The organism is Flavobacterium akiainvivens (assembly GCF_001278115.1).
GTDB lineage: Bacteria > Bacteroidota > Bacteroidia > Flavobacteriales > Flavobacteriaceae > Flavobacterium > Flavobacterium akiainvivens.
Genome location: NZ_LIYD01000005.1, coordinates 2229712 through 2287058, shown reverse-complemented (window position 1 = coordinate 2287058; position 57347 = coordinate 2229712). Strand labels below are relative to the sequence as shown.

At 44.5% G+C, this 57347-nt stretch carries 53 protein-coding genes, 1 pseudogene and 1 riboswitch (2 of these 55 only partly in view); of the genes and pseudogenes, 21 read left to right on the top strand and 33 right to left on the bottom strand.

Annotated elements, in window-relative coordinates; genetic code table 11:
* From AM279_RS10230 to AM279_RS10210, 5 genes are all read left to right on the top strand, one after another.
* On the top strand, positions 1 to 209 hold the end of the coding sequence (locus AM279_RS10230; RefSeq protein WP_054407866.1) for an undecaprenyl-phosphate glucose phosphotransferase. 1180 nt of this gene lie to the left of the window's left edge; 209 of the gene's 1389 nt are visible here — the last part of the coding sequence; its start codon lies off the left edge, out of view; it ends in the stop codon at positions 207 to 209.
* Between the two features lie 34 nt (positions 210 to 243).
* On the top strand, positions 244 to 1383 hold the full coding sequence (locus AM279_RS10225) for a DegT/DnrJ/EryC1/StrS family aminotransferase (protein WP_054407865.1): 1140 nt from the start codon (positions 244 to 246) through the stop codon (positions 1381 to 1383).
* A gap of 27 nt (positions 1384 to 1410) precedes the next feature.
* Entirely contained in the window at positions 1411 to 1998 is a 588-nt protein-coding gene (locus AM279_RS10220; RefSeq protein ID WP_054407864.1) for a sugar transferase, read from the top strand.
* A 263-nt stretch (positions 1999 to 2261) separates the two neighbouring features.
* Complete coding sequence (locus AM279_RS10215) at positions 2262 to 3035, top strand: polysaccharide biosynthesis/export family protein (protein ID WP_054407863.1); 774 nt, start codon at positions 2262 to 2264, stop codon at positions 3033 to 3035.
* 2 nt (positions 3036 to 3037) lie between these two features.
* Positions 3038 to 5464 (top strand): GumC family protein, encoded by a 2427-nt coding sequence (locus AM279_RS10210; RefSeq protein ID WP_074961366.1) that lies wholly within the window; start codon positions 3038 to 3040, stop codon positions 5462 to 5464.
* A gap of 143 nt (positions 5465 to 5607) precedes the next feature.
* Here the strand turns inward: AM279_RS10210 and rfbD are convergent, their stop codons facing one another.
* The 4 genes from rfbD to AM279_RS10190 are packed head-to-tail and all read right to left on the bottom strand — an operon-like array spanning position 5608 to position 9499.
* Complete coding sequence (gene rfbD / locus AM279_RS10205) at positions 5608 to 6450, bottom strand: dTDP-4-dehydrorhamnose reductase (protein WP_054407862.1); 843 nt, start codon at positions 6448 to 6450, stop codon at positions 5608 to 5610.
* Between the two features lie 36 nt (positions 6451 to 6486).
* Positions 6487 to 7227: a tyrosine-protein phosphatase gene (locus AM279_RS10200; protein WP_054407861.1), complete on the bottom strand. Its 741-nt coding sequence runs from the start codon at positions 7225 to 7227 to the stop codon at positions 6487 to 6489.
* A 52-nt stretch (positions 7228 to 7279) separates the two neighbouring features.
* Positions 7280 to 8413, bottom strand: coding sequence for an Lnb N-terminal periplasmic domain-containing protein (locus AM279_RS10195; protein WP_054407860.1), 1134 nt, complete (start codon positions 8411 to 8413; stop codon positions 7280 to 7282).
* Positions 8414 to 8425: 12 nt separating this feature from the next.
* Positions 8426 to 9499, bottom strand: a complete 1074-nt coding sequence (locus AM279_RS10190) for a PorV/PorQ family protein (protein WP_449403931.1) — start codon at positions 9497 to 9499, stop codon at positions 8426 to 8428.
* A gap of 102 nt (positions 9500 to 9601) precedes the next feature.
* Between AM279_RS10190 and AM279_RS10185 the strand changes: the two genes are divergently transcribed.
* From AM279_RS10185 to AM279_RS10165, 5 genes are all read left to right on the top strand, one after another.
* Positions 9602 to 10345: a CDP-alcohol phosphatidyltransferase family protein gene (locus AM279_RS10185; RefSeq protein ID WP_054407859.1), complete on the top strand. Its 744-nt coding sequence runs from the start codon at positions 9602 to 9604 to the stop codon at positions 10343 to 10345.
* Positions 10345 to 11238 carry a glycoside hydrolase family 25 protein gene (locus AM279_RS10180; protein WP_054407858.1) on the top strand — a complete coding sequence of 298 codons (894 nt, stop codon included), beginning with the start codon at positions 10345 to 10347 and terminating at the stop codon, positions 11236 to 11238. Before AM279_RS10185 ends, AM279_RS10180 begins: the two co-directional genes overlap by 1 nt.
* A gap of 3 nt (positions 11239 to 11241) precedes the next feature.
* Positions 11242 to 13107, top strand: a complete 1866-nt coding sequence (locus tag AM279_RS10175) for an acyltransferase family protein (protein ID WP_054407857.1) — start codon at positions 11242 to 11244, stop codon at positions 13105 to 13107.
* A 69-nt stretch (positions 13108 to 13176) separates the two neighbouring features.
* Positions 13177 to 13548 carry a hypothetical protein gene (locus AM279_RS10170; RefSeq protein ID WP_054407856.1) on the top strand — a complete coding sequence of 124 codons (372 nt, stop codon included), beginning with the start codon at positions 13177 to 13179 and terminating at the stop codon, positions 13546 to 13548.
* A gap of 1 nt (position 13549) precedes the next feature.
* Positions 13550 to 13999 carry a hypothetical protein gene (locus tag AM279_RS10165; RefSeq protein WP_054407855.1) on the top strand — a complete coding sequence of 150 codons (450 nt, stop codon included), beginning with the start codon at positions 13550 to 13552 and terminating at the stop codon, positions 13997 to 13999.
* A gap of 213 nt (positions 14000 to 14212) precedes the next feature.
* On the opposite strand, the gene lptB is transcribed toward AM279_RS10165, so the two are convergent.
* From lptB to AM279_RS10140, 5 genes are all read right to left on the bottom strand, one after another.
* The gene (gene lptB / locus AM279_RS10160) at positions 14213 to 15013 is read right to left on the bottom strand and encodes an LPS export ABC transporter ATP-binding protein (RefSeq protein WP_054407854.1); all 801 of its coding nucleotides are present in this window, start codon (positions 15011 to 15013) and stop codon (positions 14213 to 14215) included.
* Between the two features lie 120 nt (positions 15014 to 15133).
* Positions 15134 to 15490 (bottom strand): carboxymuconolactone decarboxylase family protein, encoded by a 357-nt coding sequence (locus tag AM279_RS10155; protein WP_054407853.1) that lies wholly within the window; start codon positions 15488 to 15490, stop codon positions 15134 to 15136.
* Positions 15483 to 16307, bottom strand: a complete 825-nt coding sequence (tatC, locus tag AM279_RS10150) for a twin-arginine translocase subunit TatC (RefSeq protein WP_173571679.1) — start codon at positions 16305 to 16307, stop codon at positions 15483 to 15485. The genes AM279_RS10155 and tatC overlap by 8 nt, the downstream gene beginning before the upstream one ends.
* 17 nt (positions 16308 to 16324) lie before the next feature.
* Positions 16325 to 17800, bottom strand: a complete 1476-nt coding sequence (locus AM279_RS10145; protein ID WP_054407852.1) for a hypothetical protein — start codon at positions 17798 to 17800, stop codon at positions 16325 to 16327.
* A gap of 6 nt (positions 17801 to 17806) precedes the next feature.
* On the bottom strand, positions 17807 to 18772 hold the full coding sequence (locus AM279_RS10140; protein WP_054407851.1) for a KpsF/GutQ family sugar-phosphate isomerase: 966 nt from the start codon (positions 18770 to 18772) through the stop codon (positions 17807 to 17809).
* A gap of 89 nt (positions 18773 to 18861) precedes the next feature.
* On the opposite strand from AM279_RS10140, the gene recQ reads away from it, so the two are divergent.
* Positions 18862 to 21057: a DNA helicase RecQ gene (gene recQ / locus AM279_RS10135; RefSeq protein ID WP_054407850.1), complete on the top strand. Its 2196-nt coding sequence runs from the start codon at positions 18862 to 18864 to the stop codon at positions 21055 to 21057.
* A gap of 74 nt (positions 21058 to 21131) precedes the next feature.
* Positions 21132 to 21302: a hypothetical protein gene (locus tag AM279_RS20630; protein WP_160316441.1), complete on the top strand. Its 171-nt coding sequence runs from the start codon at positions 21132 to 21134 to the stop codon at positions 21300 to 21302.
* A gap of 692 nt (positions 21303 to 21994) precedes the next feature.
* Here the strand turns inward: AM279_RS20630 and AM279_RS10130 are convergent.
* Positions 21995 to 23548 (bottom strand): NAD(P)/FAD-dependent oxidoreductase, encoded by a 1554-nt coding sequence (locus tag AM279_RS10130; RefSeq protein ID WP_054407849.1) that lies wholly within the window; start codon positions 23546 to 23548, stop codon positions 21995 to 21997.
* Between the two features lie 510 nt (positions 23549 to 24058).
* Here AM279_RS10130 and AM279_RS10125 point away from each other — a divergent pair.
* Entirely contained in the window at positions 24059 to 24838 is a 780-nt protein-coding gene (locus AM279_RS10125; protein WP_054407848.1) for an SDR family NAD(P)-dependent oxidoreductase, read from the top strand.
* Between the two features lie 440 nt (positions 24839 to 25278).
* Here the strand turns inward: AM279_RS10125 and AM279_RS10120 are convergent, their stop codons facing one another.
* Positions 25279 to 26334 carry a DUF2891 domain-containing protein gene (locus tag AM279_RS10120; protein WP_054410262.1) on the bottom strand — a complete coding sequence of 352 codons (1056 nt, stop codon included), beginning with the start codon at positions 26332 to 26334 and terminating at the stop codon, positions 25279 to 25281.
* A 90-nt stretch (positions 26335 to 26424) separates the two neighbouring features.
* On the opposite strand from AM279_RS10120, the gene AM279_RS10115 reads away from it, so the two are divergent.
* Positions 26425 to 26664, top strand: a complete 240-nt coding sequence (locus AM279_RS10115) for a hypothetical protein (protein ID WP_054407847.1) — start codon at positions 26425 to 26427, stop codon at positions 26662 to 26664.
* Between the two features lie 31 nt (positions 26665 to 26695).
* Here the strand turns inward: AM279_RS10115 and AM279_RS10110 are convergent, their stop codons facing one another.
* The 3 genes from AM279_RS10110 to AM279_RS10100 all read right to left on the bottom strand — a co-directional run bounded on the left by AM279_RS10110 (position 26696) and on the right by AM279_RS10100 (position 28403).
* Positions 26696 to 26956 carry a hypothetical protein gene (locus AM279_RS10110; protein ID WP_054407846.1) on the bottom strand — a complete coding sequence of 87 codons (261 nt, stop codon included), beginning with the start codon at positions 26954 to 26956 and terminating at the stop codon, positions 26696 to 26698.
* Between the two features lie 79 nt (positions 26957 to 27035).
* On the bottom strand, positions 27036 to 27650 hold the full coding sequence (locus tag AM279_RS10105; RefSeq protein ID WP_054407845.1) for a deoxynucleoside kinase: 615 nt from the start codon (positions 27648 to 27650) through the stop codon (positions 27036 to 27038).
* On the bottom strand, positions 27651 to 28403 hold the full coding sequence (locus AM279_RS10100; RefSeq protein ID WP_143090296.1) for a hypothetical protein: 753 nt from the start codon (positions 28401 to 28403) through the stop codon (positions 27651 to 27653).
* 229 nt (positions 28404 to 28632) lie between these two features.
* Between AM279_RS10100 and AM279_RS10095 the strand changes: the two genes are divergently transcribed.
* The 3 genes from AM279_RS10095 (at position 28633) to AM279_RS10085 (ending at position 33256) form a co-directional block, all read left to right on the top strand.
* Positions 28633 to 29538, top strand: coding sequence for a GLPGLI family protein (locus tag AM279_RS10095; RefSeq protein ID WP_054407843.1), 906 nt, complete (start codon positions 28633 to 28635; stop codon positions 29536 to 29538).
* 108 nt (positions 29539 to 29646) lie between these two features.
* Entirely contained in the window at positions 29647 to 30480 is an 834-nt protein-coding gene (locus tag AM279_RS10090) for a GLPGLI family protein (protein ID WP_054407842.1), read from the top strand.
* Between the two features lie 28 nt (positions 30481 to 30508).
* Positions 30509 to 33256, top strand: coding sequence for a TonB-dependent receptor (locus AM279_RS10085; protein ID WP_054407841.1), 2748 nt, complete (start codon positions 30509 to 30511; stop codon positions 33254 to 33256).
* A 42-nt stretch (positions 33257 to 33298) separates the two neighbouring features.
* On the opposite strand, the gene AM279_RS10080 is transcribed toward AM279_RS10085, so the two are convergent.
* The 8 genes from AM279_RS10080 to metK form a co-directional block, all read right to left on the bottom strand.
* Entirely contained in the window at positions 33299 to 34324 is a 1026-nt protein-coding gene (locus tag AM279_RS10080; RefSeq protein WP_054407840.1) for a hypothetical protein, read from the bottom strand.
* Positions 34302 to 35921, bottom strand: a complete 1620-nt coding sequence (locus tag AM279_RS10075) for an NAD(P)-binding protein (RefSeq protein WP_054407839.1) — start codon at positions 35919 to 35921, stop codon at positions 34302 to 34304. The genes AM279_RS10080 and AM279_RS10075 overlap by 23 nt, the downstream gene beginning before the upstream one ends.
* Complete coding sequence (locus AM279_RS10070; RefSeq protein ID WP_054407838.1) at positions 35896 to 37419, bottom strand: polyamine aminopropyltransferase; 1524 nt, start codon at positions 37417 to 37419, stop codon at positions 35896 to 35898. Before AM279_RS10070 ends, AM279_RS10075 begins: the two co-directional genes overlap by 26 nt.
* Positions 37412 to 37624, bottom strand: a complete 213-nt coding sequence (locus AM279_RS10065) for a DUF350 domain-containing protein (RefSeq protein WP_054407837.1) — start codon at positions 37622 to 37624, stop codon at positions 37412 to 37414. The genes AM279_RS10070 and AM279_RS10065 overlap by 8 nt, the downstream gene beginning before the upstream one ends.
* Before the next feature lie 24 nt (positions 37625 to 37648).
* Complete coding sequence (locus AM279_RS10060) at positions 37649 to 37837, bottom strand: hypothetical protein (RefSeq protein WP_054407836.1); 189 nt, start codon at positions 37835 to 37837, stop codon at positions 37649 to 37651.
* Between the two features lie 2 nt (positions 37838 to 37839).
* Positions 37840 to 39072 carry a DUF4178 domain-containing protein gene (locus AM279_RS10055; protein ID WP_054407835.1) on the bottom strand — a complete coding sequence of 411 codons (1233 nt, stop codon included), beginning with the start codon at positions 39070 to 39072 and terminating at the stop codon, positions 37840 to 37842.
* A 3-nt stretch (positions 39073 to 39075) separates the two neighbouring features.
* Positions 39076 to 39441, bottom strand: a complete 366-nt coding sequence (locus AM279_RS10050; protein WP_054407834.1) for an S-adenosylmethionine decarboxylase family protein — start codon at positions 39439 to 39441, stop codon at positions 39076 to 39078.
* A gap of 126 nt (positions 39442 to 39567) precedes the next feature.
* A complete protein-coding gene (metK, locus tag AM279_RS10045; RefSeq protein WP_054407833.1) occupies positions 39568 to 40818 on the bottom strand; it encodes a methionine adenosyltransferase in 1251 nt (416 codons plus the stop codon).
* A gap of 1109 nt (positions 40819 to 41927) precedes the next feature.
* Between metK and AM279_RS10040 the strand changes: the two genes are divergently transcribed.
* Both AM279_RS10040 and AM279_RS10035 read left to right on the top strand, forming a co-directional pair.
* The gene (locus AM279_RS10040) at positions 41928 to 42368 is read left to right on the top strand and encodes an OsmC family protein (protein WP_074961380.1); all 441 of its coding nucleotides are present in this window, start codon (positions 41928 to 41930) and stop codon (positions 42366 to 42368) included.
* A 133-nt stretch (positions 42369 to 42501) separates the two neighbouring features.
* Positions 42502 to 43032: a hypothetical protein gene (locus tag AM279_RS10035; protein WP_054407831.1), complete on the top strand. Its 531-nt coding sequence runs from the start codon at positions 42502 to 42504 to the stop codon at positions 43030 to 43032.
* Between the two features lie 53 nt (positions 43033 to 43085).
* Here the strand turns inward: AM279_RS10035 and AM279_RS10030 are convergent, their stop codons facing one another.
* The 6 genes and pseudogenes from AM279_RS10030 to AM279_RS10005 all read right to left on the bottom strand — a co-directional run bounded on the left by AM279_RS10030 (position 43086) and on the right by AM279_RS10005 (position 50222).
* The gene (locus AM279_RS10030) at positions 43086 to 43892 is read right to left on the bottom strand and encodes a peroxiredoxin family protein (RefSeq protein WP_054407830.1); all 807 of its coding nucleotides are present in this window, start codon (positions 43890 to 43892) and stop codon (positions 43086 to 43088) included.
* Between the two features lie 65 nt (positions 43893 to 43957).
* On the bottom strand, positions 43958 to 44914 hold the full coding sequence (gene metF, locus AM279_RS10025) for a methylenetetrahydrofolate reductase [NAD(P)H] (RefSeq protein WP_054407829.1): 957 nt from the start codon (positions 44912 to 44914) through the stop codon (positions 43958 to 43960).
* A gap of 106 nt (positions 44915 to 45020) precedes the next feature.
* Positions 45021 to 45623: pseudogene (locus AM279_RS10020) on the bottom strand (vitamin B12 dependent-methionine synthase activation domain-containing protein); the annotation flags it as partial.
* Complete coding sequence (locus AM279_RS10015; protein WP_152926067.1) at positions 45617 to 48208, bottom strand: dihydropteroate synthase; 2592 nt, start codon at positions 48206 to 48208, stop codon at positions 45617 to 45619. The pseudogene AM279_RS10020 and the gene AM279_RS10015, both read right to left, overlap by 7 nt.
* Positions 48208 to 49245 carry a homocysteine S-methyltransferase family protein gene (locus AM279_RS10010; RefSeq protein ID WP_054407827.1) on the bottom strand — a complete coding sequence of 346 codons (1038 nt, stop codon included), beginning with the start codon at positions 49243 to 49245 and terminating at the stop codon, positions 48208 to 48210. Before AM279_RS10010 ends, AM279_RS10015 begins: the two co-directional genes overlap by 1 nt.
* 169 nt (positions 49246 to 49414) lie before the next feature.
* A riboswitch (SAM riboswitch) is annotated at positions 49415 to 49522 on the bottom strand.
* A gap of 70 nt (positions 49523 to 49592) precedes the next feature.
* The gene (locus tag AM279_RS10005; RefSeq protein WP_054407826.1) at positions 49593 to 50222 is read right to left on the bottom strand and encodes a GldM family protein; all 630 of its coding nucleotides are present in this window, start codon (positions 50220 to 50222) and stop codon (positions 49593 to 49595) included.
* Positions 50223 to 50346: 124 nt separating this feature from the next.
* Between AM279_RS10005 and AM279_RS10000 the strand changes: the two genes are divergently transcribed.
* Both AM279_RS10000 and AM279_RS09995 read left to right on the top strand, forming a co-directional pair.
* Positions 50347 to 51435 carry an acyloxyacyl hydrolase gene (locus AM279_RS10000; RefSeq protein ID WP_054407825.1) on the top strand — a complete coding sequence of 363 codons (1089 nt, stop codon included), beginning with the start codon at positions 50347 to 50349 and terminating at the stop codon, positions 51433 to 51435.
* A gap of 3 nt (positions 51436 to 51438) precedes the next feature.
* Positions 51439 to 52182, top strand: a complete 744-nt coding sequence (locus tag AM279_RS09995; RefSeq protein WP_054407824.1) for a head GIN domain-containing protein — start codon at positions 51439 to 51441, stop codon at positions 52180 to 52182.
* Here the strand turns inward: AM279_RS09995 and AM279_RS09990 are convergent, their stop codons facing one another.
* The 5 genes from AM279_RS09990 to AM279_RS09970 form a co-directional block, all read right to left on the bottom strand.
* Entirely contained in the window at positions 52183 to 53586 is a 1404-nt protein-coding gene (locus AM279_RS09990; RefSeq protein WP_054407823.1) for a hypothetical protein, read from the bottom strand.
* Positions 53587 to 53651: 65 nt separating this feature from the next.
* A complete protein-coding gene (locus AM279_RS09985) occupies positions 53652 to 54734 on the bottom strand; it encodes a bifunctional 3-deoxy-7-phosphoheptulonate synthase/chorismate mutase type II (protein WP_054407822.1) in 1083 nt (360 codons plus the stop codon).
* A gap of 154 nt (positions 54735 to 54888) precedes the next feature.
* Positions 54889 to 55737, bottom strand: a complete 849-nt coding sequence (locus AM279_RS09980) for a prephenate dehydrogenase (protein WP_054407821.1) — start codon at positions 55735 to 55737, stop codon at positions 54889 to 54891.
* A 1-nt stretch (position 55738) separates the two neighbouring features.
* Positions 55739 to 56884, bottom strand: a complete 1146-nt coding sequence (locus AM279_RS09975; protein WP_054407820.1) for a pyridoxal phosphate-dependent aminotransferase — start codon at positions 56882 to 56884, stop codon at positions 55739 to 55741.
* Positions 56881 to 57347, bottom strand: the 3' portion of a protein-coding gene (locus AM279_RS09970; protein WP_054407819.1) for a prephenate dehydratase. The gene runs 391 nt beyond the window's last position; the window shows 467 of its 858 coding nt (coding positions 392-858); the start codon falls outside the window, past its right edge — the gene reads right to left on this strand; its stop codon occupies positions 56881 to 56883. The genes AM279_RS09975 and AM279_RS09970 overlap by 4 nt, the downstream gene beginning before the upstream one ends.

The window sequence follows — 57347 nt, the reverse complement described above, 5'->3', positions numbered from 1 at the left end:
ATTACCTGGTAAGGCAGCTTATAAAGCCGGGTATTACCGGATGGGCACAGGTTAATGGGTACAGGGGTGAGATAGAAACTGATCTTGATATAAAAAACAGGGTAAGTTATGATATATGGTACCTTGAAAACTGGAGCTTTTTCCTGGATATCAAAATTATTTATCTTACAGTGTGGAATATTTTTAAAGGAGAGGACAAAGCTTATTAAAAATAACTATCTTTTGGCTTAAAAACTTTAAGTTATGGAGCAGCCTATGATATGGCTTTCTTCGCCACATTCTTCTGGTCAGGAACAAAAATATATTGATGATGCATTTGCTAAAAACAGGCTTTTTGCCTTTGGTGAAAATGTAGATGGTTTTGAATCTGACCTTGAAAATTACCTTGGCAACGGTTCTCATGTTGCATTGCTGAACTCGGGTACATCTGCCATACATATGGCCTTAATTGTGTTAGGTGTGCAAAAAGGTGATGAAGTGATTTGCCAGTCGCTTACTTTTGCAGCCAGTGCAAACCCCATTGTTTATATGGGGGCAACGCCGGTATTTGTAGATAGTGAACCACAAACCTGGAATATATGCCCACAAGCGCTGGAAACAGCTATTAAAAACCGCATTGCTGCAGGAAAACAACCTAAAGCTATTATTGCGGTGCATGTATATGGAATGCCTTACAAAGCAAAAGAAATACATGAAATTGCCTTAAAATACAATATTACAGTTATAGAAGACAGTGCCGAAGCGCTTGGCAGTAAGTATAATGGGCAAAAGTGCGGAACCTTTGCAGATTTATCTATACTGTCTTTTAATGGAAATAAAATAATAACTACGGCCTTAGGCGGTGCTTTGGTAAGTAAAGACCCGGCTGTAAAAGAGAAGGCTGTTTTTTTAGCATTGCAGGCAAAAGACCCGGCTCCTTATTATCAACATTCTCAGATAGGGTATAATTACAGGCTTAGCAACGTGCTTGCCGGTATAGGTCGTGGCCAGATGGAAGTGCTTGAAGAGCGTATACAGCAGCGCCGTAATAACCACGTTTTTTATAAAGAGCTGTTTGCAGGCATGCCGGATGTTAGTGTTTTTGAATCTCCGGATGATAAGATGTTTTACAGTAATTACTGGCTAACCACTGTTCTTGTTAGTAAGGAAGGGGGTAATATGTCATTAATGCAGCACCTGCTGCTTGATAATATAGATTCGCGCCCCATATTCAAGCCTTTGCATTTACAACCCGTGTTTTCAGATGCTTTATATTTTGGCAATACGGTTGCCCAGGATATTTTTAATACAGGCCTTTGTTTGCCCTCAAGTTCAAATCTTACAGGTGCAGAAAAAGAACGTATAAAAGAAAGTGTTTTTAAATGGCATAAAGCCGGCGGATAATGTGCTTAAGAAAAGTTGTGTAGTTTTATGCTAAAAAGGGGGTTTGATATATTTTTTGCATTAACGGGGCTTTTGCTGGCCGGTTGGGCAATTGTATTGTTTTTTTTGCTGGCTACTTTAGATACCCGCAAAAACGGAATTTTTAAGCAAAAAAGAATTGGCCAGTATGGCAGGCCTTTTATTATATATAAGCTTAGAAGTATTGCCTCTGTTTCGCCGGAAGGCAAGTGGACAATAACAAGGCTGGGCAGGTTTATGCGTGATTATAAAATTGATGAGCTGCCACAGTTTATCAATATTTTAAAAGGAGACATGAGTGCTGTAGGGCCAAGGCCTGATATACCGGGATATTATGATACCCTTGTGGGAGACGACAGGCTTGTGTTGCAACTAAAGCCGGGCCTTACAGGTCCTTCAAATCTTAAATACTGGAATGAAGAATATGATTTGGCTGCACAGCCTAACCCTTTAAGGTATAATGACGAAGTGTTGTTTCCTGATAAGGTTAGGATAAATTTGTGTTATTTTAAAAAACAATCGTTTTGGCTTGACCTGAAAATTATATTTTACACTATAACAGGCAAAAGGTTTGCTGATGATGCTTTTTATTGTTAACCATTTGTAGTTTATATATAAGGTAAGGAGTAAAGTGTGAGGTTTTTATAATCCTATTAGAAATGATTTTATAATTGTTAAGTATTGAAGTTTAAATTAACGGCTTGCGGAAGTGAAATGCTTACAACAGTATACTTATTTTAGCAGTCTTTTATTAATTTGTAAAATATTAGAAGTATGTTTTTTATGTCGTTCAAAATACTATCTTTGCCAAACTTAGAAAAACAAACTAATCTCCTAGTTACAATTTTAAAAACCAAAAAATGATAAAGAAAATTGTAATATGCCTTATGTTCATGGCATTTTGCTCCTGCGCTTCAAAGAAAGATGTAATTTATCTGCAAAACGTTAACACTCTTAGTCAAGACCCTGCGCTGTTTGAGACAAAATTGCAACCGGATGACCTGCTAATGATTGTTGTTTCTGCTCCAGACCTTGAGGCAGCATTGCCTTTTAACTTGCCGGTGGCGGCAACTATGGCTGCCAGCGCTACAAGTATGGATGTTGTAAATGCACAGGTAAGGTACCAGAATTATCTTGTAGATGCTAAAGGCTTTATAGAATTTCCTGTGATTGGTTCTATACAGGTAGGTGGGCTTACAAAAGTACAGGCCCAGGAAAAATTAGTAAAAGAGATAAAAAAATACATAAACTCTCCTATAGTAAACCTTAGGATTATGAATTTTAAAGTTTCGGTGCTGGGAGAAGTTGTAAGGCCGGGTGTTATAGATATGGCCACAGAAAGGATAACGCTGCTTGAAGCTATTAGCCGCACGGGAGACCTAACTATTTATGGCAACAGGAGTAATATTATGATAATACGCGAAATTGACGGGGTTAAAACATATAATTATGTAGACATTACTTCGGCTGATTTTGTAAAATCTGATTTTTACTACCTTAGGCAAAATGATATTGTATATGTGCAGCCTAACCAGATTAAGGTAAATTCTTCGGCTGTTGGCCCCAACACTACGGTTATTATATCGAGTGTATCTTTGTTAATTACTGTTGTTGCACTAATTGTTCGCTCGTAAATATGCAAAATATAAATCTAAATTCATTTAATTCTGCACCTGAGCAGGAAGAGAAAATTAATTTTAAAGAGCTTCTTAATAAGTATCTTATACGTTGGAGGTGGTTTGCCATAAGTGTTGTATTGTGCCTTATGGTTAGTTATTTATATGTTCGGTATTCTACTCCTGTATATAGCATCTCTACAACTATACTTATTAAGGATGATAAAAAAGGACCTGCAGCCTCTGAACTCTCGGCCTTTAGCGATCTTGGCCTTATGGGGGGGATTAAAAATAATGTTATAAATGAAATAGAGGTATTACAAGCCCGAACCCTTATAAAAAATGCAGTAGATTCACTGAATTTTTCTATTTCATACTATAGAAAAGGCCGTTTAAGGGATGTTGAGATGTATAATGAATTACCTATAAAGGTTAATTTCTTTAATATGTCTGAAGATTTTTATGAAATACATCCAGATACAATATTTTATGTTAAGATTTTAAATGACAATAGTTATCAGTTGTCTAATGCAGATAATAAAAATGTTGGAACATATAATTTTGGCAAAAAAGTAAAGTTTAAAGAGGGTAATATGGTTATTACCAATAATTTGTTTAATCTCGAGCCGGAGGTTTATAATGTTTTAAAGAAAGAAAATGTTATTGGTGTTCATTTCCAGTCGCTTAATAATATTGCCAATATTTATAAAAATAAGCTATCTGTTATTCCTGTAGATAAACTTACTAGTAGTGTTTTAACATTAGTGCTTACAGATAACGTTCCTGATAAAGGGGCTGATTTTCTTAATATGCTTATACAAAAGTATAATGAAGATGCTATTAATGATAAAAACCTGGTTGCCCGTAATACTGATATTTTTATTAATCAAAGGCTTGGGGCAATAACTGGAGAGCTGGATGAAGTAGAATCTAAAGTTGAGATTTTCAAGCAGCAAAACAAGCTTACTGATATTGCTTCAAATTTTCAGTTGTCTATTAATACGGCAAGTCAGTATGATAAGCAATATATAGAGACAAGTACAAGGCTTAAGGTTGCCGAGGCTCTTATTGATTTTATGGCAAAAAAGAGCAATAAAGATGTTATACCGGCTAACATTATTCCTGACCCTCAGATTACAGGGCTTATTACTCAATACAATAATTTAATACTGAACAGAAATCGTATTAGTGTTGGTGCTACTGCCGAAAACCCTACAATTAAAAATATTGACGGCCAGATAAATGGATTGAGGGCTGGTATTGTGGAAAGCCTTAATAATCTTAAGTCATCTATTCAGATAACACTGAGAGATTTAAAAAGGCAGGAAGATATGCTGGGAGGCGAGATAGCTAAGGCGCCTACACAGGAAAAACAATTTAGAAGTATTGACCGTCAGCAAAAAGTTAAAGAATCGCTTTATATATACCTTCTTCAAAAAAGGGAAGAAAATGCCATAACGCTTGCTGTTACAGCACCAAATGCAAAAGTTATTGATGAGGCTTATGCTAATCCTGTACCTGTTGCCCCTAAAAGGAAGGCGATGTATTTATTTGGGTTGGTTGTGGGGCTACTTATACCTTTTGGTATAATATATGTTTTAGAAATACTTGACACAAAAGTACACTCTTATAAAGATATTGAGAAAAATAAATTGCCGTTTTTGGGTGATGTTCCAAGATCTGAGTTTAACAGCGAGCTTGTAAGCCAGCATAGCCGCTCTGCTACTGCCGAATCATTAAGGATAGTAAGGACAAACCTTGAATTTATGCTGGGTAATATTCCTGAAGGGCAGGCAAAAACAATTTTTGTAACTTCAACTATACCTAAAGAGGGTAAAACTTTCGTGTCAGTAAATCTTGCTGCTACTGTTGCGTTAACTGGTAAGAAAACACTACTTATTGCGATGGATGTAAGAAATCCTAAGCTTGATGAGTATGTAAATATTCCGTCTAAAGGCCTTACTAATTATCTTTCGTCTAAAGACACAGAGATTAATCCATATATTATTAAACAAGAAGGTTTTGACCAGTTTTATATACTTCCGCCGGGTATTATTCCTCCTAACCCTGCTGAGCTTTTGATGGGTAAAAAGGTAGAAGAGCTATTTGCAAAACTGAAGACAGAATACGACTATATAGTAGTTGATACTGCGCCGGTAAGTTTGGTAACAGATACTCTTATTCTTGCCAAATATGCAGATACCTTTGTATATGTTGTGCGTGCCCACCACCTTGACAAGCGTATGCTTGGTGTGCCACAATTGCTTTATAAAGAAAATAAATTACCTGGCATGGCGGTACTTCTTAACGATGTTGGTGGCAAGAAAGGCTATGGTTATGGCTACGGTTATGGCTACGGTTATGGCTACGGCTATGGTTATGGTTATGGCTACGGACCTGATGTTAAAAAACCAAAAACCTGGAAAGACAAAATTTTTGGAAAATAAGCCATAGTGCTTTTATATAAACCCCGGGCTGATTCTGTTGAATCAGCCCGGGGTTTTTTACAAAATAAAGAATGGGCTACCTTTTTTGAAAGTAGCCCATTCTTTATTTTGTAAAACGTTTAGTAGCAGTGTTAGTAAGCGGTTTAACCTTTGTAGGGTTGCAGCGCGTCTTTCCAGTCTTTTATTTCAATGCCAAAGGTGTCTTTTATCTTTGATTTGTCAAGAACGCTGTACGGTGGCCTTTTTGCCGGTGTAGGGTATGCCGAAGAAGGTATTGGCTTCAGGTTTATTGAGATGTTGTTAACCCTGAGGATTTCTTTGGCAAAATCATACCATGATGCTACACCTTCATTGCTAAAATTATAGATGCCATAAGCCTTTTTATCTGAAAGTATTATTGATACAAGCGCCGCTGCAAGGTTGTTAGCATTTGTAGGTGTGCCTACCTGATCATTTACAACATTCAGGGTATTTCTTTCATTGCTCAGCCTTATCATGGTTTTCATGAAATTATTGGCATATTCAGAGTACACCCAAGATGTCCTTATGATATAGTATTCTTTAATGGCTTTTTCTATTTCAATTTCTCCATCTCTTTTTGTAAGGCCATATACACCCTGTGGGTTGGTTGTTTCGGCCTCGGTGTAAGGTGTGTTTTTTGAGCCGTCAAATACAAAATCGGTTGAAATGTGTATTAGCGTGGTGCCGTGTTTTTTACATACTTCAGCAAGGTTTTTGGCACCCGTAACATTAATGGCAAAAGCGGTGTCTTTTTCTGTTTCGGCTTTATCTACGGCGGTGTAGGCGGCGGTGTTAATGCAAAAATCCGGTTTTAGTTTGCTAAATATCTTTTTTAGCCTTTCACTATTGGTGATATCAAGCTCTTTAGAGTCTGTAAAAACAAATTCGATTTTACTTTGTTTCTCGGCCAACGCCTGTAAAGCCTGGCCCAATTGTCCGTTTTTGCCGGTAACCAATATTTTCATTTTAAAGCGCTTTTGTTTAGATAGCGGTTTTAAATATTAAAGACTAAAATGTGAGTTGTTTTCCAGTACTTTTTTTAGTTTGTCTGTGTTTTTTAAAAGTACCGGGTTTTTAAAGGCATCGGTATGGCGCTCATGATGTGTGTCACTACCGGTAAAATCAATCATATTATCCTCCAGAAGCTTTTGAGCAATTTCAAAAACAGGCTTGCCATAATAGCCGGTAACCGAAAGCAGGTTAAGCTGAAATTTACATCCTGATTTTTTAAGCTTAGTGTATTCTTCTGGTTTTAAGTGATAAAATACATAGCGCTCCGGGTGTGCCAGTACGGGTTTATATCCTGCAAGCTGCAACTCATATATGCAGTCATATAGCTGCATGGGTGGATTTATATAAGACATTTCTACCAAAACATAATCGTCTTTTAAGGTTAAGAGCGGCTTGCCGCTTTTAACCAGGTTTAAAAAACTGTCGTCCATAAGGTACTCGGCAGCGGCTTTAAAAGGTTGGGTTATGCCCTGGCCGGTAAGGAATGTTTTTGTAGCTTCCTCTACGGCTAATATGCCTTCGCGGGTATTATTATACACGCCGGTAAGTATGTGTGGGGTGGTTATAAACTGGCCAAAACCATATTCTTTAAGGCTGTTTATAAGCGCCAGACTGTTATTATTGTCTTTACTGCCGTCGTCAATGCCGGGCAGGAGGTGAGAATGTATGTCTACATAACCATCTGGTATTAGGTCGGCCAGCCGGGCTTTAGGTTTTTTAAAGAATAGCAAAGTGAGAAGTTTATAAATTGTTGTACAAAAATAGCAAAACCTTTTAAGGCATTTATTTCACGGCTTTGTTTTTATGGTATTTAATGCCCAATACCTCCAGCAGCAGTAAAATTATAAGCGCCATAAGCGGCAACACCGCAATCAGGTGGGGCTTGTTAAGCATCAGCACAAGATACAGCGCTGTGCAGGCCAGGCAAATCCATGCCGTAATTTTAGCGGCTTTAGCATTGCCTGCAAAAATAAACACCAGTACAAGCAATAAGAGCGGGTTTATAAGTAGTGCATTATAGTTTTGGGTAATCTCTTCATGAAAAGAATAAAAGCCAACAAATGTAAAGAAAATGCCTAATAAGCCAAAGATGGCCAGTAGCGAACGCTGCACCAGCTGTTTGCGGCTAAAATACATAAGCACCAGGCAAACGGCAGCATAGGTGTAGTAGTTGTTCCAAACTGATGTTTCAGGCTCTGTAGTGGCTTTAAAAACGGTTACAGGCTGTGGGGCCAGCGCACCCTGTGGTGTGGCGGTATTTGCCACGCCTTCCATAAGATGGGTGGGTAGGAACAGTTTGTACTGCTCCAGGTCAGTCTTGTGGCCAAAGATGAGGCTTATGCCCAGGTTTTCATAAAACTTGTTGTTAAGGCGGCTGTAAATAATCTGGCGGTTGGTGCGGCCGGCATCGCTATTTTTCATAGAAAGCTTTCCGGGTACATACATTTCAAGTATATCGCCCACCATGGTGGTGCAGTTACGGTCGAAAAACTTGTAGGTATAGTATTTTTCGTCAGAAGAAAACCTTTTATACAGCTCGTTAGATATTTGCTGCTTTTGTTCCTGTGTAAGGTTTAGCTTTTGCTCCAGCACATCGCGGTTGTAGTATTGGTAGGTATAAACAAAATCGGCATAGGTACTGGCTGAAACATAATACTGGAGGTCGCCTTTTACAAACTTCAGGTAAAAGTTGCCGGTATCAAAATCAAAGGTGCCAAAGTTATACACCACATCTATACCTAATGACGGCTCGTTTACCCTTATTGCGGTATGCCCAAAAATAGAGTACAGTTCATTGCCGGCACCGCAGGTAAGCAGGCTTATTTGCGCCTGTTGTGTTAGCGCAGGCTGTGCAATGGTTTTAACTGAAAATAAAAGGGTAGCAATCAGGATAGGTAATACCTTCAGGATGCGCATGGCGATTTGTTTTTAGTGCCTAAAGATACTCAAATCTACCTTAAGAGAGAAGATGTTGCTGTATAAAGCCGCACTTTGGTCGCCTATATCGGTCAGGGCATAGTCTACCTGTATGCCACGGTACCTGAAGCCCAGGCCTATGTTGGGCTGAAACGTCATGGTGCGCGAGTTGTCAAGCTGGGTTTCGTTCTGGAAGTTGCCCACACCGGCACGAAGGAATGCCATGTCAAGGTAGCCAAATTCAAAGCCAAGTGCCGGGTCTATGCTTACAAAATCAAGGTTTACAATATCGTTGGTTTTTGCAAACTGCATGTTGAAGTTTAGCGCACCCAGTAGGCTATAATCGCCGTGGAATTCAAACTTTTTGGCTATGCCCAGCTGTGCCTTTGGTATGGTAATCTCGGTAGTTTCGGGCAGTTCCTGGTTTTGCCCCGGTATGGCGCCGCTTATGGCTTCAAAGGCCTCTTCGTCAATAGTCCATACGTTGTAGGTGGTGGTAATATCGCGCAGCATAAGGCCCACTTTCCAGTTGCTCTGGCTTTTGTACTGGAATCCCAAATCAAATCCAAAACCCCATGAGTTGGCAAAATCGCCAATAACGCGGCGGATAACCTTGGCGCTTACACCCCAGTTAAAACCGTCGAGCTTTGCCATGCGGGCATAACTTACGGTAAAACCATAATCAGCAGTAGAAAAAAGGCTTATGCGGTTGTAGTCTATATTGCCTTCGCTGTCAATAAGCTGGGTGGTGTTTAAAATATCGTCTACCCCAAAGCGTATTGCCGAAATGCCCAATGCACTGCGGTCGTCAATATTCATGGCATAGGCGGCATAGTCATACTGTGCAATATTGGCAAAATAACTGGCATGCATCAGCGCAAGCTCGCTGTCTTTAACCTCCATAAGGCCGGCGGGGTTCCAGTAACCGGAGTTAACATCGCCGCTGCTGGCCGTTACCGCGTTGCTCATGCCCAGTGCCGCGGCATCTACGCCAATGCTCATAAACTCGTTAGAGTACTTTCTAACGGCCTGGGCAGTTGCGGCTAACGGCAGGGATAAGGTTATTACAAAAAGTAGTTTTTTCAACACGGGTATTTTGTGCAAATATTGTATAAAATTCTCAATTACTAAACTCTATTTCTAATAACTTATTGTGTTACCTTTGTGCTAATAAACTAATCCTGTAGTATGGCTTTTAAGAAACACGTGCCAAACATTATTACCCTTTTAAATCTTTCATCGGGCCTTATAGCCTTAATCTATGCTTTTAATACCGATTACCGCATGGCGTTTATGTGGGTAGCCATAGGCATATTTTTTGATTTTTGGGACGGATTTGCCGCACGTGTGCTAAAGGCGCAAAGCCCTATTGGCCTACAGCTCGACTCGCTGGCCGATATGGTAACCAGCGGCGTGGTGCCCGGCCTGGTTATGTTTCAGTTTCTTGTAGAGATAGCAAATAACCGCCTGGAAAACGTGGAGATTAACCTGCAGCAGGAAAACTTTTACATAGGCATACTGCCTTATGTGGGCTTTATTATAACACTGGCATCTGCCTACAGGCTGGCGAAATTTAATGTAGATACCCGCCAGACCGATTCTTTCATTGGCCTGCCAACGCCTGCTAACTCATTGTTTATTATGAGCCTTCCGCTAATATCAAGCCACAGCGATGGCGATGGCTTTGTGTTTGAAATGCTGAGCAACCCGTTTGTACTGGCCGGTATATGCCTGTTGAGTGCCTTTTTGCTAAACAGCAATATTCGCCTGTTTTCGCTTAAAATAAAGCACTTTGACTGGGAAACGCACAAAACACAGGTTATCTTCCTTGTGGTTTCTGCCGTGGCGCTGGCGTTGTTGCAATATGCAGCTATACCGCTTATTATACTGTTTTATGTAGTGCTGTCGTTGTTTGTTAAACAACCGGTATAATGGGCCGCCCGGCGCCTAAAAAAACACCAGCCAGAAAACCTGCCGCCCCGCGCAAAGCAGGCACAACGGCACGCAAACCTAAATCTTCCAAAAAAAATAATACAGGAGCGATACTTAAGTACTCGTTCCTGCTTTTGTTTATAGCTGCGCTTGTGGTGGTGGGCTACCGCTACCGCCACGGGTTTTTATACTACCTGGGGTTTAAGACCAATAAGCGCATTGAGGCCCTTACTAAAGATGAACGTAAAATTGCCGACCTGCGCATTTATGAAATAGTAGGCCGCCACAAAGGCAAGGCGTTTGGTATAGATGTGTCGCACTACCAGGGCAAAATAAACTGGGACAGTATAGACCGTGCCAAGGGCGATTTTCCGCTTGATTTTGTGTTTATACGTGCCACACAGGGCAAAGACGGCGCCGATAATGAGTTTGGCCGTAACTGGAGAAAGGCTCTTAAAGGCGGTTTTATCCGAGGGGCATACCATTATTACCGCCCTAATGAAAATTCTATGGAGCAGGCAGAAAACTTTATTAAAACCGTGCGCCTGCGTAAGGGCGACCTGCCGCCGGTTCTTGATATTGAAAAAATACCAAGCCAGCAAAGCATGGACAGCCTGAAGACCGGACTTAAGCGCTGGCTGGGTACAGTGGAACGTTACTATGGCGTAAAGCCCATTATATACAGCGGCAAGAGTTTTCATGCTGACTTTTTGAAGAAGGAGTTTGGCAATTACAAGCTATGGATTGCGCACTATACCCCGCTTGAAATAGACCGCGAGTGGCAGTTTTGGCAATTTACCGACAGGGCTGCCATTAAAGGCATAGAGGGCCTTGTGGATGTAAATATTTTTAACGGCAGTGTTGAAGAGCTTAAAACCCTGCGTATAAAATAGCCTATGGCACAACCCGCAAACTTTAGGTATGATATAAACGGGCTCAGGGCTATTGCTATACTGGGTGTGCTGTTATTTCATTATAAGGTAGCGGGTTTTGAGGGGGGCTTTGCCGGGGTAGATGCCTTTTTTGTTATTTCCGGATACCTTATGAGCCGCACCGTAATGGGGCAAGTGGCTAAGGGTAGTTTCATATTTATAGAGTATTTTACCCGCAGGCTGCAACGCATTGTGCCCGCCCTGTTGTTTATGATAGCTGTGGTGTGCGGTGCGTGTTTTTTCTTTTACTTTCCGAATGATTATAAGGCGGTACTCAATAACGGTTCGGCAAGTGTGCTGTTTATGTCTAATATTTATTATTGGCTAAACGCACCTTCTTACTTTGACCCAAGTACCGATACCAATATGTTTTTGCATACGTGGTCGCTGGCGGCAGAGTGGCAGTTTTATATTGTGTATCCGTTTATGCTGTTGCTGTTTAACCGCCTGTTTAAAAAGGTGGCGGTATACCGCAGCGTGTTTACTGGGCTTACGGTACTGAGTTTTGTCACAGCGCTTGTTGTGTGGCAGTATGACGGCAGCGCGGCGTTTTACCTGCTGCCCACCCGCGCCTGGGAAATGATGGCGGGCGGCCTGGCGTTCTTCGCCGAAGGGCGTATTAAAACCATTTGGGCACAGCGCGGCACAGCCATAACCGGCTACGGCATGGTGCTGGCAGGCTACTTTATTTTTGATGAGCAATTGCCCTGGCCGGGATTTTATACGCTGGTGCCTGTAGTGGGCACGCTGCTTATTATCATAGCCAATTACAATAATTTTTCGGTTATAAAGCTGGGGGTGTTCCAGTTTATTGGCAAAATATCTTATTCGCTGTACCTGTGGCATTGGCCGGTATATGTTATTGCACAATATTATGGACTGGGCACTGGATGGAAGATGGTGTTGGCTTACTGCGCGCTGTCGGGCATTTTGGCTTACCTGTCGTACAGGTATATTGAGAGCATTACGTTTGCTAAAAACCGTCACATTCACTTTGGGGCGGCGGCGTTGTTTGTGGTGTTTTTCTCGCTGGGGTATTTTAATGCCAACAGCGCCCTTTTTGACCCGAAAGCCCTTAAAATGGCAGGCTATCAGCTAAAGCTGAAGCCGTTCCAGAAACAGTTTATGCGGGGTGTTTGCTTTGTGGAAGATGCAAAAATACTAAACAAGGCAACCTGCCTGTGCTTTGATGATACAAAACCCAATATACTTATTATTGGCGACAGCCATGCCGCACAGTTTAGCCAGTCGCTAAGGGAGGGGTTTCCGGGTGTGCATTTTCTTCAGGCTACGGCTCCGGCCACACTGCCCACACTTACAAGCTACTACTCCAAAAAGAACAACGTGCGCCCGCTTATGGATTTTATGTATGATGATTTCATCCCTAAAAACGCGGCTAAAATAGATGGGGTAGTGCTTACTGCCAATTGGGCCGGGCAACGGATTGTGGCTCCTGAAGATATTTTAAAAGGGCTTAATGAGGCGCTGGCTTACTTTAAAAAGCATAACATACCTGTGGTGGTAATTGGGCAAACAGAGCGCTATACGGTGCCTTATCCGGTGGTGCTGGCGCGTAATTACACGGGTGAGGGTGGCGTAATTTTTTACCTTGAGCCTTATACACAGCAAATAGATGCCTTATTGCGCAACAGGTTAAAAGGTAATTATGTTGAGTTGATGCGCAGGCCATACAAACGGATGTCAACCCAGGGTGAGCCCTATATGCGCGACAAAGATCATCTTACAAAATTTGGTGCCGACCAGGCGGTGGAATGGATAAAGCAAGATACCGTTTGGCAGGGGTTTTATAACGCGACAGAAAAGCATTGATTTTTATTCTGCTGCATACAAAACGGCAATAGAAAATCGTTAGCTTTGGTATAAACCAATTATTACTATATGAAAAATTTCCTTATTGTGCTTGCCGGCGTAGTGCTGGTGGGCTGCGGTGGCGCAAAAAAGGCTGCTGCTACTGCGTCTTCTGCTGATTATGGCTATACCGAAAGCAACCCCATTAAAGTGGGCGGTGTTAATGACGGCCCTGCCCAGGAACGCGCTTACCTTAACCGCCTTACCGGCCCTAACGGCGAAAAAGTAACCTACAACCGCAGTGGCAGCTGCTGCCCGTTTGAAACCAAAAATTCTGCATGGGGTGGCATGCTTGATGTTTATGTGGTTGAAATTGAAGGCGACCCCGTAAAGAAAAAACTTTACCTTAATATGTATGATAAAGGCGACCTGTATGCCCCGAAAGGTTTTTTGTTTAAATAATATGAAGCGATTAGTAACCCTGAGTGTGTTTGCCTTGATATCGTGTGGGGAAAACACAAAGCTTGAGGTTGTACGCCAGAATGTGACAAAGCCGGTTGCAGAAACGCCAAAGCCTGATACGGTTTATAATGAAAAGCCCGAACATCATGGCCCGGAATATGACTATATTGATACTTCGAAACCTTTTACTATTAAGGAAGTAAAACCTAATGTAAAAGCCGGTGAGCCATTTAGTACGCTGGATTATGATGGGGTAGTGGCTTTTGACTATGACGGCTCTTACGAAAAAATAGCAGAGGCAAATGTTTCGTCTGATATTATTGGCAGAACAGGCAAGCTTTTTCCTTTCGTTATTGCAAGAAAGGCATTGTCTCAAAATCAGGTGGATGCTATAGTAACCCCTTTTGAGCGACAAACAGATATATTCAGCTTCGGCTGCCGGGTGCTTTGAGCCTCATTTCGGACTTGTTTTTTATAAGGGTAAGAAGGTTGTTTTACACATTAGTATTTGTTTGATGTGTAATAGGGTAAACTCATCTTTACCATTATTAGATGACGAAATTTCATTTAATGATGAGGGCGCGGATAAGATAGCAGCCTTTGTAAAATCACTTGGATTTCGATAAGATAACAGACAAAAACAGCCGCTTTAAGCGGCTGTTTTTTATTCTTCTTTTGCGTCTTCTGCCGTAGTGGCTACAGATACAGGCTCGTCTTTCTTTTTGTGGAAATCAATCTTCTTTTTGCGGAGCTCAAAGTTTTGGCCCAGGTATACCTTGCGCACCATTTCGTCTTCCACAAGTTCTTCGGGCATACCGGCTTTAAGGATACCGCCATCAAACATAAGGTAGGTTTTATCTGTAATGGCAAGGGTTTCCTGCACGTTGTGGTCGGTAATCAAAATGCCTATGTTTTTATCTTTAAGCTGTGCCACAATGCGCTGAATGTCTTCAACCGCCACGGGGTCTACCCCTGCAAAGGGCTCATCCAGCAGGATAAATTTAGGGTCGGTTGCCAGGGCGCGGGCAATCTCGGTACGGCGGCGCTCGCCACCGCTTAGCAGGTCGCCGCGGTTTGTGCGTATGTGCTGCAGGCTAAACTCGTCTATAAGCTCTTCCATTTTGGCTTCCTGGTCTTTTTTAGAAAGCTTGGTAAGCTGTAATACACTCAATATATTATCTTCAATGCTCAGCTTGCGGAACACGCTGGCTTCCTGCGCCAGGTAGCCAATGCCGTGTTGTGCACGCTTGTACATAGGGAAATCAGTAATCTCGGTCTGGTCAAGGTATATCTTGCCGCTGTTGGGTTTTACCAGCCCCACAATCATGTAGAAAGAAGTGGTTTTACCGGCTCCGTTAGGCCCCAGCAGCCCCACAATTTCGCCCTGGTTTACTTCTACCGAAATGCCTTTTACAACAGTACGGCCCTTGTATGTTTTTACTAAGTTGTCTGCCCTTAGCTTCATGTTTTTAATTTTTTAATGTACCAATTCATGAATGTAGCAATGTACTAATTTTTTAATGTATCAATTAATCAATTGCTTAATTGATGCATTAACCCCATTGTTGAATTGCGTATTTAATTGTTACACTGATTCATTATTTTGCTCCAGCGCTTCCCAAAACTCGTAGGCGCGGCGCAGGTGGGGTATAACAATAGTACCGCCCACAAGCGTGGCAATACTCATGGCCTCCATAACCTGTTCCTTGGTTAGGCCTTCTTTGTAGCAGGTTTCAAGGTGGTATTTTACACAATCGTCGCAGCGCAAAACGGCGCTTGCCACAAGGCCCAAAAGCTCTTTTACGGGCACGCTCAGGGCACCTTCCATATAGGCATTGGTATCAAGGTTAAAAATACGCTTAATAACCTTATTGTTGTCTGCCATGAGCTTTTCGTTCATTTTTTGGCGGTAGTCGTTAAACTCCTGTACTAAATCAGCCATTTGCTTCTTCTGTTTTTTGTTTGTTCATACGTGCCGCAATCAATATGCTGGCCTCATACAGTATTACCAGCGGAATGGTAACAATAGTCTGGCTTATAACATCGGGCGGTGTAACCACGGCTGCAATTATAAGCATTAATACGTAGGCATAGCGCCTGTACTTTCGCAAAAATGATGCCGTAACCAGCCCTACCTTTGCCAGGAAGTAAATTATTATGGGCATTTCAAACACGAGGCCACAGGCAATAACGGTGGTTTTTACCATGCTGATGTATGAACCTATGTCGATATTGTTTTCCACCAAATCACTTAAGTGGTAGTTTGCAAGGAAGTTGATGGAAAGCGGCAGGATAAGGTAGTAGCCAAACAACACCCCAAGGAAAAACAGTATGGAGGTGCTGATGATAAACCATACGGCCAGTTTGCGTTCGCGGTCATACAGGGCGGGGCTTATAAACTTCCAAATCTGGTAGAGTATGTATGGAAAAACACCTATAAAGCCGGCTGTTATAGAGGTCCAGATATCAGTATTTATCTGGCCTTCCATATCGCGGTTTATCAGGTCGAACGGAATATCGGTAACGCAAAAGCTTTTGTCGAGGTCGTATTTATTAGCCAGGTCGCAAAAAAAGCGGTAGGTAATAAAGTTGCCGCTTTTAGGTGCAAAAATAATGTGGTCAAAAATAAACCCGCTGAATATAAAGGCCACAATACCGCCTATAAGTATAGCTACGGTACTGCGCACCAGCAGCCAGCGCAGTTCTTCAAGATGGTCCAGGAACGACATTTCGCCGCTTGTTTTTTTATTTTTCGCCATTTATGGTAATTCTCTTTTTATTTAATACGGTCGTATACCCGCTGGGGTATTTTATTCAGGTCTTTGCCCTGGGCCTTCATAAGTTCCAGGTATTTTTTGTAGGCCTCTTTGGCCTGCTTTTTGTAATTGTCGTTTTGGTTCCAGTACACATCGGCCAGGTTGAGCCATGCTACCACCCTGTCTGGGAATTTATAGGTTATCTGCCGCAGCAAATGTAAGGAGGACTCTGATATATTTCTTTCGCTTTGCTTATTTACGGGTTTAATTTCAGATATGTAAAATGCAATATCATTATACATCTGTACGTTATCGGCTGTAATTGGGTTTTCTTCTGTAAGTGTTATTATTTCCATATATCCCGGCGGGGTAATACACGGGTTACTGAAACTGTTTGTCAGGTTTTTGTTTTTCAGGCGGTTGTGCAGGTCTTTCAGGGTAAACCTCCGCCCGTAGCAGCTGTGGCAAAAGCTGTATTCGCCTGTCAGCCTAAACGTTTCAAGCGTATTGATAATGCCTTCATACATGGGGAAGAAATCTTCTTCGAGGGTACAGCCTTTTACATTTTTTGAATACCGGTACTTAAAAGGTACGGCAGTATTGTATTTTTTAGAAATACTGAAATGGTAGGTATAAATGCCGTCTTCAACCTCTTTATTATTCTTAACGGTTACCAGCAGCGTATCTCCGCTAAAGCGGATGTACTCTTTTGCCTTACCGTCTTTAATAAGCATCATAGCATCGGTATTGCCGTAAGTTATTTCTTTTTTAGCCCAGTCGATGTTAAATTTCTCGGGTTCGCCATCGCCCATCAGGTCAAATTCCTTTGCGTATTTAAGGGTAGGGGTAAAGCCTTTTTGCCAGTTGAACGCAGGTAGCAGCGCTTTAGTTTCCTCGTCACTATATTCTTCGCCTTCTTCACCAACCCGGGGCGTATATTTTTCAAAATTCAGGATTTTGTTTTCGGGTCCGTATGTAAAAGTTAAAGCAGGCTTGCCGTCTTTGCGTTCAATGCCTATGAGAGGCCTTGGGTATTGCCAGTTGTTTTGGTAATAATCAGCATCCTCGCCATTATTGGTAACAAAGATGCCTTCGTAGATTACCGTGCTGCCTGAAATATAATACAATTCAAACACTTCGGCATCATCTGCCTCAACATCATCGATTATATACCAGGCCTTTGCCGATTCAGAATAATAAAACAGTAGCTCCCGCTCGGGATTGTCCCTGCCAATGGAAAAGCATTGGCCTGTGGTTTTGCCGTTGTAGGTAAACTGCATAGCAGCAGAACAGATGTACTCGCCACAGTTGTTTTGGTTAATAGCCAGCTGCACACCCAGTGCGCCATGCTGTAGCAGGCAGTATATGTTGTTGTCTTTCTTTTTGTATTGAGCGGTGGGTGTAACCTGCTTAAAGTCGGTAATATCCTGTGCAAACGCAAAAGGCATGGCCAATAGCCAAAGGGTAATGAGCAGCAAGCCTTTTGTTTTAGCCATAGTTTTTTATATCACCCCCTCTTTTAAAATATCGTGAATGTGCAGCACGCCTTTGTACACGCCGCCATCTACCACCATAAGCTGGGTAATGGAGTGGTTTTCCATAGTATTAAAAGCATCTACCACCATATCGTGGCTGGCCACGGTTTTGGGGTTTCGGGTCATAACATCGGCAGCGGTAACCCCGGCAATATTGTCGCGGTCGTTAAGCATACGGCGAATATCACCATCGGTAATAATGCCTACAAGCTTTCCGTTTTCTATAACTGCTGTTACACCCAGTCGTTTGGCTGAAATTTCGTGTATGGCTTCTTTAATAGCGGTAGTAGGTGCCACTTCGGGGCGGTGTGTTTCATCGAGCATATCGCCCACGCGCAGCAGCAGCTTTTTGCCCAATGCGCCACCGGGGTGGTATTTGGCAAAGTCTTCGGCTGTAAAGCCACGCAGCTCCATAAGGCTTATGGCAAGGGCATCGCCCATAACCAGCTGTGCTGTGGTGCTGTTAGTAGGCGCCAGGTTTAGCGGGCAGGCCTCAGCCTCTACATAGGCATGGAGTACGTAATCTGATTCCTGCGCCAAAAACGAGCTTTTATTTGCCGTCATGCCCACCAGCACATTGCCAAAACGCTTAAGCAGCGGGGCAAGCACTTTAATCTCGGGGCTGTTGCCGCTTTTAGAGATGCAGATAACCACATCGCCGGGCTGCACCATGCCCAGGTCGCCATGAATGGCTTCAGCGGCATGAAGGAATTGCGACGGCGTTCCGGTAGAGTTAAGGGTGGCTACAATTTTGGCAGCAATAAGCGCGCTTTTGCCTATGCCGGTTACAATAACACGGGCATTGGTGTTAAAAACAAGCTGTGCAATTGCAACAAAATCGTTGTCAATATATTGTGCCAGTGCGGCAATACTGTCACTTTCAGACTGTATGGTTTTTCTGGCAGAAGCCAGTATCTGTTCAGTATCAATCAACTTTGAGAAATGTTTAAAAAGTTGCGAATGTAAAAGATTTTTGTATCTTTATGTTCTGCAAATTTATGTAATTACACTTAATTGAGATAATGAAAGCGACCGAAATTGACTTACATAAAGAGTTAAAGAAATATTTTGGTTTTAACAATTTCAAAGGCCTTCAGGAAGATGTTGTGCGCAGCATTATATCCGGCCAGAATACATTTGTTATTATGCCTACCGGCGGGGGCAAATCACTATGCTATCAGCTGCCTGCCCTTGTACTGCCCGGCACTGCCATTGTGGTTTCGCCGCTTATAGCCCTGATGAAAAACCAGGTTGATGCCATACGCAGCCTTTCATCTGAAACCGGTATTGCCCACGTGCTTAACTCATCGCTCACCAAGACCGAAATTGCCCAGGTTAAAAAAGATATTACCGATGGCGTAACCAAGCTGCTGTATGTAGCGCCGGAATCGCTTACAAAGGAAGAATATACCCAGTTCCTGAACACCGTGCCCATTAGCTTTGTGGCTATAGACGAGGCGCACTGTATCTCTGAATGGGGGCATGATTTCCGCCCGGAATACCGCAACCTGCGCAACATTATAAGCCAGCTGGGCGATGTGCCAATTATAGGCCTTACCGCTACAGCCACGCCCAAGGTGCAGGAAGACATCCTTAAAAACCTTGATATGCCCGATGCCAATACGTTTAAGGCATCGTTTAACCGTCCCAACCTGTATTATGAAATACGCCCCAAGCAAAAAACGGTGGAAAGCGATATTATCCGCTTTATCCGCCAGCACAAGGGCAAGAGCGGGGTTATATACTGCCTGAGCCGTAAAAAGGTGGAGGAAATTGCACAGGTATTACAAGTAAACGGCATTAGCGCCGTGCCCTACCATGCGGGGCTCGATGCAAAAACACGCGCCAAGCACCAGGATATGTTCCTTATGGAAGATGTAGATGTGGTAGTGGCTACCATTGCCTTTGGTATGGGTATAGACAAGCCGGACGTTAGGTTTGTAATTCACCACGATATTCCTAAATCTTTAGAAAGCTACTACCAGGAAACAGGCCGCGCAGGCCGCGACGGGGGCGAAGGCCACTGCCTTGCCTACTACAGCTACAAGGATATTGAAAAGCTTGAGAAGTTTATGAGTGGCAAGCCCGTAGCCGAACAGGAAATAGGCTTTGCGCTATTGCAGGAGGTTGTGGCCTATGCCGAAACCAGTATGAGCCGCCGTAAATTTTTACTGCACTATTTTGGTGAGGAGTTTGACGAGGAAACGGGCGAAGGCGCCGATATGGACGACAACGTGCGCAACCCGAAAAAGAAAACCGAAGCCAAAGAGCAGGTGGTTACCGTGCTTGAGGTGGTGCGCGACACCAAGCAACTATACAAATCTAAAGAGATTATATTTACCCTTACCGGGAAGATAAATGCCGTTATAAAAGCCCACAGGACCGATGCCCAGCCGTTTTTTGGCACGGGTAAGGATTTTGACGAAAAGCACTGGATGGCGCTCATACGCCAGGTGCTGGTAGAGGGCTACCTGGATAAGGATATTGAAACCTACGGTATACTGAAGCTTACGCCAAAAGGAGAGGAGTTTATAAAGAACCCGGTTAGCTTCCTGATGACGGAAGACCATAACTATGAGGAAACCGACGATGAAAACACGGTTACGGCCGCAAAATCATCGGGTGTGAGCGATGAGGTGCTTGCCGGTATGCTGAAAGACCTGCGTAAAAAGGTGGCCAAAAAGCTGGGGGTTCCGCCGTTTGTGGTGTTCCAGGACCCGTCTTTGGAAGATATGGCCCTTAAATATCCTATTAATATTGAGGAACTGAGCAGCGTGCACGGTGTGGGCGAAGGCAAGGCCAAAAAATACGGTAAGGACTTTGTAGACCTTATTGCCCGCTATGTTACCGATAATGACATTACCCGCCCTGACGACCTTGTGGTAAAAACCACCGGGGCAAACTCAAGCCTTAAGCTGTACATCATTCAGAATATTGACCGTAAGCTGTCGCTGCACGATATTGCCAAAGCTAAAGGCCTTGATTTTGATGCCCTGCTTAAGGAAATGGAGCAGATTGTATACAGCGGTACCAAGCTTAACATTAAGTACTGGGTAGACGATATACTGGACGACGACCAGCAGGAGGAAATTCACGACTACTACATGGATAGTGAAAGCGACAGTATTAAAGACGCCCTTAAGGAGTTTGACGGCGATTATGATACTGAAGAGCTGAGGCTGATGCGCATTAAGTTTATAAGCGAAGTGGCGAATTAAGTGGTCAGAGAGCAGGTGGCAGATAGCAGATAGCAGATAGCAGGTGGCGGGTGAAGTTTTAAAATGGGAGGAATATGAAAATTATAATACGGTTGTTTGCGCTGGTATTGTTTTCATACTATGCGCTTAACGATAAAAATACCTGGCTGGTGGTGGTATCATACATTATGATAGTGCTTAACGCCGTGGTGCTGGTTCTTGATATAAAGAAACAGATTGCAAAGAATAAAGAGAAACAGCCTTAGGGCTGTTTTTTTGTGGGGTTTGGTTTGGTTTTTGGCGTTTGTGAGAGATACACTTTAACCACCCCGCCGCGGGACTATCGTGTGGACACATCTTTTACAATTTTAAACAAAAAAGATAAGTTATACCGCAGAGGTTATCAGAGTGAGCCCGGAGATACACAAAGTTTTTCAAAAAGAGCTTTTTTAAGACAGCGCTTTCAGCGCAAGGCCACAGAGCTGTGCTGCTTTGTCCGCATCGCTCTGTGCTCTCACACCAAAGGTGTAGACCTCTAATTCTCAGTGAATCTTTGGGCTCACTCTGAGAACCTCTGTGGTACAGCCTCACTATTTGTATCCACATGATAGTCCGCGGGAGGGGAATGCTTACTTTGCTGTATATTTAAAGATTTCTCAACTCCGCTGCGTTTCGTTCGGAATGGAAAACACTCTGTCTAAAAATCTAAGAGATTTCTCAACTCCGCTGCGCTTCGTTCGAAATGGAAGAACATCCTGTAGAAAAATCTAACAATCCAATTAGAGATTCCTCAGCTCCGCTGCGCTTCGTTCGGAATGACAGAACCCCTGCGCTTCGTTCGGAATGAGAAACTTCGTTCGACACGAGGCTTTAGCCGAATTGGCAAAGCAAATGACAAACAGCATCGGAAAATGCCCTGTCGAAAATCGAATAGTCTAAAAATCCAACAATCGAAAATCTAAACACACTTCAACGCGCATTTCTCGCCGTCTATGGCGGCAGAAATAATGCCCCCGGCATAACCGGCACCTTCCCCGCAAGGGTAAAGGCCCTTAATGTGGGTGTGTTCAAGTGTTTCCGGGTCGCGCGGTATACGTACGGGCGATGAGGTGCGCGATTCCGGCGCGTGCAGTATGGCATCGTTAGTAAGGTAGCCGCGCATGGATTTGCCAAACTCCTTAAAGCCTTCGCGCAGGGTTTGCGTTAGGAACCCGGGGAATACCTGCCCCAATTCTACCGAAGTGGTGCCAGGCACGTAAGATGTTTTAGGTATATCGGCCGACAGTTTACTTTGGGTAAAATCAACCATGCGCTGTGCGGGTACACGCTGGGTTTCGCCTGCCAGGAGCCATGCTTTCTGCTCTATTGCCTTTTGGAATTCCATCCCCGCCAGGGCGCCAAATTTGGCAAAGGGCTTAAAGTCTTCCAGCTTCAGCTCTACCACAATACCGCTGTTTGCGGTTTCCTGGTCGCGCTTGCTGGGGCTCCACCCGTTGGTAACCACCTCGCCGGGGCTGGTGGCACACGGGGCTATAACGCCGCCGGGGCACATACAAAACGAATACATGCCACGGCCCGCCACCTGCTTTACAATGGCATAAGGTGCAGGGGGAAGGAACTCGCTACGGCCGGTGTTAAAGTCGCAGCTGTACTGTATACTGTCAATAAGCGTTTGCGGATGCTCTGCACGAACGCCCAGGGCAAACGGTTTGGCTTCTATAAAAATCTTTTTGCGGTCGAGCAATTCAAATATATCGCGGGCCGAGTGGCCGGTAGCCAGGATGATTTTATCGGCTTTTATAATGTCGCCGTTTTGGGTCTGCACCCCTTCCACGGCATTGGCTTTCACTAAAATATCGGTTACACGGGTATCAAATTTTACCACCCCGCCATATTCGATTATCTTCTCACGCATGGCCTTAATAATCTTGGGCAGCTTGTTGGTGCCAATGTGCGGGTGGGCTTCGATTAATATCTCCTCGCTGGCGCCAAAGGCCACAAACAGGCGCAGTATGCGGTCTACATCGCCGCGTTTCTTGCTGCGGGTGTACAGCTTACCGTCGCTATAGGTACCGGCACCGCCTTCGCCATAGCAGTAGTTAGAGTCTTCGCCCACAACGTGGTCGCGGTTAATGGCCTTGAGGTCGCGGCGGCGTTCCTGCACGTCTTTACCGCGTTCCAGTACTATCGGGCGCAGGCCCAGCTCTATAAGCTGTAGTGCGCCAAACAGCCCCGCTGGCCCGGCACCTATGATTATAACCTCCTTAGCGTTGGTTACATCCTTGTATTCCGGCAGGGGTATAGGGTTCTCCACATACTCCTCATTATGGTATACCGCCACCTTAAGGTTTATTTTAATGGCACGCTGGCGCGCATCTATACTGCGTTTCAGTATGGTAATGTGCTTTATTTCAGCCGGGCTTATGTGCATTAATTTGGCCACGTGGGCGGTTAGCAGCGGCATTTGCGCGGCTACTTCTGGGGCTACCTGTAATTGGAGTTCTCTTGGCATGGGGCAAAATTAGTGTTTTTAGTTGAGAGTTGCGAGTTGCGGGTTGTTGGCGTTGTTATTCCCCTCCCTCGGAGGGGTGCCCGTAGGGCGGGGTGGGCAGTTTAGTTTAATAACTTCAAAACCCACCCCGGCTTCGCCACCCCTCCGAGGGAGGGGAATGCCACTCATACCCTAAAGAAAAACTGAAAAGGGTGGATAGCCCCCGGAGATTGAGTGGGGGTGTCGTTTCCCATGTTACACCACCCCGGATTTCATCCGGGGCTAATATACGCGACCCCTTCAGGGTCGGTGGGACGTTTTGCCTAAAGCGCTTTCTTTCTACAAAATCCGTGTAAATCCGCCCAATCCGTCCCGATAGCTATCGGGATCTGCGCTCCGTTTCTGAAAACTGTGACTGCGACTGTGAACTTGTATAACCATTGCTGTTAAATGAAGCACAAAAGCCTTCTTTTCATGGTTTTATAGGGGTAACTTTATAAGACACAAATAAATTATAAACCATACAGACAAATGAAAAACCGATTTGAAGGCAAAGTTGCCATTGTTACCGGTGGGGCTTCCGGCATTGGGAAAGCTACTGTGAAGATTTTTATTGAAGAAGGCGCTAAAGTTACCGTGGCCGATATGGACGAGGCGGGGCTTAAAGCCATGAAAGACCAGTATGGCGATGCCGTGCTGACCATAAAGGTTGACGTTAGCAGCGAGGAAGACGTTAAAAAGATGGTGGAAGACACCGTTACGGCCTTTGGGAGGCTTGATATACTGCACAATAACGCGGGGATAGGCGGCTTTGCGCTGATACCCGATATGAAGCTGGAAGACTGGCGCAAGGTGTTTGCCATTGATGCCGACGGGGTATTTTTGGGCTGCAAGTATGCCATACCCGTTATGAAAAAGCAGGGCGGGGGCAGCATAGTAAACACGGCCTCTATAAGCGGGCTGGGCGCCGACTATGCCATGGCGAGCTACAATGCGGCCAAGGCGGCGGTTATTAACCTGACGCGCATTGTGGCGAATGACCACGGGCCGGATAAGATTCGCTGTAATGCGGTGTGCCCAGGCCCTATTGAAACCCCACTGCTTAAAGCCGCACTGACCGATGATATACTACAGGCCTACCACGATGCCATACCGGCAGGGCGTGTGGGCAAGCCGGAGGAGATTGCTACTGTAGTGGCGTTTTTAGCATCGGACGAGTCGAGCTATGTAAACGGTACTACCATTGTTGCCGACGGCGGGCTTATGGCCAAGACCGGCCAGCCGCCTATTGCGAAGAAGCTGATGAGCTAAAGTCGTTATTTAGTCGAAGGTCGAAAGTCTTAAAGTCGAAAGGGTGGTAATTGCTACAAGGCTTTATGACTTTCGACCTTTGACTAAATGACTTTTGACTAAAATTCACGATATATCGTGAATTTTTTTTTCAGGGGCAGGCGGAATAATTTTAGGGATGGAAATTTATTGCCGTAAAAAAGTAACCCCGAAAAATTGCTTTCGGGGTTAGTTTATGAAGTTTGATTTTCTCTATTTACGATCAAAATTCACGATATATCGTGAATTTTTTTTCAGGCAATAAATCAAAATATTTTCTTGTCCGGATTTTGGCTTCCCTTATTCCATAAATTCAACTTGATGGTTTTTATCCGGTCCAAAACCTGAAACTTTAAACCTGAAACGTGAAACGCTTTAGCCAATTTCGAAATCTAAAAGTGAAAAATTAAGCGTTTTTTAGCCTATTCTGAAGCTTCGTCAAAGGCATAAAGTGCAAATGATGCCAGCCAGTGTTCGCCCATGTAATCTCCGTCGGTTATAGCGCCAAGAGAGTATTGCAAGTGCTTGTTGGCCAATGGTTTTAAGTGGCCTAACTGCCTGGGAAACTGCTTAACCAGGCGGTACAGGTTCCAGGCGCGGCTAAAGTTAAGCCCGTCGAGGTGCACCAGGTAGCCATCGGTACGGTCTGATACCTTGCCGGGTTCCCAGTTGTATTTCTTATCAAACAGCCTGGGTGCGAAGCTTTTAAGCCATGTAAGAAACTCGTTTTCAGGCATAATGCGCTGCATGAGGCCTATTTCTTCCATGCATGGAGAAAGGAAATCGGTACCCGATGGCTCCCAGTCAAACGGGCAGTCACGGTCGGCCTTAAACAGGCGTAACGCATTGGTTTTTATACTGTTTTGTAGTGCTATGTTGTTGGAATACAGGGCGTAATCCCACGCAAAGGATAGCCCGAAGGCAGTATTGGCATGGGTGCCCACCCTAAGCGCATAGTTAAGCTTGGGCAGGAACTCTATATAACGCTCAATCAGCAGGTTAGTGAGTGGTTTTAGGTTGGTAGCCAGGTCTTTAGCCCAGGGTTCGGTACCGGTTTCCAGTTCTAACTGCAATTTAAGGAGCCACGTCCAGCCGTAGGTGCGCTCGTACGATTTCTCGTGGGGCTTGTTGAGGTAAGCTATTTCCTGCGCTATGTTGGCTTGTGACAGGTTGATTTTCAGTTTGTTGATGATTTCATTGCGGTTTTCGAGCTTGGGAAAATGCTTTAGTAAATATACCAGGCTCCAGTGCCCGTGGACGGACGAATGCCAGTCGAAACAGCCGTAAAACGCAGGATGTAAGGTTTTTGGCGATGCGATTTCGGTAGAGTCGGCCAGCATTTGCCCGGTTTTATTGGGGTATTCCTGTTGCAGGCATTTCAGCGGAAGCGTAGATAGGCGGTTGGCCTGCTCTAAGTTTAGTTGCTGACTGAAAGTGGTTGAAAATGAAAGTAATGCGATGTAAACGAGGTGTTTCATTGGGCTAAGATTAAAGCCAAATGTAAGGAATTTAGGGGTATTATAAAACTTTGTACCTTTGCTACTTAGCAACTTTGTCACTCAAAAAACATGCGCCAAATAAAACTGATATGGGATTTTAGGGGCCCGGCTGCGGCCAAAACCGCTGAGCATCATGTAGTTCACCTTAAGGAATTTATTGCAATGGAAAAACTACCGCTCAATACTACGGGCTTTGAGGCAGTTACAGATATGCACAGCATTGCCTGGATGGTGGTAACCGATGATTTTATGATACCCGTGCGCGATGCGCTCAAGCCCCACCGCGGTGAATTGTATACTGCTGAATAACAGCAAAAGCCCCTGTTTACGGGGCTTTTCACTATTCTTCTTTCTTTTTTTCCTGCTTAAGCCGCTTGGCGTTTTGTTCCTGGCTTTCAACATTTACATCTCCACCGGTAATGGTGCTTTTTGTAGTATCTGTCTCGGTGGTGTGGGTAACCTTAGTTTCAGTACGCACACGGTTGTCTATAGTGTCTACCGTTGTTTTTTCTTCGGTTGTAACCGTTGTGGTATTAGGATCTTTGTCTTTACACGATGCAAATGCTGCGGTTATTGCAAAAATTATCAGTAACTTTTTCATGGTATTGCAGTTTAAAAGTTGTTAATACTTAAAGTTACTGCATTGATACTGAAAGGTTTTTAAAATAATCCTAAACTTATTAAAACAGGCCGTTAAGTTCGGCGTTTATTTTGTTTATGATGTCGCCCAGGTCTTCGGGGTTGTCTACAAAATTGTTGTTATCTACATCAATAATAAGCAGTTTACCCTTATCATACCCCTGAATCCAAGCCTCATAGCGTTCGTTAAGGCGGCTCAGGTATTCAATAGATATTGAGTTTTCGTAGTCGCGGCCGCGTTTGTGTATGTGTTTCACCAGGTTAGGTATGCTGCTGCGCAGGTAAATAAGCAAATCAGGTGCACCAACAAAACGCTCCATAAGGTCAAAAAGCGCGGTATAGTTGTTAAAGTCGCGGTTGGTCATAAGGCCCATGGCGTGCAGGTTTGGTGCAAAAATATGGCTGTCCTCATAAATTGTGCGATCCTGTATTATGTTCTTGCCACTTTCGCGAAATTGCAGTACCTGGCTAAACCTGCTGTTAAGAAAGTAGATTTGCAGGTTAAAGCTCCAGCGCTCCATCTGGTGGTAAAAATCGTCAAGATAGGGGTTGTCTACCACATCTTCATAATGGGGTTCCCATTTAAAATGTTTGGCCAAAAGTGCTGTAAGCGTGGTCTTTCCGGCACCTATGTTTCCTGCAACGGCAATATGCATTTATGGTAATTTTATTTTGTACTGTATTATCTGGTCGTTGGTAAAAATAGACAAAATTTGGTCTTTATAGTAAAACGAGCCAAACGTTTTTTCAACCACGGCCACCTTTTTAAGGCTTTGCTGCGGCAGGTTGTACTCAAAAAGGCCTTCGGCGGTGCTTATCAAAATGTTAGCAGAATCCAGCAATTGCGCGGCTTTAAACTCCGGCACGGTGCCCAGTGGCGTTACGTTGCCAAACAGGTTTACGGCATAGCAGGTACCGGTATTGTCTATCCAGTAAAAGTAGTTGTAGTCGCTCTGGTAAAATTTCAGGCCGTCTTTAAATGGCGGCGTTACAGTGCGAAAGGTATTCTTTGCTGTATCATACAGGCCAATTTGCTGGGTAGTAACATCATACAGCCACAGGCGGTTTTGGCTGGCGAGCCCTGTAGCCTCCACTATTAATTCAGGCTGGTTGTTGGGCAGGTTACTAAAGTTAATGTTCAGGGTTTCGTTAAGCTGGTTATCAAGCAATACCACGGTATTAAACTTCCTGTAAAAGAGCACAATCTGCAGTGGGTTTTGCAGGTCGGCCCGATAAATATCGCCCAGCGCCACGTTTTTATACTTCAGTACCCTACCGTCTTTCTGCTTGCGGAACTCATTATTGGCAATGGTATACTGCCACCCAAAAGCATCGGTACCCACAAAGGTTTCGGTAGCGGGCTTGGGGTTTGCCATGAGCCTTACCGGTACGGCAAGTTCTTGTGCCATAGCAGGTAAGGTTGTTAAAAGCAGTAGTAGCAGAAACTTTTTCATACAAGGTGTAAAAGTAGCAATTTATGGCACGGGTACGCCCGTTGAGGGACAAAAATGGGGGGTTCGCCTATATTTTAAAGCCGTGTATAGCCCGCCTTTGTACTTTTGATGCACTTTAATTGCTAAACCCATGTAACTAAACGCCGTTTTAGTAGTCTAAAGTGCTATAAACCTACATTTCGAAATGAAAAAAATACTTTTCCTCTTAGCAGCCTTTACAGGCTTGGCGGCAAATGCCCAGGATTTTCAGGGTATGGCCGTGTATGAAACCAAAACATCCGTGCCCGAAATGAGGCAAATGCGTGGCCCGGGCGGACGCGAAATTACCCCCGAAATGCGTAAACAAATGGAAGAACGCATGAAAAAAGCGCTCGAAAAGACCTTTATCCTGAATTTTGACAGGACAGCCTCTATTTACAACGAAGAAGAAAAGCTTGATGCACCGGGCGAAAATGGCGGCTTCAGGATGATGGCAAACTTTATGGGCGGGGGTGGAAAGCTGTATAAAAACGTTAAGGATAAAACCTATGCCCAGGAAAAGGAAGTATTTGGCAAAGAGTTTCTTATAAGCGACAGCCTACACAACATTGCCTGGAAAATGGAGGGCGAGACCAAGAAAATTGGTGCATACACCTGCTACAAGGCTACTGCAGTAGTGCCGGCCAGCCAGAGCGATTTCCGAAACATGAGGCCTAAGAGCGAAGAGCAGCTTAAAAAGGAGGAAGAAGCCAAAAAAACTGAAGAAACCAAGGAGGGCGAACCCAAGCGCACCAACTTTATGGATCAGATGGAAATGGCTAAGGAAATAACCATAACTGCATGGTATACACCCGATATACCTGTAAGCCAGGGGCCTGAAACCTATTGGGGCCTGCCGGGGCTTATACTTGAGGTAACCGATGGCCGTACTACTATACTGTGCAGTAAGGTGGTGCTTAATGTAAAAGAAAAAGTAACCATTAAAGCGCCAACCAAGGGTAAAAAGGTTACGCAGACTGAGTTTGATGAAACCGTAGCCAAAAAAATGGAAGAAATGCGCGAAATGGGCGGTCCCGGCCGTATGGGGGGCAGGCCTCCGCGTATGGACTAATGCTGTTTTGTTAGAGGTTGAAAATGAAGTGAATTCATATTAACTAAAAAAATAGTTGTATAACTAAAAATTTAGTTATAGATTGGCTTCCTATTAAAATCAACCGTTATGAAACAACTTTTATGCATTGCGGCAGGGCTTTTTGCCGTTGCCGCCACAGCCCAGGATTTTCAGGGGGTGGCCGTTTACCAGTCTAAAACAAAAATGACTATAACCGTAAGTGACGACGGCCCGCCTATGGATGACGGACTTAAGGAACAGCTTGCCAAGCTTAGCGAAAGAACCTACACTATGGTGTTCAATAAAACCGAATCGGTTTATGAGGAGGAAGCAAAGCTTGATAAATCATCTCTTATGGTAGGGGGCTACAACTTAAGTATAGCCGGAGGCAAGCTTTATAAAAACCTGAAAGACAAAGCTTATTTGGAAGAAAAAGACTTAATGGGTAAAGAATTTCTTATTCAGGATTCGCTTGAAACACACCAGTGGGTACTATCTAACGAAACCAAGAAGATAGGTGATTATACCTGCTACAAGGCTACGTACAACATTCCGCAGGTGCAGCAACCTGTTGAAAACGAGGGTGAAGAAAAGGAAAAAGGGCTACTGGATTTATTGCCTGAGCCCAAAGATGTAGTAGTTACAGCCTGGTATACACCACAAATACCGGTAAGCCACGGCCCATCTGACTATTGGGGGCTTCCGGGGCTTATACTTGAAATAAACCACAGGGGCACAACCCTGCTTTGCTCTAAAATAACACTTAACCCCAAAGATAAGACAGAAATTAAGAAGCCTAAAAAAGGGCAAAAAGTTACCTATGCCGAGTATGAGGCCATCATGAAGAAGAAATTTGAAGAGATGAACGAAATGAACCGCCCGGCAGGCAACCAAAGCGGCAACACTAAAATGGGTACGACTACCATTCGCATAGGTGGATAACCCAAAAAATAAAACACAACCAGTTATAATGAAACACATAGTATCAGCCTTATTATTACTTATATCTGCCACGGCCCTGGCGCAAAACGTTAAGCTGTCGGGTATTATTAAAGACAGTATTGCCCCGCTTGAAATGGCTAATATCATGGCTATAAACAAGGCTACCAATGCCATGGAATCGTATGGTATTACTGATGATGCCGGGCGCTACCAGCTTTCGTTAAAGGCCAATACAGCTTATATATTAAAGGCCAGCTATATTGGCTATGCGGCTTTTGAAGAAGAGTATACCATGCCGGCTGCAAATACGGTAAGAGTTATAACGCTAAAAGCCGGTATAGAGCTCGATGCCCTTGAAATTGTAAGCGAAATGCCGGTTACCATTAAAGGCGATACTATTGTGTATAATTCTGATTCGTTTACAAACGGAACCGAACGGAAGCTGGAAGACGTGCTTAAAAAACTGCCCGGTGTAGAGGTAGACAGCGATGGCAACGTAAAGGTAGAGGGCAAAAGCGTTACCAAGCTTATGGTGGAAGGTAAGGATTTTTTTGATGGCGATACAAAGCTGGGAGTAAAAAACATACCTGCCGATGCGCTTGATAAGGTAGAGGTACTGCGCAATTATAACGAAGTAAGCCAAATGAAAGGCCTTGAGAATAATGAGGAAAACGTGGCGATGAACATTAAGCTGAAAGAGGGGAAAAAGAACTTTTGGTTTGGCGATATCTCAGCCAGTGCAAGCATAGGCGAGGGCGAGCGTTACCTGGTTAACCCCAAACTGTTTTACTACAACCCTAAGTATTCCATTAACGTTATTGGCAACATTAACAATACCGGAGAATTACCCCTGAGTATGCAGGATTATTTTAACATGACGGGCGGTTTCCGCAACTTTATGCGCAAAGGCGGCACAACGGTTAATGTGGGCAGTAATGATTTGGGCATGCTAACCCTGCGCAACAACAGGGCCAAGAATATTGAGACGAAGTTTGGCGCGGCAAACTTTAGCTACAACCCTTCAAAAGCCTGGACAATAAGCGGTTTCGGTATTTTTAACAGCAACCGTAACGAGATGGAAACCCACACGCGTAACCAAATCCTGAATCCGCAAACCAATGAGCCCGAAACCACCCAAACGGTAGACGACCGCACCAGTCAGCGCACTGATTTCAGCCTGTTTAAGCTGAGTTCGAGCTATGTGCCCAACAGCAACTTTCATTTAGATTATGACGCTTTTCTAAAAAGCAGCCGCCAGACAGAGGAAGCGGCTATGTATTCGTCGGTTTTCCCGGAAACGGGGCAAAGCCAGGATATTTATACCGGCAAAAAACAAAACCCATTCTCGTTTAACCAAAACCTGAACCTGTATTATACGCTCAACGACAAGAATGTGTTTTCGTTCCAGGTGCAGCAGCTGTACCAGGAAGAAGACCCGTTGTATACCGCAAACCTGCAAAACAACCCATTCCCAAATACCGATGCGGGTGGGCTAAACCTTGGGCTGGCGCCGTCGCTAAGGTATGACATTAACCAAAAACGTTTTGTAAAGACCAATAAGTTTGATGCCCGTGCCGATTATTATTATATGCTTACGCCAAAGTCTAACATAAACCTTACCCTGGGCGCCACGCACAGCTACCAGAATTTTGATTCTTACCTGTTTCAGGTACTGGATGATGACAGCACCAATGACCTTGACAACAACACAAAAAACAACGTGAGCTATAGCTTTAATGATGTTTTTGCAGCGCTGCACTTTAAGTTTATAACGGGTAAGTTTACGTTTAACCCCGGGGTGGCGGCACACAGCTACAGTTCTTATAACGAGCAGCTGGGCACAAAGGTACACCAGGATTTTACAAGGGTATTGCCCGATGTTTATGCCGTATACCAAATCAAAAAGTCTGAGCGCCTGCTGTATACCTACAACATGACAACCGAGTTTACCGATGTAGCCAGGTTTGCACAGGGGCTTGTGCTTAATAATTACAGCTCGCTGTTTCAGGGTAACAGGGATTTGGAAAATGCCCTGTACCAAAACCACAGCCTGGATTACTTTAAGTATAATATGTTCAACTTTACCCAGATATTTGGTAACATAACCTACAGCCACCGTATGGATGCCATTAAAAACCTTTCGGCGTTTAGCGGTATTAACCAGGTGGGCACGGTAGAAAATTCAAACTTTGCCGATGAGGCCATTACAGGCCGGGCGGGCTATAACCGCAGTTTTGCACGCTATTATAAGGCATCGGTATCGGCAAATGTGTCGTGGAGCAGGTTTAATAACTTCCGTTTTGATAACGGCGCAGGTACGGGTGAAGACGTCACCATTGATGATGCTATCCGTCAGGTAAACGAGCAGTTTAGCCAAACCTACACGGCAAGCTTTGGCACCAATTATAAAACATGGCCAAACCTTGAGCTGGGGTATTCGGTAAACATAAATGATTATGCCAACAGCAAGTTTTACACCCACAGCCCGTTTGCACGTATGGACTACCTGCTTACGCCAAACATAACCCTTACGGCTGATTATACCTACAACCACTATTACAACAATGCCCGCACCAGCGACAACGAGTATGATTTTCTTAACGCATACGTTATGTATGCTATACCCAACAGCAAGTGGGAGTTTAAAGTGGGCGGTACCAACCTGCTCAACACGGGCTCGCTTAACGATGATAGTTTCAGCCAGTTTAGTACACGCACGTCGCGCTACACCATACAGCCGCGCTATCTGCTACTAAACATAAGATATAGTTTATAAGAAGTGAATTTGAAGAAGTGGCTATGAAAGTAGCCACTTTTTTTATGCCTTTTTAGATTTCCAGATAAACCCGTCAAGTATGTAATGCGTAAACTGCGGCACTACCAGCAGCGGCACCAGTAAAAAGTGCCATGACTCAAATGCGGCTGCTGCCGAAGAGCCAAACTGTTCGTTCCATACCATAACTTCCCACAGGTATTCTTCGCTAAAGGCAAGGGCTATAAGTATACCCACGTAAAGTATAATGCCCTTGTGGGTGTTGAGGTATTGTAAAATACCGGGCGACGGCTGTTTGGCCTGCTTGATTTCGCGCAGGTAAATCAGCGCCATATAAGGTATGCCGTGCGACACTACATTGAGCATGGTAAACACCAGGTCATTATTAAAATACACAATACCAAAATACCAGGAGGCGGCAGTCCCCACTACAACGGCATTTTTCGGGATGTTGAAGTAGCGCAGGGTTACGGCCTCATATACAACCTTTACAGTATATACAGCCAGTATTAACCAGTAGGCATACCCTAAAACGGATAGTAATTCAGGGTTTTCATACCTGAAAAACTCATTAGGCATAAACCATGTAAAATTGCGTGGCGGGCTCATAAACCAGTACAGCATGGGGTAGCCTGTAGCAGCATAAATGGCCAGGTTGTCTATGGTTTTGGTAAGGCGGGTTTTGCGTTCAAGCCTTGAATACAGCCGCATAAAGCCATACTGTTGGCGTATAAAATGAAACACCGCCACATAAGCCAGCGTAACCCAAAACACCTTACTACCCATTAAAAACAACGCCAGCCCAATAAAAAAGCAAATGATGGGTAATGCTATAAGCAACATCCTGCGTTCGTTAAACGCTTTTGGTACAAGATAGGTTTTAAAGAGTGTGGCATATACGTGGGCCACATCTATAAACACCACAAAAAACAGCCACGTGTAAAACGAGTAATGTTCTTCAAGCTGTTGCAGCCAGCCCTGGCAAAAAAATACCACAGCCAGTATTATAAACGGCGGCGATAGTATAAACAGGCTGTCGGTTTTGGCCTTATGAATCCACGGTTGTGTCATGCAAAAGCTGGTTTACGGCGTTTATGCCCTGGTGAAAAGCTTCTTCAAAGATAGAAATTCCGGCGAGGTCAGTATGTGCAAAATAAATACGGTTGGCAATGGGCTTTCCGGCAGCCTGCTTCTGCATCCCGAAAATATAGCCCGGCACAGGGGCTACCATGCCGTGCCCCAGGCGGTGCAGCTGTATTTCTTCGGTAATATTCTTAATGCCGGGGTGGGCGGCTTCAAGGTCGGCCAAAACAAATTCCTTCCAGTATTCTGCCGTCTTGCTATACAGCTCTTTACGCGATTTTTTGGTGTCGTTGCCTGCAAAGCTGTAGTAATAGGTAATCACGGTTTTGTCGTGCAGTTGCTGTATGCTTTGGTGCTGGTCATAAATATAACCCAGACCTTTGGCATTGTGCAGCACGTTATCCCAGCACAGCGGGAAACCCGGTTCATCGGGCTTGGTGCTTAGTGTAAGTGTTGCCAGCAGCCATGGCGCATAGATACTGTTTTTAGCAGTTTTTTTCCTGTTGGGCAGCAGGTAGCCGTTTACAAACTGTGGCGTAGCCATAATAACCTTATCAGCATTAATTTGCACAGTTTGTTGGGTTGTGGCATCAAAGGCCAGTACCTCTAAGCCGCTATCAGTTGGTGTAACGGTATGCGCCAGGTAGTTGAGCGCCATGTTATCTGATGCATATTTTTTAAGATGATTTGCCAGGCGGGCGTTGCCTTCAGGCCAGGTGAGTACGCTGTCAAGATCTGCCCCGTGTTTGCGGCCTGCAAAATAGTGTATGCCCGCCCACGCTGAAACACCGTTTACGCCCAACCCATAGTCATCGCGGCAGCAGTAGTTTACATATTCGATAAGCTCAGGATAATTAAAGTTATTATCGTGTAGCCACTGCATCATGGTTATGGTATCGAGATTGCGGTATTTGCCATCGGGTGTTGTAGCGCTAATGGGTATATCAAAGTAATACAGCCCGTCTGCGGCCTTTTCTTTGCGGAAAGCATCCATTGCCTCAAAGAAGCGATTAAAGGCATCGTCAAGGGCTTTGCTGTTACCGTAACGTGGCACAAGGCCCTCCTGCCAGTTGTTTTTATAGTACAGGCGTTCCTGTGGTGCAAACGTCAGCTGGTTTTCATCAAAAATGGGTTTGCCGTCTTTGTAACCGGTTATGATTTTTTCTTCTTCGAGAAAGCGCATCAGTTCGGTGTCGTGCGCGTTAGGCAGGGGCAGGTAGTGCGCCCCAAGCGGAAATTTGGAATACTTGTTTTCGCCGTTAGCAGCATTGCCCCCGGCGTGGTTTTCCATTTCTATGATGAGGAAATCGTTGATGCCTTTTTTGCGAAGCTGCCGTGCCGCACTCAGCCCGCTGATGCCTGCACCCACAATAAGCAGGGGAGTAGTAACGGTTTTAGAGGGGTTGGGGAAATCTTTAGCCCATAACCTGTGGCCCAAAATGTGGTTAGTGCCCGTAAGCTTTACAATAAGCCGTGCTGCCTCCTGTTTGCAAAACTGGAAAAACGGGGTTGCCAGCAGCGTAGCGCCTGCCAGTTTCAGGAACGAGCGCCGTGAGGGCTTATTGTATTTTTCCCCATTCTTCATCAAAATAGCGCACAAGTATCTGGTTATCCAATCGGTTAATTTCTACATCAGCCGCCACCATATCTTTAGAAAAGGTATTGAGGCGGGTAAAGTCATATTCGTAAAACCGGAGCTTTTCATTAGCCTTCCGCTTAACCGATTTAAAATCAGTAGCCGGGTTTTTTGCCGCTATGGTGTAGCCCCATTCGCCAAAAGAAGGCACATAAATGTGGTAGGCATCGGTTTTTGGCAATGCCTGCTGCACGGTTTTATTAATGCACCAAAACGACTTAGGCGCAAAATAGGGCGATGTGGTTTGTATTACCACCACGGCATCGGGCGATAGTATGTGTTGCAAGGTGTTGTAAAAGCTAAGCGAATACAGCTTGCCCAGGCTGTAGTTTCCCGGATCTGGAAAATCGATGATTACCACATCAAACTGCTGTTTGCATTCGCGTGCCCACACATAGGCATCGGCATTTATAACACTTACTTTTGGGTTGTTCAGCGCATTTTTATTAAACCCTGTAAGCACGGTGTTTTCCTTAAAAAGGCGGGTCATGCCTTCGTCAAGGTCAACCAGGGTTATGTGCTTTACTTCGGGGTATTTTAAAATTTCGCGTACGGCAAGGCCATCACCACCGCCCATAACCAATATGTTTTCAGCCTTTTTAGCCGAGGTCATGGCCGGATGTACCAGCGCCTCGTGATAACGGTATTCATCTGCCGAGCTGAATTGCAGGTTGTTGTTGAGGTACAGCCGGTAGTCGTTTTTATTGTGCGTAAGCACTATGCGCTGGTAAGGGGTAGAGTGGGTATAGATTATGTTTTCGCCATAGAGCTTGCTTTCAGAATATGAGAGTATTTTCTCTGAAAAAATAAATACGATAATTAATACCACCATACAAAACGCCGCTTTAAACAGCAGCAGTGGCTGGCGTTTCAGCTCTTTTTTCAGCGCAATGCACACAATAAGGGCTATGGCGGTATTTATCATGCCAAAAAACAACGATGTGCGCATAATGCCCAACTGTGGTACCAACACCAATGGGAAAAGTATAGAGGCCAGGAGTGCACCTATGTAGTCAAACGTAAAAACATTAGACACCAGGTCGCGAAACTTTACGCGGTCTTTTAGGATGTTCATCAGCAGCGGGATTTCAAGCCCTACCAGGCAGCCGGTTACAAATACCAGCAGGTAAAGTATGAATTGGAAATAGCCTACGTTTTCAAACAGCACAAAAAGTATAACTGAACTAAGCCCGCCCACAAGGCCCACCAGCAGCTCTATTTCAACAAAGGTATTGAGCAGGTTGCGGCGTATAAATTTTGAAAAATAAGAGCCTATACCCATGCTAAACAGGTATACGCCAATAATAAACGAAAACTGCTTTACAGAGTCGCCCAGCAGGTAGCTGGCCAGTGTGCCGGCCACAAGCTCATAAATAAGCCCGCATGTTGCAATGGTAAAAACGGCCAGTAGCAGCAGTATTTCAAAAGAAAGTTTGTTTTTAACCATGTATGGCACCGCTGATAATTATGGACATGCCAATTATAAATGCACCAATTATAATGGCAAGCGCCACATTTTTATTTTGTACAATTTCTTTCCACGTGCTTTCAGGGGTAATTTTTTCTACAATAAAATAGGCTATAAACAGTATGATAAGGCCTACAAATGAGAATACTACCGATGCGATTATGGGCTTTAGATAAATTTCCATTGTTTATGTTTTTTAATTGTTGTTTTATTTGTGATAATACCTGTTTGCACCGCCATAATAACCGGCGCGGGTATGGCCGGGTTTGTATTTTTCTGATGGGGCACAGCCGCACAGCCTGTTGCCTGAATAGGTAAAAAACAGGTACAGCCCTAAAAAGAACACGCCTATGCACACGGCTATAAGGTTGCGTTTAAATATGTTGGTTCCTGTCATAATTATTGGTCGTATGGTGAGTAGCGGCTGTCTGCCCAGCGCCTGCGTTCAAATTGTTTTTTTATAAAATAAGTAGCTAAGGCAATGCCTGCCATGGCAAGTATGGGTATAAACACGTTGCGTTGCAGCGGCGCGTTCCATGAAGCGGTAATGCTTAACGTTTGGTTATTTAAGTCTTCAGGCGCTTTAGAGGGCGATACTACGAGGTGGTAGCGGCCTTCGGGTACGGCACACATATAAAAATCATCAGCTTGCGAGCCCTCGCTCCAGTTTTCGCCATCGGTATAGCCGTGGTAGTATTCTACGTCCTTACCGGAATAAATTTCTTCGTTGGTTACCTCGTTTACAAGCCCTACCTGTACCGATGCCCAGGAGTTGTCTACCCCGCTTTGCAGCTTTATTTGCAGTGGTGCCGAGCCTCCCTGGAGTGTAAATGGCCTGCTTACAAAATCTTTACCCGAATAATCAGCAAAAGAAAGGGTTTGCGATAATACCGTTTGCTGCTGGCGGCCGCTATATATAAAAACATGGCCTGCCAGGATGAGTAATGATGTAATGCCAAATATAATAACCATCATGCGCAGGTCTACCAAAAAGGGCTGTACAATGCCCACGCCCGATCGATATGGGTTAGAAGATATGCCAAACGCTTTTTTTATTGCACCTGCCGATATGTGCTGCCCATGGTAGGTTTCAACGTGTTTTTTGCGGTGCTCAATAGAAATTATGTAGGGCGGGTTGATGTATTCAATCATTTCAACCTGAACTTTAGGCAACTCAAAATCAAAGCACCCTTCGGCATAGGCAATGGTTGTGTCTTCATATTCATACAGGGCATATTCAAGGCCTTCATAATCAACATATACCTGCCTGCCCGAAATGTCGAATTTCTCTTCAATCTGCTTTAAAGCCATCCAGTGGCCGTTGGTTTCGCTCAGGTAAATGTTGTCGCCCTCTTTTGGGGTTAGTATGTATTCGCGCCAGTAATAAATAGCGTGTACTTTTTTAACCACAATACCGCTAACCTCATATTCAATACCGTTAAGTTTGCCTTTCTGGCCTATTTTAAGCGGAATGTGAAAAGCCGGCTTGTAGTCGTATTTGCGCACATAGCTAAACCTGCCGTTATCAAGAAACTCAATAAGGTTTTTACAGTTACCGCAGCCAAGTTGCTTAACCTCATATTCAGCGCTTATTTTTGTTATGCTGCCGCATTCGGGGCATTTTATCTCCATGGCTTATCGGTTAATTTCGGTATCGTTAAGTATTTCGGCTTCAAAATAATCTATATATGCCCCGGCCACACCGCGCACTTTAGCTGAATTGTCCTGAAGGTAATTGCACAGATAAACATCAAGCGTAAGCTGGTTAAATTCAGGCCAGGTGTGTATGCATATATGCGATTCTGCCAGGCAAACCGCAGCGGTAAAGCTTCCGTTAGGAAACGTGTGTACAGAGTAGCCTACCTCTTCAAGGCCGTATTGCAGCATAAGGCCGTTGGTAAACCGTTTAAAAGCTTCGGCATTGGTAAGCAATTGTGGCTTTACTATTTTTAAGGTAAGCAATTTGTGCAACCCGGGAGAATAGGTGTGCTGGGTATTCATTTAGCTGGCTATTTTCATCAAAGATATTTTTATTTCTTAAAAAATAAAATAATTAGCCATAATTCACCTAAAAACAAAAACAGCCCCGCGTGGGCAGGGCTGTTTTACTATAAACTAAGATATCAATTAAAGCGCAAAGGCTTCTTTTACTTGTGCAACGTGGTCCAGTTTTTCCCATGTAAACAGTTCAACTTCCACGGTTTTGGTTTCGCCACCCGGTGCAGTAAAGGTTTTGGTAACCACCTCCGGCTTGCGGCCCATGTGGCCATAAGCAGCGGTTTCGCTGTAAATAGGGTTGCGCAGTTTAAGGCGCTGCTCTATAAAATAAGGTCGCATGTCAAAAATGTCTTCTACTTTTTTGGCAATTTCGCCATCGGTAAGGTTAACTTTTGCAGTGCCGTATGTATTTACATAGATACCCATTGGTTTAGCAACACCAATAGCATAAGATACCTGTACCAGTATCTCATCGGCCACGCCTGCAGCCACAAGGTTTTTAGCAATATGGCGTGTGGCATAAGCCGCGCTGCGGTCTACCTTGCTTGGGTCTTTGCCGCTGAAAGCACCACCACCGTGGGCACCTTTACCACCATAAGTGTCAACAATAATTTTACGTCCGGTAAGGCCTGTATCGCCATGAGGCCCGCCTATTACAAACTTGCCGGTTGGGTTTATGTGGTACTGTATGGCATCGTTAAACAGGTGCGCATACTGTGGGTTGTTTTTAATAATACGCGGAATAAGTATCTCAACAATATCCTTCTTGATTTTGGCAAGCATAGCAGGCTCATCATCAAAATCATCGTGCTGTGTAGATACCACAACAGCATCTATGCGCACCGGCTTGTTGTTATCGTCATACTCCAGCGTTACCTGGCTCTTTGCATCAGGGCGAAGGTAGGTAATCTCGTTATTTTCACGGCGCAGGTTAGCCAGTTCCTGTAGCAGTTTGTGGCTAAGGTTTAGCGCCAGCGGCATATAGTCTTCAGTCTCGTTTGTGGCATAGCCAAACATCATGCCCTGGTCTCCTGCACCCTGTTCTTCTTTGGTAGTGCGGTCTACACCCTGGTTAATATCCTGGCTTTGCTCGTGTATGGCGCTAAGTACACCACACGAGTTGGCCTCAAACATATATTCGCTTTTTGTATAGCCTATTTTCTTGATAACATCGCGTGCAATTTGCTGCACGTCAAGGTAGGTTTTGCTTTTTACCTCGCCGGCAAGAATAACCTGGCCTGTGGTAACAAGCGTTTCGCAAGCCACTTTGCTATCAGGGTCAAATGCTAAAAAGTTGTCAATCAGCGCATCAGAAATCTGGTCAGCAATTTTGTCAGGATGCCCTTCGCTTACGGACTCTGACGTAAATAGATATGCCATAATGTTTAGTCTATAAATTTAGTAGAGAAATGGGGTTGCGCGGCGCTAAAGGGAGGGTAAGTCCTGCTTTAGCATTTTTTACCGAGGTTGCAATCAGTCAAATCTCTCCTCATAATTAATTTGGCTGCAAAGGTATAAAGCTATTTGAAATAAAAAAACCGTTAAGCTAATTTTAATTTTTAAATACATAGTATTTACCTCTTTGGGCGAAACCGTTGTACTGTTAAAATTTGAAATTTTATTTGGTGGAGTAAAAAATAGTTTAGAAGTTTGCTAAACAAAAATCGAATAGAAATGAACTTTACAATGTGCTATAGCTGCTGTATGAAGTGGAAAATTTCCGCGGTAAGCGCTGTTGCATAATTTTAAGTTTTTTAAAATATACAGAAAGCCTTCCGCAACCGGGAGGCTTTTTTTGTTGTGCCGAGGCATAACAATAACAGGCTAACTAACTCAAATTGATTTCCGGGTTTTCAATAAAAGGGAGCCCGGAATTACCTGAAAAGAAAAAGCCCCTGCTGTAGGCATTTTGCGCGAAAAGCATGAGGCATCTTAGTTATAATTAGTTCAAAGCAGGGAAGCCCTTTTGATGCGTTATCAGGAGGGCTTGCACGGCGAGTATGTTTTTGAATGCGATATTTTAATTACTTGTGTTAAAATTCAAAAATAAATTTGCGTAATTGAAAAAAGTTTTAGAAGTTTGCTAAACAAAAATCGAGAAATCATGAAATTTAATATTTGTCAATACGTCCTGTCAGCAATGTGGAAACCTTCCGCAGGGGCTTCTTTTGAATAGATTTTAAGTTTCACACCATAAATCAAAATCAAAGCCCCTGCACAATAAAAGCAGGGGCTTTTTTGTTACCCTATTAATATTAAACCGAAAAAAGAAAATATATGAAAACCGTAGTCGCGAATATTTGGAACTATTGTAAGCAAATTTGTATGCCATCGTCGCAAAAGATGCAGCTACAGCCCATTCCTATACCAAAACGGTCATCGTAAACTTAGTTTATAATTCAGGTACGAAAGGTCCTTTTGGTTTGGCAAAAACTAAAAGGGCCTTTTTGTTACCTAACCCAATCATCAACCAAAAAATTGCACAAGTTATGAAACCAACATCCATCAACGTATTAGGCTACACCGGCAACAACAGCCAGTTTGTGGTAAAAACCTTAAATACTGATTTGCGCATCAGCCAAAATGCAAAGTTCCCGGAGCTTGAAGGGCCAAACCCTTATGAGTATATACTGGCAGGGTTTGCAGGCTGTATTAATGCCCTGGGCCAGATAGTGGCTGCAGAACTGGGCATTGTACTGCGCTCGCTTCAGGTTGAAATTACGGGCAGCCTTAATAAGGTAACCAGGAAGGATGAAAGGCCGGGGTTTGATAAAATTGAAATTACCCTAAAGCCAGCCGCTACGGCACCCCTGGAGACCCTAAAACGTTGGATGGATGAGGTGCAGTTTAGAAGCCCGGTGTATGATGCCCTGGTTAATAACACACCGGTAAGCCTTAATTTATATAAAGAATATACTGCTGTTAACTAACCCGGTACAGCAGGCCCCGTTGCCGCGCGGGGCTAAGAGATAAGTTTGTTTTAAGTTGTTTTTTGTTTGTTTGTTAAAGGGCTGCCTTTGATTCGGCACCAAAGGCAGTTTCCTTTTTTATTACGTTAAAAATATGGCCCGTAAGATAAATATAGTGCTGTTTGGTATAGGTAATGCCGGCAGCGCGCTGATAAATAAAGTAGTAGATGAGCGTGAAACGTTGCTGGATGAGCAGCACCTTGATGTGCGCTTTCCGGTAATAACCAACAGCAGCGTTGCTTTTTTTGAAAAGGACGGCGATGGCTATGCCTGGGAGGCAAACTTTGTAAGGTTTGCTATACCGTTTAAAATGGATGATGTGGTAGAATATGCCCTGGAACACGACCTTGAAAACCTTATTGCGGTAGATGCTACGCCCAGTGCTGAGCTTGCTGCCCAGTACCCTGACCTGGTGCGCACAGGGTTTAGTATAGTTTCTATAAACGAAACCCTACAGTACATGACAGATAATTTTGAAAAAGCTATTAAATTTCTCACCGAAAGCCGTGGCCTTGATTACCGTTTTATAAACGGTGTTACCGGAGATGCCACAGCCGCGGGCGATGCCCTGTTTAAAGGAGTAATAGATGTAGCCCGGAAAATAAAGGTGAAGGCAACCTATTAAAGACGCTTTCCCAAAAATGAGGTTTGGTTTGGATAGCGCGGGCAATGCCCGCGCTATTTATTTTTAAGCGTGCCGTCTATGGCTTTACGTAGTTTTTTAATGGGATTTTTAAAATCGTCGCGGTCGGTTACATATACAATTTTACCTGAACCGTCTATTACAAGGGTGGTAGGGTAAAATTTTATGCCGAAGCGGTCGGTTATATGCCTGCTGTCGGGCACTATGGTAAAATTAAAATCGCGGGGTTTTTCAAAAAAGTGCGCTACTTTATCTTTTGGGTCAAACGTTACGCCAAACCAAGCTACGTCTTTACCCTTATATTTTTCCTTAAGACTGCTCAGTTCAGGCATTTCTTCAATGCAGGCGGCACACCTCACAAACCAGAAATCAATTACTATGGTTTTGCCTTTAAGGCTTTCAAGTGTATAGGTGTTGCCTTCCATATCAATAAGCGTCAGCTCGTCAAGAACCATATTTTTTAGCTTACTGCGGTTGGAGGTGTCTTCCTTATAATAATTTGTCCAGTATTCCTGTTCTTTAGCTGTTTCTTCGGGTGTGCGCTTGTGTAGTACATAAGTAAAGCTATTGGCAATGGTATCCTTAAATAAAAGTGTAGTGTACCCACCGCCTAACCTTATTAAAGAATCGGTATAGGCTTGTGTTATGGCTTTGCCATCTTCGTTATACCGTAATGTAGCTTTGTAAGCCTCGCCGGCAGCGCCATTGCCAAGGCTGTCCTGTATGTTCTCTAAATAATCATAGTAAACATCAGAAGGTACTTTTTTTGATGCAGGGGTAAGAAAGGAATACGTTTGTGAAAAGGCTGAGCCACAGCAAAGCAGTAACAGGAGTATGCGCATAGATTGGTTGTTGGTTATGTATAAAACAACAAAGGGCACCGTTTATTGTGCCCTTTGCTATACGTTTAAAAAACTTCTTTGGCTATGGCTTTAACGCTTTCAGCCTTGCCCATACTGTAGTAGTGCAGCACCGGTATGCCTGCTTTTACCAGTTCTTTGCTTTGTTCTATACACCACTCAATGCCTACCTGCTTAACGGCATCATTGTCTTTTGCTTTAACTACTGCCATTATAAGGTCGTCCGGCAGGTCTACGCTAAAGCGGTGGGGTATAAGGTTAAGCTGTTTTTTGGTGGCAATGGGCTTAAGCCCCGGGATAATAGGCACGGTAATGCCCTCTTTGCGGCATTTTGCCACAAAATCAAAAAACTTCTGGTTATCAAAAAACATTTGTGTGATGATGTACTGCGCTCCGTTCTTTATTTTTTGCTTCAGGTAATACAGGTCGCTGTCGGGGCTTGGGGCTTCCATATGTTTTTCTGGGTAACCCGCCACGCCGATACAAAAATCAGTACACGCCGAGTTTTGCAGTTCTTCATCAAGGTAAATGCCTTTGTTGAGGTTAGAGATCTGGCTAACCAGCTCAGTAGCATAGTTGTGCCCGTCTTTCTCCGGGCGGAAGTATATCTCGCTTTTAACAGCATCTCCACGCAGGGCTACCACGTTTTGTATACCTAAAAAGTCAAGGTCGATAAGAAAGTTCTCAGTATCTTCTTTGGTAAACCCACCACATAATATATGCGGAATGGCATCTACCTGGTATTTGTTTTGTATAGCCGAACATATACCTACAGTACCGGGGCGTTTTTTAACCACACGGCGCTCTAATAGGCCGCTTGGCAACTCTTTATACTCATACTCCTCACGGTGATAAGTAACATCTATAAACGGTGGGTTAAACTCCATAAGCGGGTCTATGCCATCAAAAATAGACTGTATGTTTTGCCCCTTTAGTGGTGGCAGAATTTCAAATGAAAAAAGGGTTTTGCCGTTGGCGTTTTCTATATGTTCGGTTACTTTCATCTCGGCCCCCTAACCCCCAAAGGGGGAATTCCTATCAGGGGTCAATAGGGTTGTGATTTTACAATATTTTTAGCGCTACCAGTTCCCCTCTTGGGGGTTAGGGGGCTTAATCTGCTATGTTAGGATTCAGCCATTTTGTGGCTTCATGTAGGCTAATGTTTCTGCGCTGTGCATAATCGGCCACCTGGTCTTCTTTAATCTTGCCAAGTCCAAAATATTTGCTTTGCGGGTTGGCAAAATAATATCCCGATACCGATGCGGCAGGCCACATGGCAAGGCTTTCGGTAAGGGTAACGCCAATTTTATTTTCTACATCCAGTAATTGCCAGATGGTGTTTTTCTCTAAATGGTCAGGACACGCAGGGTAGCCCGGTGCGGGGCGTATGCCCTCGTAGGCTTCTTTAATCAGTTCCTGGTTGCTCAGGTGCTCGTCAGATGCATAACCCCAAATTTCCTTACGTACCTTTTCGTGCAGGTATTCGGCGAAAGCCTCGGCAAAACGGTCGCCCAGTGCCTTAGCCATAATGGAGTTGTAATCATCGTGTTCTTTTTCAAACTCAGCGGCTTTTTCGTCTACACCAAAACCGGTGGTAACGCAAAAGGCACCCATGTAATCCTGCTTGCCGCTTTCAACCGGAGCCACAAAATCAGCAAGAGCTATGTTCGGAGCGCCTTTCGTTTTTTGACTCTGCTGCCTTAAGGTTAAGAACACAGCCCCCCCGCCCCCAAAGGGGGAGCTGTCGACTCGAGCGTTTTAACTATGCGGTCAAGCACTTCGTTCAATCTGAAAAGGACTTCATCGTTAGTAAAACGAATAACCTGATATCCTTGCTCTTCAAGCCAGGCAGTCCTCTCGGCATCGCTAACTATATTATCAGGTAATTGATGGATAAGTCCATCAATTTCAATAATAAGATTTCGTTTAAGGCAAATAAAGTCGGCAATATAACTTCCAATTATGTGCTGCCTTCTGAATTTATATCCTTCGAGTTTTTTGCCGCTAAGAGCTTCCCAAATCACTCTTTCAGCTTCGGTAGGTTGGTTTCGCATCTTTTTGCAATATTCCTTCAACAAACCATATAAAACAGGATTTGCTGTGCGCCAGTGTTCCTGCCCTTTTGCCGTTTGAGTGGTAGCTCCCCCTTTGGGGGCGGGGGGGGCTTGGACTTCTATATCATCATCATTGACCGTATTAGCCGGGAAAATGCCGTAAATGCCTTTGGCTTCAAACCAGTTTTCATCTACAATTTGCTTCAGCATTTTTTGTGCATCTGCAAAAAGCGATTGTGCCTGTTCGCCTACTACGTCATCGGTTAAGATAGCCGGGTATTTTCCGTGTAAATCCCATGTCTGGAAAAACGGGGTCCAGTCTATGTATGGTTCCAAATCCTCCAGTTTTGGGTAAATGGTTTGTACACCAAGCTGTTTAGGGGTGTATGGTGTAAACGCTTCCCAGTCGATTTTATATTTGTTGGCACGCGCATCGGCAATGCTCAAAAAGTCTTTATCGCGGCTGCGGTTCAGGTAGCCTTCGCGCAGCTTGTCATATTCCTCACGAATGGATTTAGCATAATCAGCCTTAACTGTATTGCTAATTAGGCTGCCGGCAACGGTAACGGCACGGCTGGCATCGTTAACATGCACCACGGTATCGCCATATTCAGGGGCGATTTTAACGGCAGTATGCGCACGGCTGGTGGTAGCGCCGCCTATCATTATTGGGATGTTGATGTTAAGCCTTTCCAGCTCCTTGGCCAGGTACACCATTTCATCGAGCGACGGGGTTATAAGCCCGCTGAGGCCAATGATGTCTACGTTTTCTTTAATAGCGGTTTGTATAATGGTTTCGGGTGGTACCATAACGCCCAAGTCTATAATCTCAAAATTGTTACAGGCCAGTACTACCGAAACAATGTTTTTACCAATGTCGTGCACATCGCCCTTAACGGTTGCCATAAGTACTTTTCCGCGTGCGCCTGATGCTGAGTCTTTACTTGCCTCGATGTAGGGTAAAAGGTATGCCACGGCTTTTTTCATTACACGGGCCGATTTTACCACCTGTGGCAGGAACATTTTTCCGCTTCCGAAAAGGTCGCCCACCACATTCATACCGGCCATAAGGTTGATTTCGATAACCTCAATAGGCTTGGCGGCAGCAAGGCGTGCTTCTTCTACATCTATTTCTATAAACTCGTCAATACCCTTAACAAGCGCATGGGTAAGGCGCTCCTGAAACGGCAGGCTGCGCCATTCCTGGGCTTGTTTTTCTATGGCTTTTACATCGCCCCTTACGTTTTCGGCAAAAGCCAAAAGGCGTTCGGTGGCATCGTCGCGGCGGTCGAGCAGCACGTCTTCCACATGCTCCAGGAGGTCTTTGTTGATGTCGTCATACACCTCAATCAGTTCCGGGTTTACAATACCCATATCCATACCGTGCTGTATGGCATGGTACAGGAATGCCGAATGCATGGCCTCGCGCACCCTGTCGTTACCCCTAAACGAGAACGATACGTTGCTTACCCCGCCGCTTACGTGGGCGTGGGGCAGGTTGGTGCGTATCCATTTGGCGGCATCAAAAAAGTCAATCGCATTGCGGCGGTGCTCTTCCATGCCCGTTGCCACGGGAAATATGTTGGGGTCGAAAATAATATCTTCGGGCGGAAAGCCCACTTTGTCGACCAGTATGTCATAACTACGCTTACAGATGTCTATACGCCTTTGGTAGGTATCGGCCTGGCCAATTTCGTCAAACGCCATTATAATGGCAGCCGCGCCATAGCGCTTAATTTTCTTGGCATGGTGAATAAACAATTCCTCGCCCTCTTTAAGGCTGATGGAGTTTACCACACTTTTGCCCTGTGCTACCTTAAGGCCGGCCTCAATGATTTCCCATTTAGAACTGTCAATCATCAGCGGCACACGGGCAATATCGGGTTCGGAAGCAATCAGGTTCAGGAATTTGGTCATGGCATACACGCCGTCCAGCATCCCTTCGTCCATATTTACGTCAATAATCTGCGCGCCACCCTCAACCTGGGCACGGGCAATATCGAGTGCTTCCTCATATTTTTCTTCTTTTATGAGCCTTAAAAACTTCCTTGACCCCGTAACATTCGTCCTTTCACCAACATTAATGAAATTACTCTCTGGGGTTACTATAAGCGGTTCAAGACCGCTCAATTTCAAATATCGAGGCTCCAGCCCCCTAAACCCCAAAGGGGGAGTTGCCACTCCTGCCGACAAATCATCGTCGGAATTATTTTCAATAAAAAAATCTCTCTCTTTGTTCATCATTATTTAGCAGCAGTAGTAATGTTTGAGTGAAGCTCAATTCCCCCTTTGGGGGTTAGGGGGCGTGGGTTGTAGTTTTGAGCCAAATCAGCTATTAGCTTAATATGCTCCGGCGTGGTGCCGCAGCAGCCGCCTATTATGTTAATCAGGTTGTCGTCAAGGTATTCCTTAATCAAAACCTGCATTTCTTCAGGGGTTTGGTCATATTGGCCAAAGGCATTCGGTAATCCCGCATTTGGGTGTGCCGAAACGCTGAACTGCGTGTTGTGTGCCAGCCTTTTAAGGTACGGCTTAAGCTGGTCGGCGCCAAGGGCACAGTTAAAACCTACGCTTAATAGCGGAATGTGCGATATGGAAATCAGGAACGCCTCAACCGTTTGCCCGCTAAGGGTACGGCCACTGGCATCAGTAATAGTGCCGCTTACCATGATGGGTATGTCAAGGCCAAGCTCGTCCTTAACTTCTTCAATGGCAAAAAGGGCGGCTTTGGCGTTAAGCGTATCGAAAATAGTTTCTACCAAAAGGATGTCGCAACCGCCATCTATCAGGGCTTTTACCTGTTCTTTGTAAGCTAAAAGCAAATCGTCGAACGTTACGGCGCGGTAACCCGGGTCGTTTACATCGGGGCTCATGCTGGCGGTACGGTTTGTGGGGCCTATAGAGCCTGCCACAAAACGGGGCCTGTCAGGGTTGGCGGCGGTAAATTCATCAGCCACCTCGCGTGCAAGGCGTGCCGACTCATAATTAAGCTCATACACCAAATGTTCCATGTGGTAATCGGCCATGCCTATGGTGGTGCCGCTAAAAGTGTTGGTTTCAACAATATCGGCCCCGGCGGCAAAATACTGGCGGTGCACGTCTTTTATGGCCTCAGGCTGGGTAAGGCTCAGCAGGTCGTTATTGCCCTTAAGCGGGTGCGGGAAATCGGCAAAGCGGGGCCCGCGAAAGTCTTCTTCGGTAAAATTATGGCGCTGCAGCATGGTTCCCATGGCACCGTCAAGCACCAGGATGCGTTTCGCTATGGCTTCGTGTATTGACATAGTTTCAGGTTTAAAGTTTCAGGTTTCAGGTTTCCAATGAGGGTCTGAAAAACTGTAACTATACATTTAATGAACACAACAACCTTCGGGTTATGAGCCCTACGAGCTGCTATTGCTCAATCTTACTTCATTAAAAATATGTCATCAGGTGGGGAGGGGAAATTCCTTTTTGTTATCTATCCATGCCGGTGGCGTGGTAGAATTTAGCACCTTCTTTAAAGCTAAAGGGTTGCTAAGGCTTCATTGGGTCTAATCCCTCTGCCTTTCGTGATAACATAACAGTGTGTATAAGAACGTTGCAAAGGTAAGGTATAGATTTGTAGAATGCAAATAATAGTTTTATTGCCTTATTTGGCCTCTGCAATCTTTAATATAGTATCAGCGCCCTTAAACTCACCACCGCCTGTTAGTTTAAGCCTGATGTTGGAAAATATATAAGTGTCGCCTGCCTGTGCTCTCTGTAACGCGCCATTTAGTTCATGCCCGTTAGTTGTAGTACTGTATATTACCTGTTTATCCCTTATCTGAAATATATCCATACTTATAAATTCCACCTGGCAGTCGTATGCAAAATCACTTATTGAAGCATTTGCATTTTGTGTAGCTCTTGCCTCGTTAACAGGCATAGGCGTATAACTATCATATACTCTTCCCCTGAATGATAATTTTGCTTCAGGTACTGATTGCGCCCGGAAAGACAGTATGCGGCTTGTGGCTTTATATTCCATTTTAATGTCTACACGGCCTTTAGCCTGGGTTATAACCAATAACGTGGAGTCATTCAATATACTTACGTTCGCTTTGTCTGATGTAAATTTTATCTTATGGACATCCGGGCTGTGTATATAGACCTGGTTCATGATATCGCGGTAAAGTATTTTTACCTTGGCATCGCAATCAAAAACCGCACTGCTTTTACATGAAGTTAAAGTAATGGTAGTTACTGTGAGGATGAGGAAGGTTATAAATTTTTTCATAACAGGTTAGGATTGGTATTTACAAATATATTTGAAAATGATTTAGGCTGTAAGGATGAAGTTTATGTTTGTTAAGAAAATCATAAGTAGTATTTTAGCCCGCATTGATGCCTAATACAAATTGATGCGCCTAAAACTACTCTTATTTTTAATATTCCCCTTTATTGCATTGGCACAGGAAGCCCAATCAGGCTATGCTGTAGAGGCCAATTATTTTTACGGCAACATAATACCCCACCGAAAGAGCATCCAGCACCTTATTACAGGGCATCCTGACGGGGTTATCTTAGCCTTTAACCGCAAGACTTTTGGCAACCACAGCTGGGAGCAGGCGTTTAACTATCCTGATTATGGCGCTTCATTCCACTACCAGGATATGAAAGAAGCATCATTGGGTGAAATGTTTGGCCTGTATGCACACTACAATTTCTATTTTTTTGACCGGGCGCTTATGCTGCGCCTGGGGCAGGGTGTGGCGTATAATACCAATCCGTATGATAAGGAAACCAACTTTCGTAATTATGCTTATGGTGTGCACCTTATGCCCAGTACCTATTTTATGCTCAACCTGAACCGCCCTGATATCTGGAAGGGTTTCGGCCTACAGGCGGGGCTTGTATTTATACACCACAGCAACGCCAGTATAAAAGCACCCAATACCAGTACCAATACTTTTGCTGTAAATGTGGGGCTTACCTACAGCCTGGGGCAAAAGCAGGAATACAAGCCTTATGTGGCCGACACTGTTAACTACCGCCAGCCCATGCATTATAACTTTATTTTCCGTGGCGGGCTTAACCAAAGCGATGTTATTGGTACCAAGCGATATCCATATTATGCTATGGGAGCGTATGCCGATAAACGCCTGAGCCGTATGAGCGGTGTACAGCTGGGCGCCGAGTTTTTCTGGCCGCTGTACTTAAAAGAATATATTCACTACAAATCTATAGCCTATCCTGAAGAGAATGTTGATAGCAATACCGATTACCGAAAGGTGGGCGTTTTTGGTGGTTATGAACTGTATATAAACCGTATGTCGCTGGAAGGGCAGGTGGGCTATTATGTATATGCGCCGTTTAACTCAACCGGGAAGCTCTACCAACGGGTGGGGGCAAAGTATTACTGGGCAAACGGCGTTTACAGCACCCTGGGGCTTAAAACCCACGGCGCTAAGGCAGAGGTTATGGAACTGGGTATGGGTATAAGGCTGTAAATTATGAAGCATAAACTACTTATAATATTCTTTCTGGCAGGTATGGTACTGTCGTGCAATAACGAAAATGCCACCGAATGTTTCCGCAGTATGGGGGCAACGGTTATTTATGAAGCTGAGGTAACGGAGTTTACCAAAATACACGTTTCGCCGGGTATTGAGCTGGTGTTAAAACAGGGCGATGCCTATAACGTAACCCTGAAGACGGGTAAGAACATACGCGAGTTTATATCGGCACAGGTGGTTGACGGTGAGCTTCGCATTGAAAACCGCGATAACTGTAACTGGACACGGGGTTATAACAGCACCACAGTATATGTAACCACGCCGGAGCTTACTAAAATAACATCTACGTCGCAGTTTGGTATTACGTCTGACGGGGTGCTGGGTTTCCCAAACCTTGAACTGGCTTCAGAAATTTATGAAGATGGGGCAGCAAGTTATTTTAACCTTACGGTAGATGCCGAAAACCTACGTATAGACGATAACAAATCAGGTTATTATGTTATTAAAGGGCGTGCGGATCAAATTTATGTAAACCTGCCATCGGGCGACAGCCGCGTAGAATTACAGGACCTTGAGCTGCAAAGGCTGGGCTTTTTTCACCGTAGCTCTAACGATATTATTGCCGCACCACAACAGGAAGCAAAGGGCCAGCTTATGTCAACCGGCAACCTGGTGCTTAAAACGCACCCGCCTGTGGTTGAAGTTGAGCAGGTGTACCTGGGCAGCGTGGTGTATAACTAATCAGTTTAAAGGCTTACCGTCAAGGTCAAACACCTTACACGGGTATTGTATGCCTGGTTCGGTACTTCCCCAGGCGTCATACTTAAAATTAAGCAGGCTGTCGCCGTTCATGTAGTATAATAAAATACGGTCATCGGGCAGCAGCAACCATATAGAATAGCCGTTCCTGTCGCCTATTGCATGGGGGGTATTTACAGAGAATTGTATGGCCTTGTCTAAAACTTCTTTATCAAGGCGCAGGTTGCAGCCGCAGTTGGTTTTCTCAGATTCCTTAATCTTTTCCTCCGTGTTGTTTGCTCCTGACGGGTATTGTGCCGCACGGTCCTGAAGCTCTTTTACATAAGCATCGTGCTTCTTCCACAGTTCAGGGGTTTTATTAATTTCATCGGCAGTATAGGAGTTTACAGCGCTGTTGTTGTAATAGTTTATGTTGAGTTCGGTTTCAGGATTTTCTTTAAGGTAATCCATTATAAAGCGCATATTTTGTATGCGGTAAACCAGGTATTCATGCTCCGCTTTAAGCGAATCTGACGGATACAGTTTTCCGTAAGCTGCATAGGCATAAAAATCAATGCTTACGTTGGGAAGCATGGCTTCGGTGCGCAGGCGTATGCCATATTGGTTGTTGCCAAGGGATAATGCTTTTACAACTGTAAAAGTTTCGCGCAGGTGGTCAATATCTGTGGCATAGGTTTCGGCGGCCAGCTCTTTAAGGTGGTAGGCATTGCCGGCTATAATTACATCGGCAATATAGCGTGTAAGGTCTTTACCGCTTGGCACATATACTGAACTGCCTATAATATCGGCCAGGGCTTTTTTAAGGGCGGGGTTAAAATTTTCGCGCCCATCGGTCGTAACCCACGGCAGGGCATAACCCGTGCGCGATTTGTTTGTAGTTACACCGCGTGCCACACCTTTTTCATACAGCATGGCAGTAACCTGCGATTTAAACCTGTTATCTGGCGTTAACTGAAAATCAGGGCCGGTATAAAAGTCTTCTTCATAAATGGGCTTGTAGTTTTTTATATCGCCCAGCAGCGGCAGTATAAAATTGCGTTGTGCGGGTGTCCATTCAAAGGTTTGGTTTAACAGTTTTTGGGGCTTGTTTTTAATGGTAACGGTATCTATGCCCACGTTTTTAAAATGCTCGTCAAACGTCATGTTGCGGTCTATGGCTTCTACAAGCTTAAGCACTTTCTTTTTAGAAATTTTGGCCTTTTTATCTTTAGAGGTAAACTTGCCGTTTTGGTTATAAAAAACCAGTTTGCCCTGCCACGATATAATTTCGGGGCCTGAAACAGGTGTTTCAAACGTTTGTACGGTTATTGCAATGCTGTCAGGCAGCGTTTGTGCCTGCATGGCGCCAAAGCAAAACAGCAGGAGGAAGAAAGCCTTTTTAATCATGGAAACAAAAATAAAAGGTTAACCGTTACAGTTAACCTTTTATGACTTAATTATTTTGCGAAACCTTATTGGTTAATTACCTTTTCCTGGTGGCTGATGCTCTCCTGGTGTATGGCCTTAAAAATATCGATTATAAAATCGTTGCTCAGGCCTTTTTCTGAGCCCTGTGCCGTCATTTTATCAAGAATTTCGTTCCAGCGTTTGTTTTGCAATACGGCTACGTTAAACTCTTTTTTAAGCGAGCCAATCTGTTCGGCAACCTGCATGCGCTTGCCCAGTATCTCAATTATCTTATTGTCATACTCGTCAATATTCACGCGCAGGGCTGCCATACGCTTGTCATAATCGCTGCCGGTGCCGGTTTCCTTACGCACACGCAGGTCTTCAAAAATCTGCTTAAGGCGTGTGGGGGTAACCTGTTGTGCGGCATCGCTCCAGGCGTTATCAGGGTCGGTATGCGTTTCAATAATAAGCCCGTCATAGTTAAGGTCAAGCGCTTGCTGGCTTACTTCCTGAATCATATCGCGGCGGCCGGTAATGTGGCTTGGGTCGCAAATAAGCGGCAGGTCGGGGAATTTATTCTGAAGCTCAATAGCCAGTTGCCATTCCGGAATATTACGGTACTTGGTTTTCTCGTAAGTTGAGAAACCACGATGGATAACCCCAAGCTTTTTAATGCCCGCGTTGTACAGCCTTTCCACACCGCCCAGCCACAGGGCAAGATCGGGGTTTACCGGGTTTTTAATCAGTACAATTTTATCTGTCCCCTCAAGTGCATCGGCAATTTCCTGTACGGCAAACGGGTTAACGGTAGTGCGTGCACCTATCCAAAGTACGTCGATATCATGCTCTAAGGCAAGCTTAACATGGGTAGCATTTGCTACTTCGGTAGCCATAAGCAGGCCGGTTTCGGCTTTGGCTTTTTGTAGCCATTTTAACCCAATGGCACCCACGCCTTCAAACCCACCGGGGCGTGTGCGCGGTTTCCAGATGCCGGCGCGGTAAATGCTAACATCGCTGTCTTTAAGCTCGTGGGCTATTTTTAAAACCTGTTCTTCGGTCTCGGCACTGCACGGGCCGGCAATAACCAGAGGGTGGTCTAACTTAAAATCATCTAACCAGGTGCGGAGGGCGGTACTATTTTCCATATTTTTTATTGTCTTATTATTTTTTATTGTTTTTATTTTCGGGACGATGCCCTGGGCTTTTCCGAGGGCGTTGCCCCCGGCTAATATACGCGACCCTTTCAGGGTCGTAGAATGTTGTTGTTGAGACTGCCAACTGAACACTGATCACTGAATACTACTTAATTCCGTTCAATATATCCTTAATCCTGTTAGTGTCCTGCATTTCGGCGTGAAGCCCGTCAAAATCATCCTGTTCCAGCAATTGCTGAAAGTGCTGCAAATTGGCTATGTACAGCCTTAATGCTTCGGTTACATTGCCTTTGTTTTCCTTAAAAATACTGGCCCATGTGGTGGGTGAACTCTTTGCAAGGCGAACTGTACTGGCAAAACCGCTGCCTGCCATATCAAAAATGTCGCGCTCGTCTTTTTCTTTTTCAATCACCGTTTTGCCCAGCATAAACGAACTGATGTGCGACAGGTGCGATACATAGGCAATATGCGTGTCGTGCGCTACAGGATCCATATATCGTATCCGCATGCCCAACGCACGGAACAGCTCCAGCGCCTTTTCCTGTAGCTTGAAGGCGGTTTTCTCTACTTCGCAGATAATATTGGTCTTGCCTTCAAAAAGTCCGTGTATGGCCGCAGATGGCCCACTAAATTCCGTGCCCGCAATGGGGTGCGTAGCGATAAAATTACGCCTGCGCTTATGGTTTTCAACTGATTTGCAGATGGCGGCCTTGGTAGAGCCTACATCAAGCACAATGGCATCTTCCTTAACAACATCCAGTACTTGTGGCAGCAACGTGGCGATACTGTTTACCGGCGTGGCGATGATAATGCGGTCGGCCAGCTTAATATCGTCAAAGGTACCGGCGTGCTCTATCACTCCTAACAAGAGCGCTTCTTCCACGTGTTTTTCGCTGGCGTCTATACCGATGATTTTCGCATTGGGCAACGCTTTTTTTATATCTAAAGCTAATGAACCACCAATAAGCCCCAGGCCAATTACAATTACATTCATATTAAAACCTGTTAATAGCTTCGGTTATTACTTTTTCGTCTGCGCAAAGCGAAAACCTTACATACCCTTCGCCTGCGCTGCCAAACACCGTGCCCGGTGTTAGGAAAATATGCCTGTCGTATAAAATACTGTCCACATAAGCCTCAGCGTTTTCAATACCTGCCGGTAGCTTTGCCCATACAAACAGCCCGGCGGTGTTGCGGTTGTAGGTACAGCCCAGTTTATCGGCCAGGGTAAAGATAAGTTCGCGCCTTTTAGCATAGGTTGTATTTAGGTTATTAAACCAGTTTGCACTGCTGTTAAGCGCGGCAATGGCACCTTTTTGTATGCCATAAAACATACCACTGTCCATATTGCTTTTTACCTTGAGCACGGCATCTATAAACTGTGGGTTGCCCAGCACCATGCCCACACGCCAGCCTGCCATATTAAAGGTCTTGCTGAGCGAGTTAAGCTCCAGCGCCACATCTTTAGCCCCTTCTGCCTGAAAAATAGACAGGTATTCGTCATTCAGCACAAAGCTGTAGGGATTGTCGTTTACCAACAGTATGTTGTGCTTTTTAGCGAAAGCCACAAGCTTTTCAAACATGGCTTTGCTGCCCTTAGCACCGGTAGGCATGTGCGGGTAGTTGACCCACATTATTTTTACACCTGATAAATCCTGCTGTTCCAAAGCTTCGAAATCAGGCTCCCAGTTGTTGGCTTCGCTTAGGTTGTAAAATACAGGTTCAGCACCTACTAATTTAGTGGCCGATGTATAGGTAGGATAACCGGGGTTGGGTATCAGCACCTTGTCGCCTTCGTTTAAAAACGCCATGCTAATGTGCATAATGCCCTCCTTGCTGCCCATAAGCGGCAGGATTTCGTTGGCCGGGTTATGGGGTACGCCAAAGTGCCTCTCATAAAACGCTGCCATAGCCTCACGCAGTTCGGGCAGGCCCTGGTAGCTTTGGTACTCGTGCGCCCTGGCATCTGTAAACGAGGCTGAAATAGCATCTAACACCTCTTGACTCGGAGGCAAATCGGGGCTGCCAATGCCCATATTGATTACCTTTTTACCTTCAGCAACCATTTGGCGGACTTCGCGCAGCTTGGCGCTAAAGTAGTATTCCTGTACGGCATCGAGCCTTTTGGCAGGTGCTATCATATCTTTCCGTTTTTGTATTCGCCCAATACCTTAAATTGGGTGGTCATCAGTTCCAGTATTGCCTTTGCTTTTTGGTAGTGCTTGTATTTTTCAAACACCACATCCACAAAAAACGAGTATTTAAAAGGCGTTTCGGCAATGGGCATGCTTTGTATCTTGGTCAGGTTCAGTTTGCAGTTATTCATAACATTCAGCATTGTGGCCAGGCTGCCCGGGGTGTCTTCAAGCTCAAACTTTACCGAAGCCTTGTTTATTTCCTCCTGCGGCAGCGCGCTGTTTTGCGTTTTTACAATTACAAAGCGCGTTTGGTTATTCTGTATGTTGTGTATGCTTTCTGCCAGTATTTTAAGCCCGAACATCTCAGCGGCAATGGGGCTGCCTATGGCGGCTATCCCGCTAAGGTTTTGTTGCCCTATGTAACGGGCGCTTTCGGCAGTATCGGCGCTTTCAACCAGTTTTATGT

What these genes read in the sequence shown, in the direction of transcription:
- AM279_RS10070 (WP_054407838.1), bottom strand. Translation starts at nt 37,419, where the DNA reads ATGGTTAAAAACAAACTTTCTTTTGAAATACTGCTGCTACTGGCCGTT.
- AM279_RS09975 (WP_054407820.1), bottom strand. Translation starts at nt 56,884, where the DNA reads ATGATAGCACCTGCCAAAAGGCTCGATGCCGTACAGGAATACTACTTT.
- AM279_RS10210 (WP_074961366.1), top strand. Translation starts at nt 3,038, where the DNA reads ATGCAAAATATAAATCTAAATTCATTTAATTCTGCACCTGAGCAGGAA.
- AM279_RS10015 (WP_152926067.1), bottom strand. Translation starts at nt 48,208, where the DNA reads ATGATGAACAAAGAGAGAGATTTTTTTATTGAAAATAATTCCGACGAT.
- AM279_RS10120 (WP_054410262.1), bottom strand. Translation starts at nt 26,334, where the DNA reads ATGAAACACCTCGTTTACATCGCATTACTTTCATTTTCAACCACTTTC.
- AM279_RS10195 (WP_054407860.1), bottom strand. Translation starts at nt 8,413, where the DNA reads ATGCGCATCCTGAAGGTATTACCTATCCTGATTGCTACCCTTTTATTT.
- metF (WP_054407829.1), bottom strand. Translation starts at nt 44,914, where the DNA reads ATGAAAGTAACCGAACATATAGAAAACGCCAACGGCAAAACCCTTTTT.
- AM279_RS10005 (WP_054407826.1), bottom strand. Translation starts at nt 50,222, where the DNA reads ATGAAAAAATTTATAACCTTCCTCATCCTCACAGTAACTACCATTACT.
- AM279_RS10180 (WP_054407858.1), top strand. Translation starts at nt 10,345, where the DNA reads ATGGGCCGCCCGGCGCCTAAAAAAACACCAGCCAGAAAACCTGCCGCC.
- AM279_RS09995 (WP_054407824.1), top strand. Translation starts at nt 51,439, where the DNA reads ATGAAGCATAAACTACTTATAATATTCTTTCTGGCAGGTATGGTACTG.
- AM279_RS10080 (WP_054407840.1), bottom strand. Translation starts at nt 34,324, where the DNA reads ATGACACAACCGTGGATTCATAAGGCCAAAACCGACAGCCTGTTTATA.
- AM279_RS09980 (WP_054407821.1), bottom strand. Translation starts at nt 55,737, where the DNA reads ATGAATGTAATTGTAATTGGCCTGGGGCTTATTGGTGGTTCATTAGCT.
- AM279_RS10090 (WP_054407842.1), top strand. Translation starts at nt 29,647, where the DNA reads ATGAAACAACTTTTATGCATTGCGGCAGGGCTTTTTGCCGTTGCCGCC.
- AM279_RS10170 (WP_054407856.1), top strand. Translation starts at nt 13,177, where the DNA reads ATGAAAAATTTCCTTATTGTGCTTGCCGGCGTAGTGCTGGTGGGCTGC.
- AM279_RS10035 (WP_054407831.1), top strand. Translation starts at nt 42,502, where the DNA reads ATGGCCCGTAAGATAAATATAGTGCTGTTTGGTATAGGTAATGCCGGC.
- AM279_RS10185 (WP_054407859.1), top strand. Translation starts at nt 9,602, where the DNA reads ATGGCTTTTAAGAAACACGTGCCAAACATTATTACCCTTTTAAATCTT.
- tatC (WP_173571679.1), bottom strand. Translation starts at nt 16,307, where the DNA reads ATGGCGAAAAATAAAAAAACAAGCGGCGAAATGTCGTTCCTGGACCAT.
- AM279_RS10220 (WP_054407864.1), top strand. Translation starts at nt 1,411, where the DNA reads ATGCTAAAAAGGGGGTTTGATATATTTTTTGCATTAACGGGGCTTTTG.
- AM279_RS09985 (WP_054407822.1), bottom strand. Translation starts at nt 54,734, where the DNA reads ATGGAAAATAGTACCGCCCTCCGCACCTGGTTAGATGATTTTAAGTTA.
- AM279_RS10100 (WP_143090296.1), bottom strand. Translation starts at nt 28,403, where the DNA reads ATGGCACAAGAACTTGCCGTACCGGTAAGGCTCATGGCAAACCCCAAG.
- metK (WP_054407833.1), bottom strand. Translation starts at nt 40,818, where the DNA reads ATGGCATATCTATTTACGTCAGAGTCCGTAAGCGAAGGGCATCCTGAC.
- AM279_RS10060 (WP_054407836.1), bottom strand. Translation starts at nt 37,837, where the DNA reads ATGACAGGAACCAACATATTTAAACGCAACCTTATAGCCGTGTGCATA.
- AM279_RS10130 (WP_054407849.1), bottom strand. Translation starts at nt 23,548, where the DNA reads ATGCCAAGAGAACTCCAATTACAGGTAGCCCCAGAAGTAGCCGCGCAA.
- AM279_RS10155 (WP_054407853.1), bottom strand. Translation starts at nt 15,490, where the DNA reads ATGGCTGATTTAGTACAGGAGTTTAACGACTACCGCCAAAAAATGAAC.
- AM279_RS10115 (WP_054407847.1), top strand. Translation starts at nt 26,425, where the DNA reads ATGCGCCAAATAAAACTGATATGGGATTTTAGGGGCCCGGCTGCGGCC.
- AM279_RS10095 (WP_054407843.1), top strand. Translation starts at nt 28,633, where the DNA reads ATGAAAAAAATACTTTTCCTCTTAGCAGCCTTTACAGGCTTGGCGGCA.
- AM279_RS10075 (WP_054407839.1), bottom strand. Translation starts at nt 35,921, where the DNA reads ATGAAGAATGGGGAAAAATACAATAAGCCCTCACGGCGCTCGTTCCTG.
- AM279_RS10065 (WP_054407837.1), bottom strand. Translation starts at nt 37,624, where the DNA reads ATGGAAATTTATCTAAAGCCCATAATCGCATCGGTAGTATTCTCATTT.
- AM279_RS10055 (WP_054407835.1), bottom strand. Translation starts at nt 39,072, where the DNA reads ATGGAGATAAAATGCCCCGAATGCGGCAGCATAACAAAAATAAGCGCT.
- AM279_RS10175 (WP_054407857.1), top strand. Translation starts at nt 11,242, where the DNA reads ATGGCACAACCCGCAAACTTTAGGTATGATATAAACGGGCTCAGGGCT.
- AM279_RS10050 (WP_054407834.1), bottom strand. Translation starts at nt 39,441, where the DNA reads ATGAATACCCAGCACACCTATTCTCCCGGGTTGCACAAATTGCTTACC.
- AM279_RS10125 (WP_054407848.1), top strand. Translation starts at nt 24,059, where the DNA reads ATGAAAAACCGATTTGAAGGCAAAGTTGCCATTGTTACCGGTGGGGCT.
- AM279_RS10085 (WP_054407841.1), top strand. Translation starts at nt 30,509, where the DNA reads ATGAAACACATAGTATCAGCCTTATTATTACTTATATCTGCCACGGCC.
- AM279_RS10030 (WP_054407830.1), bottom strand. Translation starts at nt 43,892, where the DNA reads ATGCGCATACTCCTGTTACTGCTTTGCTGTGGCTCAGCCTTTTCACAA.
- AM279_RS10040 (WP_074961380.1), top strand. Translation starts at nt 41,928, where the DNA reads ATGAAACCAACATCCATCAACGTATTAGGCTACACCGGCAACAACAGC.
- rfbD (WP_054407862.1), bottom strand. Translation starts at nt 6,450, where the DNA reads ATGAAAATATTGGTTACCGGCAAAAACGGACAATTGGGCCAGGCTTTA.
- AM279_RS20630 (WP_160316441.1), top strand. Translation starts at nt 21,132, where the DNA reads ATGAAAATTATAATACGGTTGTTTGCGCTGGTATTGTTTTCATACTAT.
- AM279_RS10000 (WP_054407825.1), top strand. Translation starts at nt 50,347, where the DNA reads ATGCGCCTAAAACTACTCTTATTTTTAATATTCCCCTTTATTGCATTG.
- AM279_RS10145 (WP_054407852.1), bottom strand. Translation starts at nt 17,800, where the DNA reads ATGGCTAAAACAAAAGGCTTGCTGCTCATTACCCTTTGGCTATTGGCC.
- AM279_RS10225 (WP_054407865.1), top strand. Translation starts at nt 244, where the DNA reads ATGGAGCAGCCTATGATATGGCTTTCTTCGCCACATTCTTCTGGTCAG.
- lptB (WP_054407854.1), bottom strand. Translation starts at nt 15,013, where the DNA reads ATGAAGCTAAGGGCAGACAACTTAGTAAAAACATACAAGGGCCGTACT.
- AM279_RS10165 (WP_054407855.1), top strand. Translation starts at nt 13,550, where the DNA reads ATGAAGCGATTAGTAACCCTGAGTGTGTTTGCCTTGATATCGTGTGGG.
- recQ (WP_054407850.1), top strand. Translation starts at nt 18,862, where the DNA reads ATGAAAGCGACCGAAATTGACTTACATAAAGAGTTAAAGAAATATTTT.
- AM279_RS10110 (WP_054407846.1), bottom strand. Translation starts at nt 26,956, where the DNA reads ATGAAAAAGTTACTGATAATTTTTGCAATAACCGCAGCATTTGCATCG.
- AM279_RS10215 (WP_054407863.1), top strand. Translation starts at nt 2,262, where the DNA reads ATGATAAAGAAAATTGTAATATGCCTTATGTTCATGGCATTTTGCTCC.
- AM279_RS09990 (WP_054407823.1), bottom strand. Translation starts at nt 53,586, where the DNA reads ATGATTAAAAAGGCTTTCTTCCTCCTGCTGTTTTGCTTTGGCGCCATG.
- AM279_RS10010 (WP_054407827.1), bottom strand. Translation starts at nt 49,245, where the DNA reads ATGTCAATACACGAAGCCATAGCGAAACGCATCCTGGTGCTTGACGGT.
- AM279_RS10105 (WP_054407845.1), bottom strand. Translation starts at nt 27,650, where the DNA reads ATGCATATTGCCGTTGCAGGAAACATAGGTGCCGGAAAGACCACGCTT.